Consider the following 57,671-nt stretch of genomic DNA (forward strand, 5'->3'; position numbering starts at 1 on the left):
TTTAAGGGGGCATTGTTGAATGTTTTAAGGGGGCAGAATCGCCTGGTTTTAGGGGGCAGCTTACACTGGATTTTCCACCATTATAGTGAGCAGTGGTTACAATATGCTTCAATGGTATGGAGTATATCCACACCGAGGATTGAGCAAGTCCGACTTCGTTTCTCAGATACAAACAATAATCACGAATGAAATCCTCAGTAAGTTCATTCATAGCAATATCTGTACGCTTATAGTGTACCTTAATAAATTCTGCAAGATATTTCCTTACGGTGAGATACTTTTGATATGTACGCAAAGAACGATCTTTGCCAACTCGTTTGGCAAAGGCTTCGTTCTCCTTGTCAAATGCTCGGAGCAGGGTTTCATACTCCGTACCTATACCTTGATAGGCATTGCGTACCATTTCAGCGGTTACAAATGCCTCACGGTCTGAAATGCGTTGATAGTATTTGATGATTTGAGCCTTGATATTATCCAAAGCAAGATTGAGTTCCCTTGCTTCCTTGCTCTTGCCTTTGGCTCTGTTGCCTTTCACATCCCAAAGGTCTTTGTGGATGCTCTGCTTGCAACTGAATTGGGCTACTGAGCCGTTGATTGTCACTCGTCCCATAATGGGAACAATACCGTTTTTCTCCTTGCTTCCGTTCACGTAGAACAGCACCTTAAATGTACTTCGCATAATCTAATCTTTTTTGGTTACAAAATTAGTTATCAGCGAGTTATACATTGATATACAAAATGATGCAGAACGATGAAACGTGACGACACAAAGAAAAACTTTACCTCATTATCGGGTAATGATTTGCAAACTGTCCGCCTTCATTACCCCTCATTTCCTTGCATTATTGCCATTGTTCCCGTTTCCAGACTTCTCAACTTAATGCGTTATAGCTCAGTTCTTAACGCCAATATTCGCTTTTTTTGCTCCGAGAACCGTAATTTTTAGAGAAAATTGCACTAACAGATGACTCCGTGCCCATACGGATTCAGCGTATTCACCGGAAGCATACTCTACTTTTGCAAAGTTGATATAGCAAAAAGTACCACAAAGCCTTTGCCACCTCCTTTTTATTAAGTATTTTTGCGCGAAATTTTAAAAAACGACATATTAATAGGTACTATGAATTGGTTAGAAAGCTTGCTATGGGACTCTTCATCTGTCGCTCACATCGTTTGTTTGTATGCATTCGTAATATCTGTGGGCGTATTGCTGGGTAAGATTAAGATTTTCGGGGTATCGTTGGGGGTTACATTCGTCCTCTTTGCCGGTATCCTGATGGGCCATTTTGGCTTCACGGGCGAAACACACATTTTGCATTTTATCCGCGAATTCGGTTTGATTTTATTTGTATTCTGCATCGGTCTGCAAGTCGGGCCCTCCTTTTTTTCTTCCTTTAAGAAAGGGGGTATGCGGCTGAACATGCTTGCTGTCGGTATCGTGTTGCTGAATATCGCAGTAGCATTGAGCATCTACTTCATTGACGGAGGGATAGACCTGCCAATGATAGTAGGTATTCTCTATGGTGCCGTAACCAATACTCCGGGTCTGGGTGCCGCACAAGAAGCCTTGAACCAGATAAACTATACGGGAGACCCCATTGCATTGGGATATGCCTGCGCCTATCCGCTTGGTGTGGTAGGTATCATAGGTTCCATCATAGCCATCCGCTATATTTGCCGGGTGAACCTCAAGAAGGAGGAACAGGAACTCAATACGCAGGAAGCAGATGTAAAGCATCAGCCGCACATGCTTCACCTCGAGGTACGCAATGAATCAATTTCCGGAAAGACCCTGCTCCAGATAAAGGATTTTCTGGGACGCCCGTTTGTATGTTCGCGCATACGCCACGAGGGGCACGTCAGTATCCCCAATCATGAAACAATATTCCACGTAGGAGACCAGCTCTTCATCGTATGTTCCGAAGAAGATGCCGAAGCGGTAACCGCCTTTATCGGAAAAGAAATACACGTAGACTGGGAAAAACAGGACACTCCGATGGTTTCCCGCCGTATCCTCGTCACTAAATCTGAAATCAATGGCAAGAAACTGGGAAGCCTCCACTTCCGCAGCATGTACGGTGTAAATGTAACCCGTATCAACCGTTCGGGTATGGACTTGTTTGCCGATCCCAATCTGGTACTTCAGGTAGGTGACCGTGTAATGGTGGTAGGCCAGCAGGATGCCGTAGAACGTGTAGCCGGCGTATTGGGTAATCAGTTGAAACGTTTGGACACTCCGAATATCGTAACTATTTTTGTGGGAATCTTTTTGGGAATCCTGCTGGGAAGCCTCCCTATTGCATTCCCGGGTATGCCGACACCGGTTAAGTTAGGTCTTGCTGGTGGTCCGCTGGTAGTTGCCATCCTCATCGGACGTTTCGGTCACAAAATGCATCTTGTGACGTACACCACCATGAGTGCCAACTTGATGTTGCGTGAAATCGGTATCGTGCTCTTCCTTGCCAGTGTCGGTATAGAAGCTGGTGAGCATTTTGTACAAACAGTAGTAGAAGGTAGCGGATTACTGTATGTAGGCTATGGATTCCTGATAACTGTTATCCCCTTGTTGATAATCGGTATGATAGCCCGTTTCTACTGCAAAGTGAACTACTTCACCCTGATGGGTTTGATAGCAGGTAGCAACACAGACCCTCCCGCATTGGCATACGCCAATCAGACATCAGGCAATGATGCTCCGGCAGTAGGTTACTCCACGGTATATCCATTGACAATGTTCCTGCGTATTCTGGCGGGACAGATGATATTACTGACAATGATGTAGGAGGAATTAAGGAATTAAAATTAAAGGCTGCGTAGTTGGGTTAAACCAACATTGCGCAGCCTTTAATTTTAATTCCTTAAAGTTTCAGCTTCTTCTTGACGAACTCTTCTATAAAGTCCACCGTAGCTTCAATACCCAATACGGAAGAATCGATACACAAGTGGTATGTTTCGGCAGATCCCCATTTTTTGTAGCTGTAGTAGTTATAGTATTCGGCACGCTTCTTGTCCGCTTTGTTCATCATCTCCTCCGCTTCACGCTCAGTAATGGAATACATTCGGCAAATACGCTTGATGCGCTCCTCATTGGAGCAGGAAATGAAGACATTGACACAGCGTGGATGTTCTCGCAGGATGTAATCGGCACAACGCCCCACAAACAAGCAGGACTTCTCCTCCGCCAATCTGCGTATCACGTCACTCTGCACTTTGAACAGAGCATCATTACTCAAGCAATTCGTGGCTGGGATAGCCCCGTCACTGACAAAAGGGAAACGCATGCCGAAGAGCCCTCCAATAATACCTTGTGAAGCTTTCTCATCAGCTTTCTCAAAAAACTCACAACACAGTCCACTCTCTTCAGAAGCCAACCTAATCAGTTCCTTATCATAAAAGTCAATACCCAGACGGGCAGCCAGTTTCTCGCCTATCTCCCGTCCGCCACTGCCCAGTTGACGGCCTATATTGATTATAAAATTATTGCCCATACGCTTGTTCATCTATTGGTTTGCAGATAGCAAATATAAATATTCTTACGGAATATCTGCAGAAAGTAGGAAGAAAAATTCAAAGCCTCTCCCCCGACCCATCCCTACAAGGGAGAGGTTCTGAATTTGCGGAATTGACAAACCAACATCACCAATGCTATCAAACTTGCAAGCAAATCGGATACCGGCATGCTGTACCACACTCCTGCCACTCCGAAAAACTGCGGCAGGACAAGCAGGCAAGGAAGCAGGATCAGCATCTGCCGGGTGAGGGAAAGGAATATCGCTTTGCCTGCCATGCCTATGCTCTGGAAAAAGTTGGAAGTCACCATCTGGAAACCAATAATCGGGAAGAACATTACCGTAATACGCAGTCCCGTGACCGAAAGCTCTGTCAGTTCCGCATCCGATGTAAAGATGCCCACCACCAGGTCCGGCACCAGCATACCGACCAGAAAGCCGAAAGTGGTCACTGCCGTGGCATAGATTATCGTCAGTCTCAGCACCTTGTTCACCCGTCCGTACAGCTTCGCCCCAAAGTTATATCCGGCAATAGGCTGCATTCCCTGATTCAGCCCCATCACAATCATCACTACAATGAAAACCAGACGGTTCACGATGCCGAAAGCCCCGATAGCCAAGTCGCCGCCATACTTCTTCAACCCCTGATTGATAATGATAACGATGAAGCAGGCTGCCAGGTTCATCAGGAAAGGAGACATGCCGATAGCAAGCGAATCGAATACAATCTTACGTTTCAGACGGAATATCCCCCGGTGGAAATGCAACAGCTCGTCCTTATTGCTGAAAAGCTTGAACTGCCACGTCAAAGAGATGACTTGCGCCACAATGGTAGCGACGGCAGCGCCACGTATGCCCCAGCCGAAACCATAGATAAACACCGGGTCGAGTATGGTATTGATAACCACCGTGGCTATGGTGGCATACATCGCCTTCTGCGGATGCCCTGAAGAGCGTAGCACTGCATTCAGCCCCAGATAGAGGTGCGTAACGGCATTTCCCAAAAGGATAATCTGCATATAATCCCTGGCGTAGCCCACCGTCTGGTCACTGCCTCCGAAGAAATAGAGAATCGGGTCGAGAAAGAGCATGACAATGATGGTAAAGGCCACTCCCAGCACCATGTTCAGCACAAAGACATTGCCCAGCACACGCTGTGCCGTGTCATAATCCCTCTGCCCCAGCTTGACGGAAATCAGTGTAGAGGCTCCCACACCCACCAGCGAGCCGAACGCCGCAGCCAGATTCATCAACGGGAAAGTCAACGCCAATCCCGAAATAGCCATCGTCCCAACGCCGTGACCGATGAAGATACTGTCTACCATATTATATAAAGAAGATGCCGTCATTGCGATGATTGCCGGAACGGCATATTGCATCAAGAGTTTACCTATACTTTCCGTCCCCAACGCCGTGGGAGTCTTTTGTCCTGCCATATTATATACCTATTTCTTTTTAGCGGGTGCAAAAGTACTCTTTTTTTTAAACAGAACAGCAGAAAAAACACCTTAAACCTGCACACTATGCGGATGATTTATGCTATCTTTGCGATTCAATGATAAATCATAAGATATGATTACCATAATCATACCGTATGATTGATATAATCATACCGTATGATTGGCACATTCATACCGTATGAACCATGCCTGACCTACCGGTTGAGCCGGACACATAATAACAACAAGCCCCCATGGCATTCTATAAGAAAGTAAAACAGAAAGGCGACGACAAATGGCACCCAAGAGCCGTCACCAAAGGACATCCCTATACAACGGATGAAATAGCCCGATTATTGTCGGAAATGTCTACGGTAACCCCGGGAGATACCTATGCAGTATTAATGAACCTTGGTGAAGTGCTGGGCAAGCTGATGAGCTCGGGACACTCCGTAAAGCTCAAGGGCATCGGGACGTTCTACTACACCTGCCGTTCGGAAGGCACCGGGGTAGACACCCCAGAAGAAGTGAGTCCGGCGCAAATCACTGCGGTGCAGATACGCTTCATCCCCGAATACTACCGCGGGCAATGCGGACAAGTGACGGAACGCACCCTCCTCTCCCCGCATATCGAATGGGTAGATGCCGAAGGAGAGGATTAATGTCACTCCCCGTTCCCTATATTTCAAGGAAAAAGGTTCGCTATCTGAAAAATGTTTCGTACTTTTGTACCCAAATTGAGTGAAATATAGCGAAATGAACGTATTAGAACTAAGTGAACAAGAAATCATTCGTCGCAACAGCATGAATGAACTTCGCGCGATGGGCATTGAGCCTTATCCCGCAGCAGAGTATGTAACAAATGCTTTCTCTACCGATATTAAAGCTGAATTCAACGACGATGCAGAGCCTCGCCAAGTGTCCGTTGCCGGACGTATCATGAGCCGCCGTATCATGGGTAAAGCATCTTTCATCGAATTGCAGGACTCCAAAGGACGCATCCAGGTATATATCACCCGCGATGACATCTGCCCGGACGAGGACAAGGAGATGTACAACACCGTGTTCAAACGTTTGCTCGATTTAGGCGACTTCATCGGTATCGAAGGATTCGTATTCCGTACCCAGATGGGCGAAATCAGCATCCATGCCAAGAAGCTGACCGTACTTGCAAAGAGCATCAAGCCCCTGCCTATCGTGAAATATAAGGATGGTGTGGCTTACGACTCTTTCGAGGACCCCGAACTGCGCTACCGTCAGCGTTATGTAGACCTTATCGTAAACGACGGCGTGAAAGAAAAATTCCTGAAGCGTGCCACCGTCATCAAGACCATGCGTGCCGTGCTGGATGAAGCCGGCTACACGGAAGTGGAGACGCCGATTCTTCAATCCATCCCCGGTGGAGCAAGCGCCCGTCCGTTCATCACCCACCATAACTCTCTGGATATGGACCTCTACCTGCGTATCGCCACCGAGCTTTACTTGAAGCGACTGATTGTGGGCGGATTCGAAGGTGTATATGAAATAGGCAAGAACTTCCGTAACGAGGGTATGGACAAGAACCATAACCCGGAATTCACTTGTATGGAGCTGTACGTGCAGTACAAGGACTACAACTGGATGATGAGCTTTACGGAGAAATTGCTGGAACGCATCTGTATCGCCGTAAACGGCTGTACAGAAACCGAGATAGACGGCAAGACCATCAGCTTCAAAGCTCCCTACCGCCGTCTGCCCATCCTGGAAGCCATCAAGGAAAAGACCGGATACGACCTCGAAGGAAAGAGCGAGGACGAAATCCGCCAGGTGTGCAAGGAACTGAATATGGAGATTGACGACACCATGGGCAAGGGTAAGCTGATTGATGAAATCTTCGGCGAATTCTGCGAAGGAACTTTCATACAGCCCACTTTCATCACCGACTATCCCGTAGAGATGAGCCCGCTGACCAAGATGCACCGCAGCAAGCCGGGACTGACCGAACGCTTCGAACTGATGGTGAACGGCAAGGAACTTGCCAACGCTTACAGCGAGCTGAACGACCCGATAGACCAGGAAGAACGCTTCAAAGACCAGCTTCGCTTGAGCGAAAAGGGAGACGACGAAGCGATGTTCATCGACCAGGACTTCCTGAAAGCATTGCAATACGGTATGCCTCCCACATCGGGCATCGGCATCGGCATCGACCGTCTGACCATGTTGATGACGGGCGAATCCTTTATTCAGGAAGTGCTTTTCTTCCCGCAGATGCGTCCGGAAAAGGTTATCCCCAAAGATGCTCCTGCACGATACACGGAACTGGGCATCCCAGAAGATTGGGTAGCCGTAATCCAGAAGGCCGGCTACAACCTGGTGAGTGACATGAAAGATGTGAATCCGCAAAAGCTCCACATGGACATCTGCGGTATCAACAAAAAATATAAATTGGAACTGGCAAACCCGACCGTAAACGAAGTTGCTGACTGGGTCGGAAGAATTAAGAATTAAAAATTAAAGAATTAAATAGGCAAGATTAAAGATAAGAGGAGGGTGAAGGTACTCCTTTCCCCTCTTTTAATTTTTAATTTTTAATTATTAATTTCGATATGAAACTACCCGGTAAGATAGCCATCATGGGCGGAGGAAGTTGGGCAACTGCCATTGCAAAAATGGTTCTGTCACAAGCGGAGTCTATAAATTGGTACATGCGACGCGATGACCGTATTGCCGACTTCAAACGGCTTGGTCATAACCCTGCCTACCTGACGGGCGTCAAGTTTGATACCAAGCGTATCAACTTCAACTCCAACATCAATGATGTCGTGAAAGAATCTGATACGCTCATCTTCGTTACACCTTCCCCTTATCTGAAGGTTCACTTGAAGAAACTGAAGACTAAGATTAAGGATAAATTCATCATCACTGCCATTAAAGGTATTGTGCCCGATGACAACTTGATTGTCTCGGAATATTTCACTAAGGAATATGGCGTCCCGGCTGAGAATATTGCTGTATTGGCAGGTCCCTGCCATGCGGAAGAAGTGGCTCTGGAACGCCTTTCTTATTTGACCATTGCTTGTCCCGACACCGACAAGGCTTGCACCATTGCCCGCAAACTGGCCAGTTCATTCATCAAGACCTCTGTCAGTAATGACGTTGCCGGCATTGAATACAGTTCGGTGCTGAAAAATGTATATGCCATTGCAGCCGGTATTTGCAGCGGTCTGAAATATGGCGACAACTTTCAGGCTGTGCTCATGTCCAATGCCATACAGGAAATGAACAGATTCCTGCAAACGGTACATCCGCTGAACAGAAACGTAAGTGATTCCGTTTATTTAGGTGACCTGCTGGTGACGGGATATTCTAATTTCAGCCGCAACCGCACATTCGGTACGATGATTGGCAAGGGATACTCCGTAAAAAGCGCGCAGATTGAGATGGAAATGATTGCTGAAGGATATTACGGTACAAAATGTATCAAGGAAATCAACAAGCATTATCATGTCAACATGCCTATTGTAGATGCAGTATACAACATTCTGTATGAGCGTATCTCGCCGACGATTGAAATCAAGCTGCTTACCGATTCATTCCGGTAAGCGCGAAAAAAGATAAAACGAAATACTGAATTTAAAACCTAGAATATTATGATTAGTTTGAACATTGAAAAGACTCTTGGATTCATCTCCAAAGAAAACGTTTTCGCCTATGAAGCCCAAGTAAAGGCTGCACAGGAAGCATTAGAGAATGGTACCGGTAAGGGCAACGACTTCTTAGGCTGGCTGCACCTCCCCTCTTCCATCACTAAAGAGCACCTGGCCGACCTAAAGGCTACCGCACAGACGTTGCGTGACAACTGCGAGGTAGTAGTAGTTGCCGGTATTGGCGGAAGTTACCTCGGTGCACGTGCGGTGATAGAGGCTTTGTCAAACAGCTTCACTTGGTTGCAAGACAAGAAAACGGCTCCGGTCATTCTGTATGCAGGACACAATATCGGTGAAGATTATCTATATGAACTCACCGAATACTTGAAAGACAAGAAATTCGGTGTTATCAACATCTCCAAATCCGGTACTACCACTGAAACGGCCTTGGCGTTCCGTCTGTTGAAAAAGCAATGCGAAGACCAACGCGGCAAGGATATGGCAAAGAAGGTTATCGTTGCCATCACCGATGCCAAAAAGGGCGCTGCCCGCGTAACGGCCGACAACGAAGGCTACAAATCCTTCATCATCCCCGATAACGTGGGCGGACGTTTCTCCGTACTGACTCCGGTAGGCTTGCTGCCCATCGCAATAGCAGGTTTCGACATTGAGAAACTGGTTGCAGGTGCAGTTGCCATGGAAAAGGCTTGTGGAAAAGATGTTCCGTTTGCAGAAAATCCTGCTGCCATCTATGCAGCTACGCGTAACGAGCTCTACAAGAACGGTAAGAAAATTGAAATCCTCGTAAACTACAATCCCAAACTGCACTACGTAAGCGAATGGTGGAAGCAGCTTTATGGTGAATCCGAAGGTAAAGAAAACAAGGGTATCTTCCCTGCTGCCGTAGATTTCTCCACCGACCTGCACTCCATGGGACAATGGATTCAGGAAGGCGAACGTACCATCTACGAAACTGTCATCTCCGTGGAGAAGACACAGCACTCCCTGCAAGTACCTTCGGACGAAGCCAACCTCGACGGACTGAACTTCCTGGCAGGCAAGCACGTAGACGAAGTGAACAAAATGGCTGAATTGGGAACACAGCTTGCCCACGTTGACGGCGGCGTACCCAACATGCGCATCGTTATCCCTGCACTGAATGAAGAAAGCATCGGAGGTCTGCTCTACTTCTTTGAAATAGCTTGCGGTATCAGCGGTTATATTTTGGGAGTCAATCCGTTCAACCAACCGGGTGTGGAAGCATACAAGAAGAATATGTTTGCATTACTGAACAAGCCCGGCTACGAAGAAGAGTCCAAAGCTATCCAGGCAAGACTCTGATAAATTAAGAATTGAGAGTTGAAAATCGGGAAACGGCTTTTCATTGCGCTTGTTGTACAGCCGTTTCTCAATTTTCAACTCTCAATGTATTTACCCCGCATTTCTTAATTTTTAATCCTCAATCTACCAAGTGTTCGAAAACTCTATCGCCCGTTATCTGGAAAAGCACGGGCATCCCAACATCCAATTGAAAGCAGTTCTTTTTGACATGGACGGCGTACTGTTCAACTCCATGCCCTACCATGCCGATGCCTGGCATAAAGTAATGGAACGTCATGGCCTGCACTTGAGCCGTGAAGAGGCATACATGCACGAGGGACGTACCGGAGCCTCCACCATCAACATCGTTTATCAACGCCAGTATGGCAAGGATGCCACTCCCGAAATGATAGAAAGCATCTATGCAGAGAAAAGCGCCGAATTCAGTACCCACCCGGAACCGGAACGTATGCCGGGTGCTTGGGAAGTACTGCAAAAGGTAAAAGCGGCAGGACTTATTCCGGTACTTGTCACCGGTTCGGGCCAACACTCCCTGCTGAACCGCCTTGTCCACAACTTCCCCGGTATGTTTCAGCGCGACCACATGGTGACCGCCTTTGATGTGAAATACGGGAAGCCCCATCCTGAGCCTTATTTGATGGGACTGGAAAAAGCCGGAGTACAAGCCAATGAAGCTATAGTTATAGAAAATGCACCTATCGGAGTACAAGCCGGAACAGCAGCAGGCATATTCACTGTAGCAGTCAATACCGGTCCGCTGGACAGGCAGGTATTACTGGATGCCGGAGCAGATTTATTGTTTCCGTCCATGCAGGCGCTTTGTGACGACTGGGAAAGGTTGCAAACCGCATTAGATGCCAGTAATAGCCTTCGCCACAAAGATTGACGGCGACCCAAACAATATAACAGTTGATTGGAGTTTATATAACCAAGTAATACCATTACTTGATATACAGAAGGCATCTATTGTCTTTCTTCTTAAAGCGCTCCAATCTACCCATTTTCTCCTTCTCGGTTTCTTTAATAGGGAACGTTATTCTACAGGTATCTTTATCATAATCGTACAATTCTCTGGCAGGAACTACATAAACAGATTCCGGACTGTCACCACACCATCCAAAGCCAAAAACATAAAACAAGTTTTTTATCGGACGGTTCAACAGATTAGAGTTCATATACCTTTCGTACTTTTCAATGTCTTTTATATCGAGATAAAAACCTATCTTACTTCGCCATTTACATTCTACAGCTATAATATCTCCAACTTCATGAATGGTACTCGTAGTGGTAACACACTCCATCAACAAATCCGGAGATGATGAAGACAGAGGTCTATAACCCTCAATGTATTTATCACCTCTCCAATCTAAAAGCCGCCAAAATGTTTTCTTGTCACAGAGGTCCGGATAACCCTCTTTACTAATATTAGAGTTCTTCACAACCCATTCCTCAAATCTATCTCCCAAATATTTACTTTTCTTCCTTTCTTTAAAATATTGAAAGGTATCCATAAACCGATATTGGAAAACACCTACAAAATCATCGATAAACTGATTTAATATTTTCATAGCCATAATAGTCTATTGTGTCTTTAAATAATATTCATTGCAAACAAAAATTCATAGGTGAAGAGCCGCAACACCCATTTTCAAAAATAGATTTTTTTTCATTTCCAAAAATAGAGTTTTTTTCCCAATTCTTTCCAGATTTCCTTCCCATCTTTGCAATACAGAAAACAAATAAAGTATTAATTATTAAAAATAGAAAAGTATGAAAAAGTTAGTTATGATGTTGGTTTGTATGTTTGCAGTGCACACAATGGTAATGGCAGATAATGATAAGCCGATAGAGGTGAGCCAGTTGCCGGCGAAGGCGCAGACATTTATCAAGACTTATTTTAAAGACCATAAGGTGGCAATGGCTAAATTGGAGTCGGGAATGTTTTATAAAAGCTATGATGTGGTGTTCACGAATGGGGAGAAGGTAGAATTTGATAAATCGGGAGAATGGAAGGAGGTACGATGCAGACAAAGTGAAGTTCCTGCACAGATTGTACCGGAAGCGATACGTAACTATGTAAAGACCAATTATCCGGATGCAAGAATTCTTCAGATTGAGTACGATGACAATGAGTATGAGATAAAGTTGTCTAATCGTTGGGAAATTACATTTGACTCTAAAATGAGGGTGATTGACATTGACGATTGATGACAAGAAAGATTTAGAATATGTAGATTATAAAGTTAAGTATCAAGAAGCTGAAAACAGTTGCTTGGAGAGGGTTTCTCCAGGCAACTGTTTTTTTATGCACTTCCGTACGGTAGCAGGGCATATGGTGCTGCGCTCATTGTACAACAGTAGTTGTACTACTATTCCAATTGCCCGGAGTCAACGAAGCCCCGGCTGCACTTTTGCAGTTTTTTAATCAGTGTGTCCGGAGAAGGACACTCAACCTTCTCCGGAGCTGAAAATACTGATTTATAAGGAAACGGCGCTTCTCGGCGCTTCCTGCCGGAAGGCGACTCAGGCTATGACGCTTTTAGGATTTTGGCAGACCTCACCATGGTATAGGTAGTCCCCTTAGTACAATGGCGCATATCATTCAGCTTACTGAAAAATAGATTTTTTTTCAGAGAGGTTCGTTCGGCAGAGAAATTCCAACCGCAGAACGGAAGAACAACGTTTTCAGTCCGTCATAAAATCCCGGAAGAGCAACCGTTCCATGCGTCTCTTCCGGGAACTTTTTTGATACCACCCGCAAATGCCGCTTCTCCATACGAGGAACTGCACTCCCTATAAAATCATCTGTCAGGGGAAAGTGGATCAGCTTCCTATCAAGACGCGGCTGAGTGGCAAACGCAACATACAGTTGCTTTCCTGAAAAGTCAACCTTATCTACCTGCCGTTCTACCTGTTTCTGAAAATATCCTTTATCCCACCATAAACTGGGGTCTATGGCGATGTATGTATCAAATGCACCGGGATAATTCAGCAAAACATGCAGCGTGAACAACCCGGCATAAGAATGTCCAGCCAACAAGTGTTGTCCATTCACCGGCAAGTCTTGTTCCACTGCGAGGCGTAGCTCCTCCGTCAGAAAACGGCAAAATTGTCCTGCCCCACCCCCTTCCGGTTTATCGCCCGGACGGACAGTTCCGTCACGCCGGGCAGCGGAACAGGTTGGCGTAAAGTCTCTGGTTCTGTTTGTATTCAGGACAGCCACAACGATACAGGGCGGTAAGGAAGAAACTTTGGAGGTGGAAAACAAGCGAGTAAAACCTACCACCGAATGAAAAAAAGAATCACCGTCCAGCAAATAAAGAACCGGATAACTTTCCTCCTTTTCACCCGGGCGGGTTGCAGGTACATACACCCAATATTCTCTAGCCTCATTCAAGACATGCGAAAACAAAGTGTGGCGAGTCCCGATATAAATAGCTTCTTGCGCTCTCAGCGGAAAACCGAGCCAAGTGACAACTACCAATATGAACAGAATATGCAGGCTTCTCATTTCAATTCTTTTTTCAGTCTGCAAAGTTCGCAGAAAATAAGTTGACTACCTATCCCTATTTTTAGGTATTCTCACGGTTGAAAGCTTTCCGCAGAAATCAAAGGCTGATTAAGAAAGTTTGATGGGCAACTGAATTTCCGTCATCCATTCATCCACCGTTTCTTTGTTCCAAATGCCGTCAATATGGCAAAACCGGGCACGGTCAATGACCTCGTATCCATTTGTCTCGGCATACGCAAAAAGCTCGGCGAAAGTTTCGGGCATATGCTCATAAGCACCGTAATGGTTGACACAGAGCGCAACCGGCACTTCCGGAAGTTCCTTGAATTTAATCAGTTCCGAATCTTCCTTGCGTTCAGCCACCGCTTCAAAAAACTCGATATCAATATCAACCCCATATTCCTCATTATATTCCACCGTGAAACAATATTCCGGGGCAGGACATTCACAACCCAAACGGTACATTTCAGGCCCGATGATATTCGGACAAAGATTGAACAGCTCCTGATAAGAGTCTATTTTACGGCGATGGGTAGCAAAAATTCTTGAAGGGAGGGATTTCTTAAACACTTTTTCCATAACATTCTCTTGTTTATGGAGTAAATTTTCCAATTTGGCAAGTTCGGTCTGCCGCCATATCAAGTGTTCAATCTCGTTTTTGCAACGTTCTATTTTAACCTTCAACAATTCAGCATCCGGAAATTCCTTGCCATCGGCAAACAACTCGGATATCTCTTCGAGGCTGAACCCTAATTGCTTGAGGTAAACAATACGGCTCATACACCGGAGCTGGCTGATGTCGTAATAGCGATACCCCGTCCACTCATCCACTTCAACGGGTATCATCAATCCTATCTCTTCATAATGACGAAGCGTCTTAACGGTCACCTGGCAAAGTTTGGAAAACTCTCCGATTTTAAACTTCATTTTATTCTTCATAAACTCATGCACATTTTGTTTATGATGCAAAGATAGGTCCTGCCCTTAGGGACGAGTCAAGAGATTGCTTCAAAAAAAACACATATTTCACTATTCACAACGGCAATAGGTGTTTGCACCGCACGTACAATGGGGTAACAACTGCCCACTCAGTTCATCGCGGTAAAATTCATACAGCCGCCGGTACATGGTTTCATAGAGTGCGGCAATTTGTTGCTCCTGCTCACTTTCATTTTGAAAACGATTTTTAAAGGGGTCTTCAAAATTAAAATGCACCTGCTGCTTGGCATCCAGAGTGATAAATTTCAGTTCTTCTCCGGCTTCTTTACATAGGGTAATCACGTAGTCCCACGACCGGTGCGTATAGGTCCCGACACCAGACGGTTTCTTGCGAGACACGCTGAAACCATTCTGTTCCATCACATTGCACACGGCATCGGGAACGCAGTTCCCCTCCATAATTCCTGCCGTAGAGATATTCATTCCCCTGCCAAATGCATGCAGGAGTTCCTGCGCGATACGGCTGCGGCACGTATCTTCATTACTTATTAACAGTATATCCATTGTCCGTTACTTTTCCAGGTTTAAATACTCGCCATCTCCTTCTTTCTTCATCTTCGCTTTACGTGCCAGGTCGAACAAGGTGGGGTTAATGTGGCAATATCCACCAGGATTTTTGTCCAGATAGTCTTGATGATAATCTTCGGCGAGATAGAAGTTCTTCAAAGGCTCTATCTCTACAACCAACGGACGGGAGTAGTTGGCAGCCAGCCGGTCAACGGTTTCACGAATAACGGGCAGGTCGGCGGTATCCGTATAATAGATACCCGTGCGATACTGTGTACCTCTATCCCCCCCTTGCTTATTGAGGCTGGTAGGGTCAATCGTTTTGAAATAAAGGTCGATAAGGAAAGGCAAGTCCACCTCATCGGGATCATACTGTACTTTTACGGTTTCGGCAAAGTCCGTGGTACCGGTACATACCTGCTGATAGGTAGGATTGGCTATATTTCCATTGGCATATCCCACCTGGGTAGCCTCCACACCTTCTATTTGTTTCAGGAAATGTTCGGTACCCCAAAAACATCCTCCTGCCAGATAAATCTCTTTCATTGGTTTCATGTCTGTTCTCCTTTCTGACCGTCCTTCCGGCTTACCGGCATAGGACAGACAAGTCATTAACATTGCAAAAATAAATATTATTTGTTTCATACCTCTAACTCTATGGAAATTATAACAAGAAAGAGAACCGTATGGTTGACTTTTCTGGATGTATTGTATAAAAAGAAACTCCCTTTGCAAAGTATTCATGCAAAGGGAGTTCCTTTCTTTGTGACCCCGGTGCGATTCAAACGCACGACCTTCAGAACCGGAATCTGACGCTCTATTCACTAAGCTACGGAGCCAAATGTGGATGCAAAAGTATAAAAAAATTAGCAGATTCCTAACATTCAAACGCTTTTTATATCAAACCGAGGAATATTTTTATTATTACTTTGAGAAGACTAACCGCAATTACACAAACATTTTGTTCTTTTTTCCCACAAAACAGAAGCAAGTATCAATATTATTCCTATCTTTGCCGAGCAATTTAATAGAAGTTATACTGAATAAATTTATGAGCTACCTGATAACACCTGAAGGTTACAAACCTTTATTGGACCTAAAACAGACTGAATTAGGGATTAAACAAATTAAAGAGTTCTTCCAATTGAACCTCTCTTCCGAACTGCGCCTGCGACGTGTGACAGCTCCACTGTTCGTATTGAAAGGAATGGGTATCAATGACGACCTCAATGGAGTGGAACGTGCCGTAACTTTCCCTATCAAAGATTTGGGCGACGCCAAAGCTGAAGTGGTGCACTCCCTCGCCAAATGGAAACGCCTCACGCTTGCCGAATACCATATCGAACCGGGATATGGCATCTACACAGACATGAATGCCATCCGTGCCGATGAAGAACTGGGCAATCTGCATTCCCTTTATGTAGACCAGTGGGACTGGGAACGCGTCATTACTGCCGAAGACCGCAATGTGGAATTCCTCAAGGAGATAGTAACCCGTATCTATGCAGCTATGGTGCGCACAGAATATATGGTATATGAGATGTATCCGCAAATCAAGCCTTGCCTGCCCCAGAAACTTCACTTTATCCATGCCGAAGAATTGCGCCAACTGTATCCGGACTTGGAACCCAAATGCCGCGAACATGCCATTTGCAAGAAATACGGTGCAGTGTTCATCATCGGTATCGGATGCAAGCTGAGCGACGGCAAGAAGCACGACGGACGCGCCCCGGACTACGACGACTATACCAGCAAAGGGCTGAACGACCTCCCCGGACTGAACGGTGACCTCCTGCTATGGGACCACATCCTGCAACGCAGCATCGAACTTTCCTCCATGGGTATCCGCGTAGACAAGGAAGCCCTGCTTCGCCAGCTCAAAGAGGAAGGCGAAGAGGAACGCCTGGAACTTTACTTCCACAAACGCTTGATGAATGATACACTGCCGCTTTCCATCGGTGGCGGTATAGGGCAGTCCCGCCTCTGTATGTTCTATCTGCGCAAGGCGCATATCGGTGAGATACAAGCCAGTATCTGGCCGGAAGATATGCGCAAAGAGTGCAAGGAACACAATATACACCTGATTTGATATACATTTATCCCGTCATATAATATAAAGTTCACCCCCTCAAAAGGTTGGACTTTATTTTTTATTTTGTACTTTAGCATCCGAAACTACTAACAGATCCAATTATGAATGTTCAAATAGAAGAAAGCTGGAAAGCACATCTGCAACCTGAATTTGAGAAAGATTATTTCCGTACATTGACTGATTTTGTACGGGACGAATATGGGAAATATGCAATATATCCTCCGGGAAAGCTGATATTCAATGCATTCAACCTATGCCCTTTTGACAAAGTAAAAGTCGTGATAATCGGTCAAGACCCCTATCATGGTCCGGGACAAGCACACGGACTTTGTTTCTCCGTAAATGACGGTGTTCCTTTCCCTCCTTCCTTACTTAATATTTTCAAGGAAATAAAAAATGACATTGGCACTGATGCCCCCACTACCGGCAATCTGACACGCTGGGCAGAGCAAGGCATATTGCTGCTCAATGCTACCCTCACCGTACGTGCACACCAAGCCGGTTCTCACCAAAACCGAGGTTGGGAAACATTTACAGATGCGGCTATCCGCATTCTCGCCGAAGAAAAAGAGCATCTTGTATTTATTCTTTGGGGAGCCTACGCCCAACGTAAAGGGGCATTCATCGACCGTAGCCGACATCTGGTACTTACCTCGGCACATCCATCTCCCCTATCCGCTTATAACGGCTTCTTCGGGAACAAGCATTTCAGCAAAACAAACGAGTATTTGCGGGAACATGGAGAGACGGAAATAATTTGGTAAACATCAATACCACTGAATATTACTCTGAGTCTGGCTTCTCTGTTCCCATTTCAAGTCTTGCAGGATACTTGCATTGGCACGGATGGTAAAGTTATAGTATTTCCAGCGTCCTAAAGGTGATATGGCAGCCGTCATGCTGAAACAGTGCAGGTCACGTGTGATGTTGAAAGCGGTCTGCGTTATCTCCTTCGCATTGAAGTCATAACCGGAATTGAAGCTGACAGCCCATTTATTGGTAAGCTTGACGTTACCGTTTATATTAAGGGAATTCAGGCTGAATTTGTACGGATAGCGCATGTTCTTACGATTAATGGGCTTACTGGTGTCTTCCGTAATATTGAAACCGGTACTGAAGTTGATAGACCAAGGCATCTTGAATACCTGATAGCCGTCAGCATCGGCAGCAGCCTTTTCCTTCTTCTTCTTCGGAGTGCCGTCCTCGGTAGTTTCCCCCTCCATGTCACCGTCTTCCTCCGTCGAGGCATTCTGGTCTTGGCCCTGCTCCTCGTCATCCTTCTGACCGGTGAAGAAGTTCCTTATTTTCTTCCACGAATCATTGTTCACGGTCCAACTGAACGACGTACCATATCCCGACCAACGACCGAAACGGCCATACGACCATTCCGTACGGTTACCGGGCACCACCCTTCCGTTCTCATCAAACTCGTAAGCATAAGTGGCAAAGGTAGAGCTCATACTCAACGTATAACTCTTGCTCAACTTCAGACGGAGATTAAAGCTCAAGTCACTCCAAGGACGCACCTGGGCAGCCGTGTTGTAACTGATACCCATACTCAAATCGTCAATCAGGCTCACCTTGCGGATAGAGTCATTCTTATCCTTGAACTTCATTTCAAGGTTATTGGAGATATTGAAACTGATAAGCCCCTGCTTTCCTCCACTTGGCGGACTGAACACCTGACCGGCATAATAGGAATACTGCACGGTATCGCGAATGCCGTTCTGGTCTTTTATATAAGAGTCATAATAGCCAAAACGGGACGAAGTGAAATCGGGCGCAGCGCTGAAACTGATGGAGGGAGTGATGACGTGACGTATCTGTATCTCCTTCTTCTTCATGAACAATGGCTTGTACATACCATAAACTTTGGTATTGATACCCAGACTGGCACTGTAGTCGTATACACGGTGAAAGCCGTAGGTCGTATCATTCACCTCCTTGCCTTGCTCATCGTCCCAGTCCTTCTTCACCTTGCGGGTGTACCAACGCTCCGTATAGTTTACGGTAGGCGTCACATTGAAGTACTTGAACAAAGTAAACGTGGCACTTACCGGAATCTCATGCTGCATACCGTTCTCCCAATCGCGTATCAAGTTCTTCTTGAACAACTGATTGTCCTTCGTCTTGATGCTGTTCTTCACACGGCCAGTATAGCGAACGGAAATCTTCTCATACCACTTTTCATCTCCCACTGCATGTTTGCGCTTGAAAGGGAAAATGGTACTCAAGGAAATGGTCATGTCCGGTAAAGTCACCGCGATAGAGGATTCGCTCATGGTCTGGGCAATATTACCTGAAGCGGAGATGCTCAGATGCTGGTCGGGAAAGTTACGCGAATAGCTGACACTGGAAGTCTTGGTATTCTGCGACATTGCCTGGGAGTTGTACATATTGCCGATATTGGTACGCTCATAACTACTGGTAGCAAAGTTCACACTGGCAGAAAAGGTAGAATTCGGACTCGCTTTCGGGTCCTGCCGGTGAGACCACACCACCTTGAAGTCTTTGGCAACCGAGTAGTCGGGCAAGCCTTTGTCACCGGTCTTGGTCACCTGATAGCTTGCCTGCAGCAAACCGGAATATTTGTAACGCTTCACATAGTTCGACTCCATATTCAGCGCCCAAGAACCTTTCGTGAAGATATCCGCCCGCAGCTTCAAGTCCATTTGGTCACTGATGGCGAAGTAATATCCACCGTCCGTCAGACCGAAGCCACGATTGGAGTCATCCATATAGGTAGGCATCAGAAAACCGGACTGGTAACTGCTAGAAAACGGGAAAAAGAAAAATGGAACGGCAAGCGGAAGCGGCACATCCTCTACTACCAGATAGGCAGGTCCCGTCACCACGTTCTTTTTCGGACGTACCTTGGCATAAGTCATCTGCATATAAAAATGGGGGTGGTCATGATGGTCACAAGTCGTGTAACGACCGCTCCTCATATAGAGTTCATCATTATTCCCTTTCTTAGCATTATTACCGGTCACGTATCCCTCGCCCTGCTGGCTGACAACATTGCTGATAAGACCTCTTTTACTCTTGAAGTTATAACGGATAGTATCGGTTTCGTAGGAGGTGTCCCCGTCTTTGAAGACCGGTCTTCCCTTGGCTGTTCCTACAGAATCGACCACGCCACGGGCAAAAACCGTACTGTTGTCCATATCCATAGAGATGACATCAGCCTCCAGGTCAGCACCCGGATAACTCACCTTTCCCTGGCCGTAAAGATGGGCAAAGCCACTCTGCGTAAATACAATGGAGTCATTGGCTTCGTAGGCTACGGGAGCATCCAATGCATCCTTCTTGGGAGGCGCAGCCGCTACCGTATCTTGTTGCAACGAATCGGCAGGAAGCCCCTTTCCCCCTTGCAGGAAGTCTCCCATCTGCAAACTATCCCCTACCTGCAACGTGTCTGTCCGCTGAATATTCGGAGGCGCGACCTTCGCTCTACGGCGCTGAGAAGCAGCCCCACCGGAGAGAAGAAGCAAGACGAATAGTAGTATGAATGATATGAATGTATTTGCTTTCAATGGCGTCATTAACTAATAGTTTACGCTTGGAGGGGCAAAAGTACATAATTTATACGGATAATCTCCCTTTTTAAAGAAATTTAGATTGCTACAAGAACTGTTCGCACCAATTATCAAAGCGCCGTACCCCTTCTTCACCATAACGTTCCAAACTTTTACGGGCTTTTTCTACACTTTTCTCCTTTTCCAAATGAGTTTTTGAATAAAACTTATCGGCAAAACAGATAGCTTGTTCTTCCAAGCTGACCGGAACCATTTCACGATGCGGTACGGGCAAATCCTGCGCAATGATTCCCTCCAATGAAAGTCCGGCACCCGTATGGCGTTCACAAACCAAAGCATGGCGGGGATAGCCTTCGCCGCGTATCAGGTCGGCTCCCAAATAACCGTGACAGATATAAGGCTTGTCGCCAAAACAATGGATACCTGCCGCATCTGTAAGAAAAATGCCTATATCGTGCAGCATGGCAGCCTCGTACAGAAAATCCTTATCCAATGAAAGTTCCGGATGGCGGTCGGCAATCCATAACGACTTGTCGGCTACGGAACGGCTGTGCGTCAACAGTATATGCCGCAACTCATTCTCTTCCGGATAATATTTGTTAATGATATCTATCGGATTCATTTTAAGTTATGAGTTATGAGTTATAAATTATGGGTTATGAATGTCAATCGCCCTAAATTTATACATGCAGATTTCATTACGCATATCACAACTGCGTCTGTCTGTACGGAATATCTTTTCCAGATGATACGTCTGTTCCAGCTCTCCCAACATATTCTCCTCCTCCTTTACGGGAACCAACAAATAGCCCTCCCCGCTGGACGGACGTTCCTTTTCAATGTGCCGCATGCGGTCTTTCAGATAGAAGTTAACACCATAGAAACTCATTTTCGAGTAAGAATAGACCACACCTTCCGGAACATACGTATTGACCCTTTCAGCCAAATGTTTATCTGATTTCACAGCCAGCACCGTGGGCTGATAAACCGAATCCAATGATACGAAAAGGCAGAGCATACATCCTGCTATGCCATATAATAATGACCGGCTATCCGCACGCTTTATCACCATGCGTAATGTGCAGACAGCGGCTACTACGGGAAGCGCTACCAGGAGCCACTTGGGAACAGACAAAGCCACATCCTCCAACGCATGCATAAAGGCTACATTCTCAGCGGCATGGCGTCCGCTTCCAAAAACGCTGTCGGGAACCAGGCCGAGACGAACTACGACAAAAACAAGCGTAAGCAACAAGCCCAAAGAAGCAAAGATGATTGCACAAATCCTGAAAACTCGTGCCCCCTTTTGTACCAAAGCCAACAGATACTCAGCTATCAGCACTGCCATAAACGGATAGATGGGAAGCAGATAAACGCTCCGCTTACTCTTGGGGATGCAGTAGAAGACAAAGATTATCAGAATGACCAGCCACGTGAACAATTGTACCGGAGACTGGTTGCGGAAAGCAGTCCAGCCCTTCTTCAACCGCAACAGCAGGGTCTCCCCTTCCGGCAGACAACGCATGTTTTTCCACTTCAAGCCAAACAAGGAAATTACCAGAACCAACGTCCAGGGAATCCATCCCCAAATCAAAGTCAGGAAATTATACCATATAGGATTTTCATGGGACTCGTAGGACATTTTGCCCATAAACCGCCCGGTATTCTCCTCCAGAACCAAATCGAGGAACGGTTGTCCACCTTGTCTGTAAGCTACGTATACCCAAGCTAAATAAGGAACAAAAGAAAGCAAGCCGATACCTACCAACGAGAAAAACGCTTTCCAGAAAGAACGTCCGCACAACAACTGATACACACCGATACACGCGCAAGGGAATATGGAGCCTACCGGCCCTTTGGTCAACGTGGCACATCCCATCAGCAACACCGCAAGCCAGGGCACTCCGCGGCATCCCTTCTCATCCCAGCGGAACAGCAGACAAAGGGAAATAACGATAAAGGCAACCTGAACCATATCGACCCGACAAGCGACAGCCGCCCGATGCACCTCGAAAGAAGACAAAAGAAGAATAGAGGCCAGAAACGCCGTTTGAACGTTTTTACGTTTTGCCACAAAGGCAAAGAACATCAACTGCATGGCTAAAAAAGCCAATGCAGACGGGAAACGGGCGGAAAACTCCGTCACCTCTCCAAAAAGGGAAGAGACGGCGGCTATTGACCAGTAGAAGAAAGGGGGTTTATAAGCAATATCAGTACCATAGTTCACCGGAAGTATCCAGTTTCCACTTTCCAGCATAGAAAGGGCAACAATCGCCTCCCGCGGTTCCCCCTTGGAATAAAAAATGGTTTCTCCCAGAAAGGGAACAACCACAAGCACACTCAGCAGCGCAATAAACCAGAACGCCTTCTTTCTGTCCGACATACCTTATTTGTTTTTTATGTTTTCTGGACGCAAAGATAGCGCAAACCGAAAGCAGATGCAAATTTATTTGCAATTTGCTGAGATGCAGCTTAATTTCGCAAAGCAAAATTACAAATAATTCTGAAACAATGCCTAACTTTGCCGCCCCAATGATAATGGCAACAGAGAGTAGATATTTAATGTTAAGATGAAGCGGCTGAAACAACTACCGGAATTTGTACGCTTCGTAATGGTGGGCATCTTTGCGACAGCTCTGCACTACGGATTGTATTTTGTATTACAACGGGTTATCAATGTAAACATAGCCTATACACTGGGATATGCTCTCAGCTTCATCGCCAATTTCTATCTGACTGCTTACTTTACCTTCGGCCGAAAGCCCTCATGGAGAAAAGCCTTCGGATTTGGAGGAGCACACTTATGCAGCTATCTGCTACACATGGGGTTGCTGAACCTCTCTCTCTGGATGGGCATCCCCAAACCTCTGGCCCCCATTCCGGTTTTCGCCATCGCCATTCCGGTCAACTTCTTACTCGTACGTTTCGTTTTCAAAAGAAAAGAGTGATAATTTGTTTTTCTCCCGATTTCTTACGAATATTGCAAAAAGATTTGTTCTATGATGGAAAACTCTCCCATACTCGCCGTTGTCGTACCTTGCTACAAAGAAGAGGCAGTGCTGCATGAAACCCATAAACGATTGAGCCAATTATTCGACCGGCTGATACAAGCCCGGCAAATTTCCCCGGAAAGCTATATATTATATGTAAACGACGGAAGCACCGACCAGACATGGGCTATCATCAAAGAACTGCACCAAAATACGGCCTATGCCTGCGGACTGAACCTGGCAGGAAACGTAGGACACCAGAATGCCCTGCTGGCAGGACTCAATGCAGTAAAAGAGCGTTGCGAGATAGCCATCTCCATTGATGCAGACTTGCAAGATGACATCCAGGTGATTCCGGACATGATAAACAGCTATAAAGCGGGCAATGACATCGTTTATGGCGTACGTAAAGAACGGAAGACCGACACTTTCTTCAAACGCAACACCGCTTTGGTCTTTTATCGGCTGATGAAGGCAATGGGGGTAAAATCCGTCTACAACCATGCCGACTACCGCCTGATGAGCCAGCGGGCTATACAACACCTATGCCGCTTCCGCGAGCGCAACCTTTTTCTTCGGGGGCTGGTTCCCCTCATCGGCTACCAGACGGACAGCGTGTACTACAATCGTGACAAGCGTTTTGCCGGAGAATCAAAGTACCCTTTCCGGAAGATGCTCAACTTTGCCATTGACGGCATCACTTCTTTTTCCGTCAAACCAGTCCGTATGATTTTTTGGATAGGCTGCATATTTATTCTTGTGGCACTATGTGTCACCGGATGGACACTTCACTCCTACACACAGCATAACACCGTTCCCGGATGGTCATCACTGATGATTTCCGTCTGGTTGGTAGGAGGCGTGATACTTGTGTCCTTGGGAATTGTGGGCGAATACATCGGCAAAATATACATTGAAGTGAAAGACCGACCGCGCTACAATGAAGAAGAGCTTCTGATGCCATCCGACAAAACAGAATAAAAGAAGCCCATCATCATTCTACACAAAAGTTTAAAAAAGGAAAAACACTTATCACGCTATCACACTATAATAAAGGTATAGGGAACAGTATGTGTCTTTCTTGCCGACAAGTTGGCAAGATTTTGCCACCCTATTGGCAAGACTTTGCCACCGCGTTGGCAAAACTTTGCCATAGGCATGGCAAAAGTTTGCCAAAAGCATGGCAATGGGTTGGCAAAATTACTCTCTGGCAGACAATGAGTTAACATAACTATCAAAATCGTATCGTCACATCAGTTTATATCAAAAAACACAAAATCGCTTGCGAAAGCGACATAAATGCCGTATCTTAGTACACGTGCAAGCAAACCATTTTGCTTACACATGATAAAAATCTGCTTATGGGAACATTAGGCTGCATCAATGACATGCTACAAAGGGATAAAGAGAACCGTGCTCTCCGCAAGTTGAGCAGAGGACGGATGCGGGAGCACTACAAATACCTTGTAGAAAGGAAAGGTCCTGAGAGAGCCGATGTAACCATTGAGGAAATAGAAAAAATCCGAAGAAATACTACTGAAAAGGAATTGTCAGATAAAGAACATCTATTCAGGGCAAAGACGATTCTTGCAGCATGTGCTTTAGTCTTGCTTTTATTGGGAGTACTTTGTTATAAATTGTTCTTATAAGCAGGTCTGAAACCAATTGGCAAGAAATCTACCCGGTTAAATTCATCAGCCATTGGCTGGCGATTGAAAGCAGATTCCCATGCTTCATAAAAATTCGCATACTTTTTATATTCGAAGCAGAGAATCAACAACTTGATTTTCCTAAACCAATAAATTAGAAATGAAAAGATTATCTTTGCAAACACAATAAATACATTGAAAGACTTTCTGTTAGAACATGGAACATCTAAAAGCATACATTTTAGCACTTAAAAACATGAATACAGATTTTACAATTAGAATTGCCCAACAGCCTGATGCCCTTGAACTTATGAGTTTGTTTCAAGAGACAGTCCTCCATATAAACAAACGTGACTATTCAGAAGCAGAAGTGGCAGATTGGGCATCGTGCGGAAACGACCTCTCCCACATAAAAGACATGATTAAGACACATTATTTTATTGTGGCAACCAATCAACAGTCACAGATTGTCGGCTTTTCATCCATTACCCACCAAGGATATTTGCATTCTATGTTTGTTCATAAAGATTTTCAAGGTAAAGGCATTGCTACCATACTTCTAAATGAGATAGAACGGTATGCAACCGCAAGAGGAATCATGCGAATTACATCAGAAGTAAGCCTGACAGCCCGTCCATTCTTTGAGAAAAGAGGCTATATAGTAGAAGTGGAACAGAAACGCAAAGCCAACCAACTTTATCTCACCAATTTTTGGATGGCGAAAAGGCTGGCTGAATGAAATCGTATAACGGACGTATTCCTGCTTGTGGTGTCTTTTGTGGTGGTTGTCCCATATACACAAGAGAAAAAAGTCCCTGCAAAGGAGCAGAACAGAATGGTTCTCGCTGTGAAAAATGTAAAACATTCCATTTATGTTGCTTGGAAAAAAGAATAACACATTGTTTCCAATGTTCTGATTTCCCATGTACTAAATTCAAAAGATTTACCAAACGTTGGCTAAAATACGGACAAAACTTCATTGAAAACCAAAAGCTTTTAAAAAACGTAGGTGAAGTTAAATTTTTAAAGTATTATAATGAGAGAGTCCACGACCAGCTTACCAACAATGACAGAAAATCAGGAATAAAACAATAATTTTGTACCTTTCGAAAAACATGTGTTGTAAATGACAGATTTTAATTCATACATGGGCAATATAGACACTGACTTTTTTAGGGAACTGTGTTTAAGAAACGGAGAACTACGGTATTATAAAAGAAATGAGTTTATCCTCCGAGAGGGAGAAGTCGGTTCTTTCTTCGGGTTTATTGTATCCGGTGTAATCAAATATACCTGCATCAACCAAACTGAAAACAAAACATATAATGTAGGTTTTTCTTTTGCCAATGAATTTATCTCTGATTATCCCAATTGTTTATACGACATAAAATCTGAATTGAATATACAAGCAATAACCCCATGTAGAATCTACATCTGTTCTTCCGAATTACTTCTACAAGAATTTGAAGAGAACAAAGAAAATCAACGAATAGCCCGTATTGCAGCCGAACAATTATTTTTTCAGTCGTATTCACGTTACTTGGATTTGTTCAGATTTACATCGGAAGAACGCTATCTCCAACTTCTTAAAAAATGTCCAGAAATCCTACAAATGGTACCCCTAAAAGAAATTGCGTCTTACTTGAAAATAACCCCTATTCATATGAGCCGCATCAGACACAAACAGAGTTTTGACAGCAAAAAATAAACATAGGTTTAGAAATTCAACCATTTAACAATATTCCAAGATAATATTGATTCTGTCAGGAAGTTCTCTTTTATTTTTGCCCTATCCTTTGGCTGATTCAGCGAAAGGCAGGAATGAAAGGAGTTAAACATAGAGTCCTATATATGAGAACAAGAAAAGTATTTAGAATGCCACTTGATAAAATTCTTTGTTTATCAGCCAATGCTATATTAACCATTATTGCACTATGGAGTATTGCATCAGTCTTTTTCGAAAACGCCACAATTGATTCTATAATAGCCCGTTTCAGCGTGGCTTCTGCCTGCATGGCCAACCTATTTTCAAAACATCGTCTTATCCGGATAATATTCCTCATTATGGCATTTGTACTGATAATTGTTGCAACCGCCCTCTATGTCCATAAAGCAAATAAGATGTAAAATACTCAGCAGTTATTCCGTCTCATTTTTCCTTTTCTTCCACAGCTGATAACTATTGATTATATTCTGCCACAGCACATACGATCCCGGACCGACGGAAGATAACGGATTAAGATAAGTATATGCCATCCAGATGGCAAGCACCGTATTCTTTTGCCCCAGCGCCTGCCCTCCGCTAATGCGCTCACCATAATGACCGCCGATTCTCTTTCCCAAATAGAATTGTATACAGCAGGTTATCAGTCCCGCCAGGGCTATCAGCAGTTCAACAAATACCGGTGCATCACTATTGACCAATGAACGTACCGTCTGCCCTGAGACAATGGCAAGAGCTACCGCCCACAAATAGAAGGCTGCATCATGGAAACCCAACAGAAAATGATGCACCTTCGGCACAAACGCACGCAGAAACCATGCCAGCAAGAAAGGACAAAGCAGCAATGGAAAGACTTTACTCAGAATTTTCAGGAATGCAACAAAAAAAGTAATGTCAGCATGAGGCTCCACCAACGGGAAAACCAAAGGAACAGCCACAGCCGCCAGAAGATTGGACAACAACGTATAGGTCGTCAGGCTGGATGCGCTTCCACCCAGTTTACCGGTAATGACAGCCGCAGCAGTCGCAGTGGGACAAATGAGGCAGACCATCGCACCTTCAAACACTTCCCGGTAGACCTCCTCCATAGGACAACACACCAACAATACCGCAACAATCAAGCAAGAAACCGTCTGGAACAGCAGTAACCATCCATGCCACGATTTGGGTTTCAGTTCATGCACCTCCACCTTGCAGAAAGTGAGCAGAAGTTGGGAAAAAATCAAAAGCGGAGTCAGGAAAGCCACTAACCCATTCACATAAGGTTTGGCAGGCGCCACAAAAGGAATGTCTGCAAAAAAGAAATATCCCAAAGTACCGGCAAGCATTGCCAAAGGCAACGTCCAGTTCTTTATAAAACGAACCAGCATACTTGATTTGCTATTTTAATTATCTGCCGCAAAGTTACGCATATTATCAATACATTGAGCCACTAATTACTCAAACACAGACATTAATTACACTAAAAATGAGAAGAAGAACAATAAAACTGAACATAATCCATTAGTTTTCTATAAATTTCCACTACATTTGCCAAGCGAAAAGGAAGCATTGTCTTTGCTACAATTATATGAAACTATACAGACGATACATATTATATATAAGTATATGCTTAGGGCTGCTTATCTCCCCCTTTTGCAGTGGCAGCGCTGAAGCGAAAGACTTTGTTGTCGTTATAGACCCCGGACACGGTGGACACGACCCGGGTGCAGTGGGAAAAATTTCCAAAGAGAAGAATATCAACCTGAATGTAGCACTCAAACTTGGCAAACAAATCAAGAAGAACTGCCCTGATGTAAAAGTTATCTATACGCGGGACCGGGACATATTCATCCCCTTGGACCGGCGCGCTGAAATTGCCAATAACGCCAAAGCTGATTTGTTCATCTCCATACATACCAATGCCCTGGCCAAAAACCGGACGGCCAAAGGAGCCTCCACCTGGACACTGGGTCTGGCAAAATCGGATGCCAATCTGGAAGTAGCCAAGCGCGAAAATGCCGTTATCCTCTACGAAAGCGACTACAAGACGCGGTATGCCGGCTTCAATCCCAACTCGGCAGAGTCCTACATCATCTTCGAATTCATGCAAGACAAATACATGTCACAGAGTGTGCACCTCGCCTCCCTCGTACAAAAGCATTTCCGCCAAACCTGCAAACGTACAGATCGGGGCGTGCACCAGGCAGGTTTTCTGGTATTGAAGGCCAGTGCCATGCCAAGCATACTGGTGGAACTCGGATTCATCTCCACACCGGAAGAGGAACGGTACCTGAACACTGAAGCAGGAACCACCTCACTTGCCAACGGTATCTTCCGCGCTTTCCTCACCTATAAGCGCGAGCAGGAAATCCGGTTGAACGGAAGCAGCAATACCATTCTTCCGGAGGATGTACCCGAGCCCGTTCAAGAAGAAGGCAACGCAGCTACAGCGACACCGGAAAAGAAAAATGCACCTCAAGCGGAGAGTAACCAAGCTGCCCAACGCCCGCAAAGGTCAGAAAATGCAGCCGTTTCCCAAACAGAACAGAGCGGCATCGTGTTTAAGATACAGATACTCACTTCTTCACGTCCTCTGGCCAAGAATGACAAAAGACTGAAAGGACTGAAAGACGTGGATTATTATAAAGAAGGCGGAATCTACAAATATACGTACGGCGCATCACCCGATTACAACAAGGTGCTGCGCAGCAAACGTAGCATTACGGACAAATTCAAGGACGCATTCATCATTGCGTTCAAGAATGGAGAAAAGATAAACGTCAACACAGCCATCAGCGAATTTAAAAAGAACAGAAATAAATAACAAAAGATACATCATGAAGTATATTACAAAAGAAGTTAGAATAGGAATAGCAGGCATAGCTGCACTTTGCATATTGGTATACGGCATCAACTACCTGAAAGGGATAAATATGTTCAAGCCCTCCAGCTATTTCTACGTGAAATTCCAGAATGTCAATGGGCTGACAAAATCCAGCCCGGTCTTTGCCGACGGCTTCCGCGTGGGTATTGTCCGCGACTTGTACTACGACTATACCCAACCGGGCAAAGTCGTTGCCGAAATAGATGTTGACCCAGAGCTGCGCATTCCCAAAGGAAGTACGGCAGAACTGGCAGCCGAAATGCTTGGCGGCGTAAAGATGAACCTGCTGCTTGCCAATAACCCACGGGAGAAATACCAGATTGGAGACACAATCCCCGGCGTGCTGAACAACGGAATGATGGAAAAAGTTGCCACCATGATGCCGCAAGTAGAGAAGATGCTGCCCAAGCTGGATTCCATCCTCGCATCCTTAAATGTCATACTAGCCGACCCCGCCATCCCTGCAACCTTGCATAACGTACAAGATTTAACAGCAAGTATGGCCGTCACAAGCCGCCAGTTGCAAACTCTAATGAAGGATGATATTCCACAACTGACCGGCAAGCTCAATACCATTGGAGACAACTTTGCACTCATTTCCAACAACTTAAAGGAGATAGATTATGCTGCCGCCATGCAAAAGGTAGACGCAACTTTGAACAATGTAAAAATGATTACAGACAAATTGAACCAGAAAGACAATACCGTCGGACTTTTGCTAAACGACCCTTCTCTATATAATAATCTGAACGCCACCACTGCCAACGCAGCAAGTTTATTGGAAGACTTGAAATCGCATCCGAAACGATACGTCCATTTCTCCCTATTCGGCAAGAAAGATAAGTAAAAGATGGACGTTATATAGATTTTGTCTAAATAATAAGTCTATAAAGGAATTAAAAGGAAAGCCCTCATTTGCTCTATACAAGGAGCGAAAAAGGGCTTTTTCCTGCTCTGGGCACAGAAAGAAAACAAGAGACGCAAAGCTACATAAACCACTATATGACAAAGTATTAGATAAATGCAACACACCTTATATAAGGAGTATACTCATAGTAACCGATAAGTAGCTGAAAGTAAAGAGCTTATTACTTTCCCTAAAAACGCAAGAAAAAAAAGGATTTGTTTTTCTCGAATAAGATTGCCAATTTTGCAATCGTAGAAGTTATGCTTAATTAATAAATGTATTTATAGCCGTTATGAGTGAAATAGATCATGTCGGGCTGTGGAACCGCTGTCTTGAAATCATCAGAGACAATGTTCCGGAGCAGACATACAAAACATGGTTTCTTCCCATCATACCTTTAAAATATGAAGACAAAACGCTGGTCGTACAAGTGCCCAGCCAGTTCTTCTATGAGTTTTTGGAGGACAAATTTGTTGATTTGTTGCGCAAGACTCTCTATAAGGTCATTGGTGAGGGAACTAAATTGATGTATAACGTAATGGTGGACAAGAGCTCGCGGAAAACCGTCGACCTGGAGTCTACACAGCGTACCATCATACCGCAAAAACAAGTGATGGACAAAAGGATTCCGCAGATTCCCGTCCCCGAACTTGACCCGCACCTTAATCCAGAATACAACTTTGAAACCTTCATCGAAGGTTACAGCAACAAGCTATCGCGCAGCGTTGCAGAAGCTGTCGCTCTCAATCCGGCTAAAACAATCTTCAATCCGCTGTTCCTATACGGAGCATCAGGTGTAGGCAAAACCCATCTTGCCAATGCTATCGGAACCAAAATCAAGGAACTATACCCGGAGAAAAGGGTATTGTATGTATCCGCACACCTATTCCAAGTGCAATACACCGATTCCGTACGTAACAATACGACTAACGACTTCATCAACTTCTACCAGACCATTGATATTCTAATCATTGATGATATTCAGGAATTTGCCGGCGTGACCAAAACGCAGAATACATTCTTCCATATCTTCAACCATCTGCATCAGAACGGCAAGCAGCTCATCCTCACTTCCGACCGTGCACCGGTATTGCTGCAGGGCATGGAAGAGCGTCTGATTACACGTTTTAAATGGGGAATGGTGGCTGAGCTGGAGAAACCTACCGTAGAACTCCGCAAGAACATTCTGCGCAACAAGATACACCGTGACGGCCTGCAGTTCCCCCAGGAAGTGATTGACTATATTGCAGAGAACGTGGGCGACAGTGTACGTGACCTGGAGGGCATCGTCATTTCCATTATGGCGCATTCCACCATATACAATAAAGAAATAGACCTGGAACTGACGCAACGTATCGTCCGCAAGGTAGTGAACAGCGAAAGCAAGGCAGTGACTGTCGATGAAATCATCAACACCGTATGCAAGCACTTCGGATTGGAAACTGCCACCATCCACACAAAATCCAGAAAGCGGGAAGTGGTGCAAGCACGACAAATAGCCATGTATTTAGCCAAAAACTATACAGACTTCTCTACAGCAAAAATCGGTGCGCTAATTGGACATAAAGACCATGCCACTGTATTGCATGCATGTAAAACCATCAAAGAGCTGAAAGAGGTAGACAAATCATTCCGTGCGGAAATTGACGAGATTCAAGCCGCACTGAAAAAAGGATAAGAATAAGGATAAGGGATTAAATGCAGCTAAGTATGCATTAGCTTAACCCCTTATCCCTAATCCTTAATTTTCAAAATCCCTGCTTTTTCATTATCTTCCAAAGATTCTCCGACATTGCCTCACTGTCTTTCTTCGTATAACGCACATCTGTAAAGACCTGCGCCAGCGTTTCCTTATTGTTCTCCAAGATGAACTGCTTGTTCTCAGGAAGCGATTCTTTATAGGCATACAACCGGTCAATGTCCTGAGGAGTATAATCATGATAAACCTCTTCGTGTACAATGGCCTCCAGCGGCAAACGGTCCACTTGTTCCGGCTGTTCGGCAGGCCATCCCACTGTGACTGTCGTGATGGGAAACACCAATTCCGGTAACTCCAACGCTTCGACAATCATCTGAGGGTTGTAAGTGGTAGTTCCCAGATAGCAAATGCCCAACCCCTTCTCCTCGGCAGCCACACAAAAAGTCTGTGCCACCAGCAAGGTATCGACAGCCCCCGTCACAAACCACTCAAAGTTGTTGTATCCCGGCTCAGCCTTACGTTGCTCACACCACTTGCTGAAGCGGCGCAAATCTATGCAGAAAGTAAGCACTACCGGCGCCGTCCGAACCATCGGCTGATTGAAATGTGCAGGCGCCAGTTTGGCTTTACGCTCTGCATCACGCGTCACAATCACACTATAAACCTGCATGTTCCCGACTGTAGAAGCCCGGAAAGAGGTTTCAAGCAAATCATTTAACAAATCAGCAGAAATATCCTTCTGCTGGTATTTTCGGATTGTTCTCCTTTGTTTCAAGCTTTCCATTCTTTCTTTTTTTGCAAAGATAATGTAATCCACGAACAATTCATTCAAGAGTTCACACTTTTTTTATCATCATATATCCGGAATAAAATACATCTTTTCAACAAGAAATGAACAATTATTATCTCTACGAGCAGATAAAAGTAACCTTATGTTCGACTAAACCGAGAACCTTTCAGCCCAACAAGTTGTTAATAAATTCCATTTTGGAAAACTTATTCGTTTACTCAAATCATTAAAACATTATAAACCAATAAATTAATAGCAATCAATAGAAAACTATACATCGGTTGATAAAAACATTCATTTTAATTTTGCCAAGTTGAAAAACATTCATAGCTTTGCAAATGCATTTGTTAACGATAAGTACAACTTCTACAACTTTACTTATTTGTAACTAATCCTAAGAGATACAACATTGTGGAAAAGAAAAATTATTCTTATGACGAAGCCTACGGAGAATCTTTAAAATACTTCCAAGGCGACGAGTTGGCTGCCAGAGTTTGGGTAAACAAATATGCAGTCAAAGATTCTTTCGGAAATATTTACGAAAAGTCTCCGGAAGACATGCATTGGCGAATAGCCAATGAGGTAGCCCGCATTGAGGCCAAGTACCCCAATCCATTAAGTTCAGAGGAATTTTTCGGCTTACTCGACCACTTCAAGTACATTGTTCCGCAAGGAAGCCCGATGACCGGAATCGGAAACAACTATCAGGTAGCCTCTCTGTCCAACTGCTTTGTTATCGGTGTGGACGGCGAAGCGGATTCTTATGGTGCCATCTTCAAGATAGACGAAGAACAAGTACAGCTGATGAAACGCCGTGGCGGCGTGGGACACGACTTATCCCATATCCGTCCGAAAGGTTCACCGGTAAAGAACTCGGCACTGACCTCCACCGGCTTGGTTCCCTTCATGGAACGCTATTCAAACTCTACACGCGAAGTAGCTCAAGATGGACGCCGCGGCGCACTGATGCTCAGCGTATCCATCAAACACCCCGACTCGGAAGCCTTCATCGATGCCAAGATGACTGAGGGCAAAGTGACCGGAGCCAACGTTTCCGTAAAACTGACCGACGACTTCATGCAGGCCGCCATCGAAGGCAAACCATATACACAGCAATATCCGATTGACGCCACAGAGCCGGCATTTCAAAAAGACATTGACGCATCCGCATTATGGAAAAAGATTGTGCACAATGCATGGAAATCGGCAGAACCCGGTGTATTGTTCTGGGATACCATATTAAAGGAATCCGTGCCCGACTGCTATGCAGACCTGGGCTACCGTACCGTATCCACCAATCCATGCGGCGAAATTCCACTGTGCCCGTACGACTCCTGCCGTCTGCTCGCCATCAACCTTTACTCATACGTGGTCAATCCGTTCAAGCCGGACGCCTACTTTGACTTTGAGCTATTCAAGAAGCATGTAGCTTTGGCCCAACGCATCATGGACGATATCATCGACCTTGAACTGGAGAAGATAGAGCGCATCATGAGCAAGATAGATGCCGACCCCGAAAGTGAAGACGTGAAACATACAGAACGCGTTTTGTGGCAGAAGATTTACAAGAAAAGCGCCCAAGGCCGCCGTACCGGTGTAGGTATCACGGCAGAAGGCGACATGCTTGCCGCCCTGGGATTGCGTTATGGCACTGAAGAGGCAACCGAATTCTCGGAGCAAGTACACAAGACGGTGGCACTCAACGCCTATCGCTCCTCCATAGAAATGGCCAAAGAACGCGGCGCATTCGAGGTATACGATACAGAACGCGAAAAGAACAACCCGTTCATCAACCGCCTGCGTGAAGCTGACCCGGAAATGTACGAGGAGATGAAGAAGTACGGACGCCGCAACATTGCCTGTCTGACCATCGCCCCGACCGGCACCACCAGCCTGATGACTCAAACCACCTCCGGTATCGAGCCCGTATTCCTGCCCGTGTACAAGCGCCGCCGCAAAGTGAATCCCAACGATACGAACGTCCATGTGGACTTCATCGACGAAACCGGAGATGCCTTTGAAGAATATATCGTGTTCCACCCCAAGTTCGTGACTTGGATGGAAGCACAAGGATACAACCCCGCCAAACGCTACACGCAGGAAGAAGTGGATGCCCTGGTAGAGAAATCACCTTATTATAAAGCAACCTCCAACGACGTGGACTGGCTGATGAAAGTCAAGATGCAGGGACGTATCCAAAAATGGGTGGACCACTCTATCAGCGTAACCATCAACCTGCCGAACGACGTAGACGAAGACCTCGTGAACCGTCTGTATGTAGAAGCATGGAAATCCGGCTGCAAGGGCTGTACGGTTTACCGCGACGGTTCGCGTTCCGGCGTGCTCATCTCTACCAAGAGCGACAAGAAGTCCGAGCTTCCCCCGTGCAAACCGCCTACAGTCGTTGAAACACGTCCCAGAATATTGGATGCAGACGTTGTCCGCTTCCAGAACAACAAGGAGAAATGGGTGGCATTCGTCGGCTTGCTGGACAATCATCCCTACGAAATATTCACCGGTGTGCTGGATGATGATGAAGGCATCATCCTGCCGAAGAATGTGGTGTCGGGCCACATCATCAAGAATGTGGATGAGCACGGAAACAAGCGTTACGACTTCCAGTTCGAGAACAAGCGCGGATACAAAGTCACCATCGAGGGGCTGTCCGAGAAGTTCAACAAAGAGTATTGGAACTATGCCAAGCTGATTTCCGGTGTATTGCGCTACCGCATGCCTATCGAGCAGGTCATCAAGCTGGTAGGTTCACTGCAACTGGACAGCGAAAACATCAACACCTGGAAGAACGGTGTGGAACGCGCCCTGAAGAAATACATCCAGGACGGCACGGAAGCCAAAGGCAAGAAATGCCCCAACTGCGGTAACGAAACACTGGTTTACCAAGAAGGTTGCCTCATCTGCAAGACGTGCGGAGCTTCCCGCTGTGGATAATCCCACGGCAAGCACAAACGTTTGCATAGGAATTTAAATGACTTAGATAACGGTAGCTGCATGATTATGAGGAATAATTTCTATACTTGCATAATCATTGCAGCTATTGCTACTTCTAAATCTAATATAATATGACACTAATATTCAATATCGAGTATCGCACCAGCTGGGGTGAAGAAGTCAGAGTCCTGGGTTCCATCCCGGAACTTGGCAACAACCAGCCCGACAAAGCCACCCCCCTGCACACTGTAGACGGCATTCACTGGACCGCGGAAGTGGATATCCAGATTCCCGGTAATGGAAGCGTCGAATACAGTTACCACATCTATCGAGATGGCAGAACCATACGGACAGAGTGGAACAGCCTGCCACGCATCCTGCACGTTGCAGACAATCCGAAGAAAGTTTACCGCATAGAAGATTGTTGGAAGAATCTGCCCGAGCAGCAGTATTTTTATACATCCGCTTTCACAGAATCCCTGCTGGCGCATCGCGAACGCAGTGCCGCCCCGAAAAGCTACAAAAAGGGGTTGCTGATAAAGGCGTACGCCCCCTGCATAGACAGTGACCATTGCCTGGCACTCTGCGGAAACCAGAAGGCGCTGGGTGACTGGAACCCGGACAAAGCTGCCCTTATGAGCGACATCGACTTCCCCGAATGGCAGGTAGAAGTGGATGCCGGCAAAATCAGCTTCCCGCTAGAGTATAAATTCGTCCTTTACAACAAGAAAGAGCGCCGTGCCGTGGCCTGGGAGAACAATCCCAACCGCTATATGGCCGACCCGCAGATAGCCGCCAACGAAACGCTGGCTGTCGGCGACCGTTATGTATACTTCAATCTTCCTGCATGGAAAGGTTCCGGAGTAGCCGTACCCGTATTCTCCCTGCGCTCCGAGAAAAGCTTCGGTGTAGGCGATTTCGGCGACTTGAAGCGCATGATTGACTGGGCAGTTGCCACCAATCAGAAGGCGGTGCAGATTCTGCCCATCAACGACACTACCATGACGCATACCTGGACAGACTCCTACCCTTACAGTAGCATCTCCATCTATGCCTTCCATCCCATGTACGCCGACCTGAAGCAGTTGGGCAGCTTGAAGGACAAGAAGGTGATGGCCGAATTCAACAAACGCCAGAAGGAACTGAATGCCCTGCCCGCCGTGGACTACGAAGCTGTGAACAAGACAAAGTGGGAATACTTCCACCTCATCTTCAAGCAGGAAGGGGAAAAGGTGCTGGCATCGGATGCTTTCCGTAATTTCTACGAAGCCAACAAGGAATGGTTGCAGCCATATGCCGTCTTCAGCTACCTGCGTGATGCCTACAAGACCCCGAATTTCCGCGAGTGGCCCAAGTATGCCACCTACGATGCCAAGGAGATAGAGACATTGTGCCGGCCGGACTCTGCCGACTATCCGCATATTGCCATCTACTACTACATCCAGTTCAATCTGCACCTGCAACTGCTTGCCGCCACCGAACATGCGCGCACCAACGGCGTAGTGCTGAAAGGCGACATCCCCATCGGCATCAGCCGCAACAGTGTGGAAGCCTGGAAGGAACCCCACTACTTCAACCTGAACGGCCAAGCCGGTGCACCGCCCGACGACTTCTCCGTGAACGGACAGAACTGGGGCCTCCCCACCTACAACTGGGATGTCATGGAAAAAGACGGTTATGCCTGGTGGATGAAACGTTTCCACAAAATGGCAGAATACTTCGATGCCTACCGCATAGACCACATCCTCGGCTTCTTCCGCATTTGGGAGATACCGATGCACGCCGTACACGGGCTGTTGGGACAATTCGTCCCCGCCCTGCCCATGACGCGCGAGGAGATAGAAAGCTACGGGCTGGCATTCCGCGAAGACTTCTTCCTGAAGCCCTATATCCATGAGTACTTCCTCGGACAAATCTTCGGCCCGCATACAGACTATGTGAAACAGACCTTCATAGAGCCGACAGACACGTGGGAGGTTTACCGCATGCGTCCCGAGTTCGACACCCAGCGCAAGGTGGAAGCCTACTTTGCCGGAAAAACGGACGATGACAGCATCTGGATTCGTGACGGGCTTTACGCCCTTATCAGCGATGTGCTGTTCGTACCCGACCGCAACAATCCGCACGAATACCATCCGCGCATCGGCGTGCAGCACGACTACATCTACCGCGCACTGAACGATTGGGAAAAGGCTGCCTTCAACCGGCTGTATGACCAGTACTACTATCACCGCCACAACGACTTCTGGGGACAGCAAGCCATGAAGAAACTGCCGCAACTGACACAGTCCACGCGCATGCTGGTATGCGGTGAGGACTTAGGCATGATTCCCGATTGCGTGGCATGGGTGATGAACGACCTGCGTATCCTTTCCCTGGAGATACAACGTATGCCGAAAGACCCGAAACAAGAATTCGGCCACACAGACTGGTATCCATACCGTTCGGTCTGCACCATCTCCACGCACGACATGTCTACCCTGCGCGGCTGGTGGGAAGAAGACTTCCAACAGACGCAGCGTTACTACAACACCATGCTCGGGCACTACGGTGCCGCACCGGCAACGGCCACGCCGGAGCTCTGCGAAGAAGTGGTTCGCAATCACCTCCATAGCAACTCCATCCTCTGCATCCTCTCCCTGCAAGACTGGATGTCCATGGACGGCAAATGGCGCAACCCGAACGTGCAGGAAGAACGCATCAATATTCCTGCCAACCCGCGGCACTACTGGCGCTGGCGCATGCACCTGACACTGGAACAACTGATGAAGGCAGAAAGCCTGAACGAGAAAATAAGGAGCATGATAGAAAGCACCGGAAGATAAGAAAGGATTCTTAACAAAGGGTTATTTTAGGCACGGATTACATGGACAATCACGGATAATATTGAAAGCAACCGTGATAACCCGTATAATTCCGTGCCTAAAATAGTTCGATAAGTTTATTCCGACCCTCACATAATTGTATTCTATAAAAAACAATTTCGCGCTATTTTTATATTTTACAGAATACAATCCGCAACCTGAATCGTAATAACCGGATACTGATTTGCCCGTACCACAAAATATCAGTAAGTTTGCAGAAAACAATCTACAAGTAATGACCAGTTATATTTTCCTTGACACGCTTCGCTTCTTCGCCCATCACGGCGTGGGTGAACAAGAAACCGTGGTAGGCAATGAGTTTACCGTCAGCCTGCGCCTGCAAGTTGATATCCGGCGTGCGGCAGAAACGGACGACGTAGCCGACACCGTGAGCTATGCCGATGTACATACAGCTGTGAAGGCAGAGATGGACATTCCTTCCAAACTATTGGAACATGTATGCGGGCGAATTATAAACCGATTGTTCCACGACTTCCCACAGATAGAAGAAATAACCCTCAAGCTGGCAAAGCGCAATCCACCGATGGGCGCGGATATAGAGGCTGCAGGAGTGGAAATATGCCAACGCCGCGGAGAATGACAGATTGCCGAATCACCCCATTCACTATTGATACACAGACACTTCCCACTGCAAAGACACTGCATGCTTTTTGCAGTGGCGCTGCAAACGGTTTGCAGTAACACTGCACATATATTTGCAGTAGTACTGCAACAGCTTTGCAGTAACGCTGCAACAGATATGCAGTAGCACTGCAAAATGTATACAGAAGTTCTGCAGTGAGCATGCAGCAACTTTTCTGCCGTAGAATACAACCATTGATACCAATATTCCGTACCTTTGCCCCATCATCAACAAAAAGTCAATGAGAAACGCTATACAACGACTGGCATTACTCCCCATCGTCGCTCTCTTCCTGCTACCGGCCGCTTGCTATCAAATACAGCTCCGAGTTTCATTGGAGAAATGCCCTCTACCTGCCCACCCCTTACGACTTTACAAACCCATACAACTATGCAGACTTCAGAAGGAATGAACTATTGAAAATAAACCTCACAGAGTTCCGCTTCCCCTACCAATACCTCAACGACATAGAATGGGCAGATTCACCAACACCATTATTGTGCAACTCTATGACTTCAAACGGCAAGGGTGGGCTATCGCACCAGTGTGGGCTGTCCATGAACGAAGGGTAGCGATAGATTAAGAATGCCCAGTAGAACCGAGTTTCATCCTTATTTTTGCCGTTTCCGCTTCTTTGCCGATTCCACCGCTTCGGCCACCACCGGCTTATTTGCAAACCGCTTGGTGTAGTTGCTGTAATCGGGAACAGTGCGTTCATACGTCGGGTCGACAAACAACGGGCTGGAAATGATATGGTCTGCCGTACTGCGGTTGCAGCAGAACACGATGTTCTCCACACCGGCAAGGCGGGTCAACGCCTTCACATCCGTATCGTGCGGCTGAAGGGTCATCGGGTCGGTGAAAAAGAAAAGATAGTCAATCTCTCCGTCCACAATGCGCGAGCCCATCTGCTGGTCACCGCCCAAAGGACCGGATTTAAGGATAGTGAAATCCCACTCCACATCAGGATGTTTCTCCCGGAGGGCTTCGAGGATAAGGGTACCCGTGGTACCCGTACAATAGAATTTATGCCCCATCAGCAATTCCGAGTTCCACAGTACCCACTCGATGAGGTCTTTCTTCATGGCGTCGTGTGCCACTAATCCGATTTTTCTAACTAGTTTTTCCATAATTCAAAACCTTTAATAGATTGAACAATTATAAAAGGCAACAGTTCCTACAATTGGGAAAAGAATTTCTTTCCATGCAGATAAAACTGCGCCAATATACTGTTTTTTGTCCGTTCCGGTATTACGGCAAGCGTAGTTTTTTTCAGATTCTCTTTGCGGGACGCTGCTAATGAAGTGCGGAGGGAGTGGTAGGCACGGCGCGCACGGAATACGGCCAAAGCATTGGGTAACTGGCCTTTCAGCATGAAACTGAACGCAGCCACATAATCGAGCACCGCACGTACACGCATCACGGACGCCAAGTCCTCCTGCGGCAGATTCTTATAAAGCATGACAAGGTTATTACGAAAATTGAGGAAGGTCTTGCGCGGATTCTCCTTCTTCAAAGTGGCCCCTCCCACATGAAATACCACACTCTGCGGTATACATGCCAACTGTCTGCCACGGGCACGAAGCCGCCAACATAAATCTATCTCCTCCATGTGGGCAAAAAAACGTCCGTCCAGCCCACCCACTTCCCGGTAGTCTGCCAGACGGATGAACAGAGCCGCCCCCGTAGCCCAGAAAATGGGTATCACCGTGTCGTATTGCCCCTTGTCCTCTTCTACCACGCCCATAATACGGCCGCGGCAGAAGGGATAGCCATAGCGGTCGATGAAACCTCCCGCAGCTCCGGCATATTCAAACTGCCCCTTGTTACGCCAACTGCGTATCTTCGGCTGGCAAGCGGCCGTCTCCGGATAGGCATCCATATACTCTGCCAACGGGACAAGCCAGTGCTCGGTGACCTCTACATCGGAGTTGAGCAGCACTACATATTCTGCCTCCACCTGCTTCAATGCCAGATTGTATCCGTCGGCAAAACCGTGGTTCTCTTCCAGCAGAATCAAGTGCACAGAAGGAAACTCGCGACGGAGCATTGCCACGGAAGCATCCGTAGAGCCATTGTCCGCCACATACACCACAGCACCATCCACCTCCGAAAAACGCACAACAGAGGGAAGGAAGGAACGGAGCATATCACATCCGTTCCAATTCAATATGACAACAGCAATCTTATCCATGTTGCACAGATTCTTTTCGTTTATTTTTCCAGCGTTTATGAGACCAGAACCAATAAGCCGGTTCGCGCCGGATGGTCTGCTCCAGACGACGGGCGAAGCACTCGGTTATCTCGCCATCCGCCGTCTGCTTGGGAGTTTCGGTAACCAAATCGAAGAGCACTTTGCAATATCCCCTGGATGTCCGTTCCAATTCACAATAAAAGACGGGGAAGTCCATCAGCTTGGCAATGCGCTCGGCGCCATCCATGAACACGGTGTCCTGATTCAAGAAAGTGGTCCAATAATGGGCCTCGCTGCGGTTGGGCGACTGGTCTGTAATCAGGCCGATGGCTATCCGCCTGCCTTCACGGCGAAGCTTTATCACTTCGCGTGCCGTGGAATGTTTCGCCACATTGTATCCTCCGAACCGGGCGCGGATATGCTTAAACATCTCGTCCAGATACTTATTGCTTAGCGGTTTGTACACCTGCACCGGGATGTCGCCCGGATGCATGATGGCCCCCATGCCTATAATCCACTCAAAATTGGCATAATGGGGAATCAACAGTACAATGCCTCCATGCTTCTCTATCATGGCAAGGTATTCTTCCTTATTATCATACTTCATCCGGCGGCAGAGCTCCTCGAAAGACATGCGCAGCATCTTCACCTCTTCCAGCATATAGTCGCAGATATAATGGTAGAACTTGCGCTCTATCTCCATCAATTCGGTTTCCGACTTCTCCGGAAAGGAATTGCGAAGGTTGCGGCGAACGACTTTCTTCCGATAATGCACGACGTGGCGCATCAGGAAGTACAGCCCGTCAGACAATGCATAAAGCGCCCGGAAAGGCAGAAGTGCCACAAGCCACATGCCCGCATAAGTCAACCAATAGACAATTTTTGATTTCACTTCGTCAGTTATGAGTTATAAGTTATGAGTTATTTGTTGCAAAGGCGGCATTCCTCATTCCATTGCTCCCAAGAGTGCGGTGCCGTCGGCATTGAAATCGCCCAGGCGCACAGACACGAGCTGGTTGTCCAAGGCAGTATCATGAGGGACTTCCACACGGATATAATTGGGAGTGAAGCCGTGCATCGGCAGTCCGGGTTTGGGACGTTCCAGCAACACCGGCATCGTCTGCCCGATATGGCGCGCATAAAAAGCACGGGTCTTTTCGTCCGAAAGCTCCAGCAATTGCTGGCTCCTGCGGTGCTTTTCTTCGGGTGCCACCACGTGGTCTATCTTCAAGGCTTGCGTGCCGGGACGCTCAGAATAGCTGAAGACATGGAGCTGCGTCACGTCCAGGCTCTTGATAAACTCATAAGCCTGCCCGAAATACTCCTCCGTCTCTCCACGGGTACCCACAATCACGTCTACCCCTATAAAGGAATCGGGCATCACTTCCTTTATCTTCTTTATCTTCGAGGCAAACAAGGCGGTATCGTAACGGCGTCGCATCAGCTTCAGCACCTCGTCACTGCCCGACTGCAGCGGTATATGGAAATGAGGCATGAAACGCCGGGAACGGGACACGTATTCTATGATTTCATCTGTCAGCAGATTCGGCTCGATGGAGGATATGCGGTAACGCTCAATGCCTTCCACCTCGTCCAGCGCCTTCACCAAGTCGAAGAAAGTCTCACCGGTAGACTTGCCGAAGTCTCCGATATTGACGCCGGTCAATACAATTTCCTTTCCACCTTCGGCAGCCGCCTGGCTGGCCTGCTCCACCATAGAAGCAATGCTGCCGTTACGGCTACGTCCGCGGGCAAAGGGAATGGTGCAATAGGAACAATAATAATCGCAGCCGTCCTGCACTTTCAGGAAGAAGCGTGTCCGGTCGCCACGCGAACAAGACGGGGCAAACGAACGTATATCCTTCAAAGCGGAAGTGTAGGCCTCGCCGGTCTCGTGCTTCTGTAGATTGCCCAGGTAGTGGAGCAGGTCCTTCTTCTGCTCGGCTCCCAGCACGACGTCCACACCTTCTATCTTTGCCACCGTCTCCGGTTTCAGCTGGGCATAGCAACCGGTCACCACGACAAATGCACCCGGATGTTGCTTCACCAGTTTGTGGATGGCCTGGCGGCACTTCTTGTCTGCCACTTCCGTCACCGAGCAGGTATTCACTACACAAATATCCGCTTTCTCACCCTTGCGCGCCGTACGTACGCCCGCTTCCCGCAAAATTTTACCGATAGTAGAGGTCTCCGAGAAGTTCAGTTTGCACCCCAACGTATAGTAAACCGCCGTCTTATCTTGAAATATATTGGTATCTATCATGAGCTTATAAACACATTTATGCTGCAAATATATACATTATTAATCTATTTTTCCTACTTTTGCACACTCAACTAAAATTTGTGCAATGATACAAGAGAACTTTATCAAACTATACGAGCATAGTTTCCGCGAGAATTGGGACCTCCCCTGCTATACCAACTATGGAGAAAACGAGAGCTATACTTATGGCGAAGTGGCACAAGAAATAGCCAGACTGCATCTTATTTTCAAGTACTGCCAACTGCGCCGCGGCGACAAGATAGCCGTCATCGGCAAGAACAATGCCCGCTGGTGCATCGCCTATATGGCCACCATCACCTACGGTGGTATCGTAGTCCCCATTCTGCAAGACTTCAACCCCAATGATGTCCATCATATCGTAAACCACTCCGAATCAACGTTCCTCTTCACCAGCGATGCCATTTGGGAACATCTGGAAGAAGAACGGCTTACTGGACTTCGCGGTGTGTTCTCGCTGAGCGACTTCCGCTGTCTGTATCAGCGGGACGGCGAAACCATCCAGCGTTTCCTCAAGCATCTGGGCGATGAGATGGAAGCGACCTACCCGAACGGGTTCCGTAAGGAAGACATCGTTTACACGGACCTTTCCAACGACAAGGTCATGCTGCTGAATTATACCTCGGGCACCACCGGATTCAGTAAGGGCGTCATGCTGACGGGAAACAACCTGGCCGGCAACGTCACCTTCGGCATACGTACCGAGCTGCTGAAGAAAGGGGACAAAGTGCTCTCTTTCCTGCCTTTGGCACATGCATACGGCTGCGCATTCGATTTCCTTACCGCCACGGCCGTCGGCACACACGTCACACTGTTGGGAAAAGTGCCTTCCCCAAAGATTCTGATGAAAGCTTTCGAGGAAGTGAAACCCAACCTGATTATCACCGTCCCCCTTGTCATTGAAAAGATATACAAGAATGTCATACAGCCCATCATCAACAAAAAGACCATGAAATGGGCGCTCAGCATTCCCTTGCTCGACGGACAGATATACGGGCAAATCCGCAAGAAACTGATTGACGCACTGGGCGGACGTTTCAAGGAAGTCATCATAGGAGGCGCAGCCATGAACCCGGAAGTGGAAGAATTCTTCCACCGCATCAAGTTCCCCTTCACCATCGGCTACGGCATGACTGAATGTGCCCCTCTCATCAGCTATGCTCCCTGGAATGAATTCGTCCCGACTTCCTCCGGACGGGTACTCGACATCATGGAAGCCCGTATCTGCAAGGAAAACCCGGACGACAAACTCGGCGAAATACAAGTACGTGGCGAGAACGTGATGACGGGTTATTACAAAAACCCCGAAGCCACCAAAGAAGTCTTCACCGAAGACGGATGGCTTCGCACCGGCGACTTGGGTACACTGGACGACGACAACAACCTATACATACGCGGACGCAGCAAGACCATGATTCTCAGTTCCAGTGGACAGAATATCTTCCCCGAAGAGATAGAAGCACGGCTCAACAACATGCCTTTCGTCCTGGAAAGTCTTGTCATCGAACGGAATAAAAGACTGGTAGCGCTGGTTTATGCCGACTATGAAGCCCTGGATTCCTTGGGACTAAACCAGCCGGATAACCTTAAAACCATCATGGATGAGAATCTCAAAAATCTGAATAACAGCGTGGCAGCCTACGAAAAAGTAAGCCAAATCCAACTTTATCCGACAGAATTTGAGAAAACGCCCAAAAGAAGTATCAAGAGATACTTATACAACAGCATTGCCGAAGATTAATATGTTGTAAAACATATAGATAGGGATAAAAACAGCCGAAGCTCCAAAAAAAATATAAAAAAAGTTGGGGTTTCGAGAACAACATATTCAAAAAGTACATACCTTTGCAACGTTTTAATAAAGCAATTGATTGTATTACGTTTTAAAAGTAAAGAAAATGAAAAAATTAGTTTTGATGGCTGCAGCTATCGTAGCAGTATCTTTCGCATCTTGTGGCAACAAAGCAGCTAACGCTGAACAAGCAACTGCAGATTCTATCCGTATCGCTGACTCAATCGCAGCTGTAGAAGCAGCAGCAGCTGAAGCCGCAGCAGCAGCCGCAGCAGCTGACACTGTAGCAGTAGATAGCGCAGCTGTTGTAGCTGAATAATTTCAGTACAACACTCGAGAGAATTGAAAGTCTGACGTGCATACAAGCACACCAGACTTTTTTTATGTCTTATCCTCTCCTTCTGTTCCCTTCCAATTGTTAAGTCTTGGTCTTATTTCACAAAAAAGGGTATTATATGGCAGATAAATGATAAAGTATAGTGCATATACCAAATAAAAGCCGTTACTTTGCATCAACAAAACAATAAGAGGTTTATTACGATCTACGTTTCACTATGTTTCTCCTCGATTAGCCACATTGAGAATTTTCATTTCTGACTACAACTTCCTAAGACTCCTTTATTGAATTATTAATTTTTTATTTTTGTATTTTATGAATATGTACATTGGAAACCTTAGCTACAACGTTAGGGAATCAGATTTGAGACAAGTAATGGAAGAGTATGGAACAGTAGAATCAGTAAAACTGATTATGGACCGTAATACAAACAGATCAAAAGGTTTTGCCTTCGTAGAGATGCCCGAAGCTGCTGAAGCCCAACAAGCAATCAACAAACTGAATGGAGCAGAATATGTAGGCCGCCAAATGGTAGTGAAAGAAGCATTGCCAAGAAACTAAAAGAATTATTGGCTGACAATAAGGCAAAGAGCATACCCCTGAGTGGATATGCTCTTTTTTTTGCATTAGTAACCTCGTAAAGAGACACAAGAGTATTCTTGCCAAACCTCTATACCACGCGCGTAAACCTCTACTTCAGATTCGTAAACCTCTATAACCGCAGCTTTACGTATCCCTCAATAAGCTCACACACATACGCTCCGAACATAGAAAAGCCCGGTCCTTTATCAGAACCGGGCTTCCTTATCATTATGAAGTCTTTTCTTATGCTTCTTCAGCAACTACTTCGAAAGGAATTTCTACAGAAACTTCCTTGTGCAGCTTAACGATAGCCTTGTAGTTACCAACTTCTTTCACTGCGTCCTTAACAACGATAATCTTACGATCGATGTTGTGACCCAATTTAGCCAACTCTTCAGCAATCTGGATGTTACCAACAGAACCGAAGATAGTACCAGTAGAGCTAACCTTAGTAGCAATCTTCAATGATACGCCTTCCAGCTTAGCAGCCAGTTCTTCAGCATCCTTTTTGATTTTCTCCAGCTTGTGAGCACGTTGTTTCAGCTCTTCAGCCAACATTTTCTTTGCAGCCGGTGAAGCGATGACAGCTTTACCAGTCGGGATGAGGTAGTTACGACCGTAACCAGACTTTACTGTTACGATGTCGTTCTTATAACCCAAGTTTACAATGTCTTCTTTCAATATAATTTCCATACTTTCCTCCTCCTATTATTTCATCATGTCAGTTACATAGGGCAGCAACGCCAAGTGACGTGCTCTCTTCACAGCTTGAGCTACACGACGTTGGAACTTCAAAGAAGTACCGGTAATACGACGCGGAAGGATTTTACCTTGCTCATTCAAGAATTTCTTCAAGAATTCGGGATCTTTGTAGTCGATGTACTTAATACCGCTCTTTTTGAAACGGCAGTATTTTTTCTTCTTAACGTCTACTGAGGGCGGAGTTAAATATCTGATTTCTGATTGAACTTGTTGTGCCATGATTAATCCTCCTTTTTAGTTGATTTAACACTTCTTCTCTTCGCAGCATATTCAGCAGCGTACTTGTCTTGCTTGAAAGTCAAGAAACGGATAACGCGCTCGTCACGACGGAAGTTTATTTCCAGTTTCTCAATGACAGTAGGTTCTGCATTGAACTCAATCAGCTGATAGAAACCGGTTGACTTCTTCTGGATAGGATATGCCAGCTTCTTCAGTCCCCAGTTTTCTTCATTTACAATCTCAGCACCTTCAGCAGTAAGGATGCCTTTGAATTTTTCTACCGCTTCCTTCATCTGAACATCAGACAAAACGGGAGTCAAAATGAAAACGGTTTCGTATTGATTCATACTCGTTTAATTAAATAAATAAATTATTCGTTTTAAAAATGCGGTGCAAAGGTAGACATTTTATTTTGAACTACAAACATTTAATGTTTTTTTGTGTAGGGATATAGGAATTGTCTTCGGCTTGCACTATCTTTGCAAAGTTGTTTAAACAATAATTTCATGATAGAGCAATTCAACTTTGATATCCGCCTTATCTTTGCCATACTGAACGGTAAAGTGTCGGCTGCCATTAACCGAAAGCTGTCCCGCAACTTCCGCCAGAACGGTTTGGAGATTACTCCGGAACAGTGGACCGTCCTCATCTTCTTATGGGAAAAGGACGGGGTGACGCAACAAGAGTTGTGTAATGCAACTTTCAAAGACAAGCCCAGCATGACGCGCTTGATAGACAATATGGAGCGTCAGCATCTCGTCGTGCGCATATCGGACAAGAAAGACCGCCGAACCAATCTGATACATCTGACCAAGGACGGCAAGGAGCTGGAAGAACGCGCGCGCGTCATTGCCAACCAGACCCTCAAAGAAGCCTTGAAAGTCATCACCATCGAAGAGCTCAGTGTGAGCCAGGAGGTGCTGAGGAAGATTTTCTTCAATACGAAGGACTAAGATATAGGGATTAGGGGTTAAGGATTAGAGATTAAGGGAGGAGAAAACAAGGGGATGAAGCGTCATTTTTCATTCCTCATCTTCCATTCTTTATTAAAATATGGATTTTTTGCAAAAATAATTTCGCTTGTTAAAGAATTATGCTTTTCTTTGTGACAAGAATACGAAAGAATATAATAATCTAATTAAAATACACACACATGAAAGGCTTATTAAAAAATCTGGGATTGATATTAGTCGTAATAGGAGCTGTAATCCTGGTTGCATGTTCTTTTACCGGCAATGTTAACAACAATGCCATCTTGGGCAGTTCTGCCGTTTTGGTTGTAGTGGGATTGATTTCCTACATTGTCATCAACAAGAGAATTGTCGACTAATATCAAAAGAAAAGAAATAAAGAAGGCGGTTAGCATATACATGCAAACCGCCTTTTTTATTTTCTCTCCCCCAGAGGAGCCGAGTCTCATCAAGACTCAGCTTCCGGAGTAATCAGTTTATATCCTTTTCCGTGAATGTTGATGATTTCAATCGAATCATCTTCTTTCAGGTGCTTACGCAGCTTTGTGATATATACATCCATACTACGTGCATTGAAATAGTTGTCATCAATCCAAATAGTCTTCAACGCAAAGTCACGCTGCAGAATTTCGTTGGCATGTGCACAAAGCAAGCCCAGCAGTTCGGATTCTTTGGTGGTCAGTTTAGTCTGCTTCTCGGCAGTCGCCAGAATCTGTTTCTGCGTGTCGAATGTAAACTTACCAATCTTATAGATGTTGCTCTCCTTGTTCTTCTTTCCGCGAACACGTCTCAGGATAGCTTCAATTCTGAAAGTCAGCTCTTCCATACTGAAGGGCTTGGTGATGTAGTCATCGGCACCAATCTTGAAACCTTCCAGAATATCTTCCTTCAATGTTTTTGCCGTCAAGAAGATAATAGGTATTTCGGCATTGGCCGCACGCACTTCTTGTGCCAGTGTGAATCCGTCTTTCTTCGGCATCATCACATCAAACACACACAAGTCATATTTATTCTTCAGGAAAGCCTTGTATCCTGCTTCTCCATCGGGATATAACTCGGCAGCGTAACCTTTTGCCTGTAAATATTCTCTTAAAAGCATGCCAAGATTTTCATCATCTTCGCACAATAAAATACGCAGTTTCTCGTCCATATCAATCAATTTTTTAATAAAGGTAATGCAATAATAAATTTAGTTCCTACGTTCAGTTCACTTTCTGCCCGGATAGTTCCCTTATGATCCATGATAATCTTCTTCACATAAGCCAGTCCCAAGCCGAAGCCTTTCACATCGTGCAGATTACCTGTATGCACGCGATAGAACTTCTCGAATATCTTTTTCAAATTCTCCTTCTTGATGCCGATGCCGTTATCTTGGATGGAAATCATCAGTTTGCCAGGCTCATTCCAAGTCTTCACCGTCAGTTGCAGATCCGCATCCGGACGTTTATACTTCACTGCATTATCCATGAGATTGAAAATCACATTGGTGATATGCATCTCATCGGCAAAAATGGCAGAGTTGGTAGCTTTAAGCTCCGATTCAATCTTTCCATTATAACGCTCCACTTTCAGTGTAAACGTGTTGATAACACCCGCTATCAGCTCGTTGGCATCCAGTTCCTTATTCTTCAAAGTAGCCTTCTGACGGTCAAACATCGACATCTGAAGCACTTTTTCTACCTGGAACCTCAAGCGCTTCGTTTCATCGTTGATGACACCCGATATATGCTGGAACATAGTCGGAGACTTGCCCACAGCCGGGTCTTTCAACATCTGTGCCGCCAGAGAAATCGTCGATATCGGCGTCTTGAACTCGTGCGTCATATTGTTGATGAAATCATTCTTCATCTCCGTCAGCTTCTTCTGGCGGAATACGATGTAAATCGTAAAGATGAACGTCACCAGCAGTACAAAAGTAAATATCATCGACGGTATCATAAACCTGACCGAATCGAAGATATAATCCTTCTTTCCCGGAAAATGTATCTTGACGATACTCATACGGGCTGGTGGGTCATTCAAAAACAATGGCTGCGAATAAGAGCTTTCACTCCCTGCATCGCTATAATCCGCACAACGGTATACCTCCCGACCTTCCCGGTCTATCACCTTGAAGTGATAATCCATATCACCGAGACCATTCTCTATCAGACCTGCTTTTAGATACTGGTCCAGACTTTTGAGATTAACACGCTCCTCAATCGGCTTGTCGCTGGCATTGTATACCATCTGCAACACCACCTCGTCTACCAATGCACGCTGGTAAAGATAGCGGTTTTTAAGCATCTCTATCTGCGAGCGTGAAGTCTGAGGAATGGTTTTTGCTCCATGTTTGCGTGAAATCATTGCTCTTGGCAATTCAGAAGGCTCGTTACTGAAAGTTTTCAATTCCACCGAAGAACGGACACTGCCATCCGGAGCTGTCATCACAAACCGCTGGGTACGCATCACTCCGCTACTGCTCTGCGATTGTTCCCACGCCTTCTTTTCTGCCTCGGAGATATCCTCATTCAGCCAACGCACAACCTCTGCGGACTCTGCCTCTTTCGAAGCAGCCATCAACGCACGCTTCACCGATTCATCAAATTGTCCGTTACGCATCTTCACCATTTCCTCAATATAGCTTATCTGCAGATACAGCAAACTAAGGAAGGAAAGCCCCATAACAACACCTAATATCCATATAGTTGACTTTTTCATAGTCACAAAATTAACACTCCCTAATTAACACTCCTAACCAATTAACCTGATTTAACCGGACGTTCTCGTAAATTAACCGAAGACCATTTTTTAGGTTGTATTATGAGCATTATAACAAAAACACAAGCCTTTGGTTTGCAAATTTAATAAAAAATTAATCATTCAATTCACAATTCTGCATGTTCTTAATCTACGTTAATGAAAAAAGCCGTTATTACTTGCCATGAAGTAACAACGGCTTTAACAATTGTTATATTAGCAACCGGTAGTTACAACAGCCAAACTACCAACCCCTGAAAATCATTCTTCAGCTTGCTTTGCCTCAAATTCCTTAATCAGTTTATCCTGCACATCACTCGGAACGAGTTCATAGCTGGCAAACTTCATGATGAACGAAGCACGTCCACCGGTCAGTGAGCTAAGTGCCGTAGAGTAGGATGACATTTCCTTCAAAGGCACCTTAGCACTCAGTTTTTCGTAACCGGCCTCGCTGCTCATACCCATAATCATGGCACGGCGTCCCTGCAAGTCCCCCATCACATCACCCATCTTGTCCGACGGAACAAATACTTCCACGTCATAAATGGGTTCTAGAATCTTCGGACCTGCATTCTTGAACGCTTCGCTGAACGCATTCCGTCCCGCCAGCATAAAGGAGATTTCATTGGAGTCAACCGGATGCATTTTTCCGTCATATACGATGACACGTACATCGCGAGCATACGAACCAGTCAACGGTCCCTGCTCCATACGTGACATGATACCCTTCAAGATGGCCGGCATGAAACGTGCATCAATGGAACCACCCACAATACTATTGACGAATACCAGCTTGCCACCCCATTCCAATGGAACTTCTTCGGTACCCTTGACGTTCATCTTGAACTCCTGACCATTGAATTTATAGGTTTCGGGCAACGGCATGCCTTCGTAGTAAGGCTCAACAATCAGATGAACTTCACCGAACTGGCCTGCACCACCCGACTGCTTCTTATGGCGATAATCCGCACGGGCAGCTTTGGTAATCGTTTCGCGATACGGTATTCTCGGTTCTTCAAACTTGATTTGCAGTTTTTCATTGTTTTCCAGACGCCACTTCAAGGTACGCAAATGGAATTCACCTTGTCCGTGTACAATAGTCTGACGCAATTCTTTAGACTGGTCTATCACCCACGTCGGGTCTTCCTCTCGCATACGGTTCAAAGCAACCATCATCTTTTCTGTATCCGACTCGTTCAACGGCTTGATAGCACGTGAGTATTTGGAGTTCGGATATTTAATGAAGTTGAAACGGTTTTCAGAGCCCTTACCGTTCAATGTATTGCCGGTATGTACATCCTTCAGTTTCACTGTACAGCCGATGTCACCGGCTACCATTTCCTCTACCTTGATACGGTTGGCACCGGCACAAGCATAAATCTGCGCGATGCGTTCCTTGGAACCGCGGTCTGCATTGGTAAAATCATCACCTTCGTGCACTTTACCACTCATAACCTTGAAGTATTGAACATCACCGATATGCGGCTCAACGGCAGTCTTGAAGAAATACAAGGAAGTCGGTCCGTTAGAATCCGGCTTCACCACCTCACCGCGTGTATTGTGCACCGGTGGCATTTCGTCCACAAACGGCACCACATTACCCAGGAACTCCATCAGACGGCGTACACCCATATCCTTGCCGGCACAGACGCAGAATACCGGGAACATACCTCGTGAAGCCAGTCCCTTGCGGATACCTTCGCGCATTTCGTCTTCTGTCAAAGAGTCCTGCTCAAAGAATTTTTCCATCAGGCCTTCGTCATGTTCGGCTGCAGCTTCTACCAAAGCCTTGTGCAGTTCTGTAGCCTTTTCCATTTCTTCGGCCGGAATTTCTTCAATAATGGGAGCGCCACCTTCGGGTCCCCACGAATATTTTTTCATCAAAAGTACATCGATCAACGAATTGAAGTTCGGTCCGGTAGCCAGCGGATATTGCACGGGCACCACCTTCGGACCGTATATGGTTTGCAACTGCTCAAGCACCATATCATAATCGCACTTTTCATTATCGAGCTGGTTTACCAGGAAAATAACCGGTTTGCCCAGTTTCTCGGTGTAGCGGAAATGGTTCTGCGTACCTACCTCGGGACCGTATTGCCCGTTCAGCAGCAGAATGGCAGTATCTGTAACGTTGAGCGCCGTCATGGCAGCCCCTACAAAGTCATCACTACCCGGGCAGTCAATGATATTCAGTTTCTTGCCGTTCCACTCCACATGGAAAACGGTGGAAAACACAGAATAGCCGTATTCCTGCTCCACCGGGAAGTAATCGCTGACTGTATTCTTGGCAGTAATCCTGCCGCGACGTTTTATAATACCACTCTCAAAGAGCAGCGCTTCCGTGAGAGTGGTTTTACCCGAGCCGTCATTGCCAAGGAGGGCAATGTTCTTAATTTCATTCGTCTGATATACTTTCATGATATATTAAGATTTTAAGTGAATAACCTGACATACGATGATGCCGTTAACTTTTTGTGAGGCGCAAATTAGGCATTAATTCAAAGAAAAGCAACATCGGGAAGCATGTTATATAACACACTTCCTCCACCAACAAAGAATATAATGTTCTTCTGCCAATAAACTGCCCGAATTCACAAGTCATCCAACTTCTTGGACGGCTTAAATATTTCTTATAACTTTGCAGGAAAAAGAATCCCCCCCGAAAACCATGAACAAACTACTGTTAACAGCACTGCTCGTTCTATGTCCATATTGGGCAATGGGACAGTCCAACCAAAAAACAACCAGGAAAGCCCCTCTCATCGGCATTTCCTGCTCACATCCGGGCCGAAGCTCATCTACACAGATGACGTATACCGAGTCTGTAATCCAGGCAGGTGGAACACCTATACTGATTTCCATCACTACCGATAGCCTTGTCTTGACAGACATTGCCAACCGGCTGGACGGTATCATTCTGATAGGAGGAGGAGACATCCACCCTTCCTATTTCAATGAATCGCCCATCGAACAGCTGGGAGAGGTGGACTCCCTGCGTGATGTATACGACATGGCACTCATCCGCCTGGCTACCCGGCGTAACATTCCGATGTTTGGCATCTGCCGGGGAGAACAGTTAATCAATGTAGCTTTCGGTGGAACCCTTTATCAGGATATCCCTACCCAGCATCCCGACACCACTGTCTGCCACCAGCAGCAGGAACCGAGCAGTATACCAACTCATACCGTCCACCTCACTCCCGGTTCTGCCATGGCATCCATAACCGGACAGACACAACTTTTCACCAATACTCACCATCACCAGGCGGTCAAGCAAGTTGCCCCGGGATTCAGCGTAACGGGTTGGTCGTCAGACAGTATTCCCGAAGCTATAGAGTCTTCCCACGAATATCCGATATGGGGTGTGCAATTCCATCCCGAAGCTCTGGCTACGGCAGGCGACAGCATCTCTGCCAGATTCTTCTATTTTCTGGTTCAAAAGGCAGCTACCTACCGGCATGCCAAAGAGATTCACCGCCGCATCCTCTCCCTCGACACGCATACAGACACCCCACTTGATTTTGACGTTTCCTATAATATAGGTACGCGCGAAAAAACGCAGGTTTGCCTGCCCAAGATGCGAGAAGGAAAATTGGATGGACAATACCTGGCATGCTGGGTGCGCCAAGGCCCGTGCGATGAAGAGAACAGTCTGAAAGCCATTGACCGAGTGGATGAGTTGATACGCCACATCTACCGACAAGTGGAGATGAACGGGGAGCAATGTGCCATAGCCCGCACGCCCGATGATTTGTCCAGGCTCAAGACCGAAGGAAAGAAAGCTTTTTATATTGGCATCGAAAACGGATACGGCATCGGCAAGGATTTGAAGAATATCACCCGTTTCCATGATGCAGGCGTTACCTACATCACCCTTTGCCACACCCGCAACAATGACATCTGCGACAGTTCTTCGGACACGACTGCCCGTTGGAACGGCTTAAGTCCTTACGGTAGAAAAGTGGTGAAAGAAATGAACCGGCTGGGAATAATGATAGACCTTTCCCATGCAGCCGAAAGCACCTTCTGGGATGTACTGAAATATTCAAAAGCACCGGTCATAGTCTCCCACTCCTCTGCAAGCGCCATCTACAGACACGACCGCAATCTGACCGACGAACAGCTACGCGCCCTTGCCGCACATGGCGGTGTGGCTCAAGCCTGCCTGGTAGACGAGTTCCTGAACCCGGATGCCAAGAAAACCAACCTTACGGACTTCATGAAACACCTGCTGCACATGGTTGAAGTGGCAGGCATAGACCACGTGGGCATTGGCTCGGACTTCGACGGTGGAGGCGGGGTCAAAGGATGCAATGGGGACAATGATTTCATCAATATCACCGTCCGTCTGCTGGAACATGGATTTACAGAAACAGACATCGCCAAGATATGGGGTGGAAATTTCCTCCGGGTGATGAAACAAGTACAAACCAAATAGAAAAGACCGAAAAACATCACAAAAAGGAGAGATTAGAGCTATAATCTCTCCTTTTTGACACATTTACATACCCTCCATTTCTCAACTTTCGCATATCTTTGCCCAAAACATAAACGATTTATTAATTATCTAATACCGAATTCTTAAATGAAAAGGAAAATTATTTGGAGTTTTGCATTGCTGGCCTGCCTTTGCTGCCTGCCATCTGCAAAAACAAAAGCACAAACGAAAAATGCCGCAATCATACCCGGGGAAGTATGGAAAGACACCGACGGCAATCCCATCAACGCCCATGGCGGCGGCCTTCTTTACCACGAAGGGACCTACTATTGGTATGGCGAATACAAAAAAGGGGGAACCATCCTGCCCGAATGGGCTACGTGGGAATGCTACCGCACCGACGTAACCGGTGTCAGCTGCTACTCTTCAAAAGACCTGCTGAACTGGAAGTTCGAGGGTATTGTACTTCCTGCCGTGAAAGATGACGAGAAACACGACCTGCACCCCAGCAAGGTGTTGGAACGTCCCAAAGTGATTTACAACGAAAAGACAAAGAAATTCGTCATGTGGGCGCATGTGGAAAGCGCCGACTACAGTAAGGCATGTGCCGGCGTAGCGGTCAGCGATTCTCCTACCGGGACATTCACCTATGTAGGCAGCTTCCGTCCCAACGGTGCGATGAGCCGCGACCAAACAGTGTTCGTTGATGATAACGGCAAGGCATATCAGTTCTACTCGTCGGAAAACAACGCTACCTTATATATAAGCGAACTAACGGATGACTACCTGAAGCCCACTGGTCGCTATACACGCAATTTCGTGAAGCAAAGCCGCGAAGCACCCGCCGTATTCAAGTATAACGGCAAGTACTATATGCTCTCTTCCGGTTGTACCGGCTGGGATCCCAATGTTGCCGAACTGGCTGTGGCCGACTCCATCATGGGGCAATGGACTACCATCGGCAATCCGTGTACCGGTCCTGATGCAGATAAGACCTTCTATGCACAAAGCACTTACGTGCAGCAAGTATACGGAAAAGGAAATGCCTACATTGCCATGTTCGACCGCTGGAAAAAGAAAAACCTTGAGGACTCACGCTACGTATGGCTCCCGCTTGAATTCGGCAAGGACGGCACAATCACGATACCCTGGCGCGACAGCTGGGACCCGCGTACCCAATGGGAAGAACAAGGCGACTTCTCTGCCGGCAAAGGAACATTCCTATTGAATGGCAAGCCGTTTGTCATCAAAGCCGCAGAGCTGCACTATCCACGTATCCCCAAAGCCTATTGGGACCAACGCATCAAGCTGTGCAAGGCACTGGGCATGAACACCATCTGCCTTTATGTATTCTGGAACTCCCACGAGTCTCAGCCGGGAGTGTTCGACTTCACCGGACAGAATGACCTGGCGGAATTCTGCCGCCTATGCCAGCAGAATGACATGTATGTCATCCTGCGCCCGGGACCGTATGTCTGTGCCGAATGGGAAATGGGCGGACTGCCCTGGTGGTTACTCAAGAAAAAAGATATCCGCCTGCGCGAATCCGACCCCTACTTTATGGAGCGTGTAGGTATCTTCGAAAAAGCCGTTGCCGAGCAGGTAGCTGGTATGACCATACAGAACGGAGGTCCCATCATCATGGTACAAGTAGAGAACGAATACGGCTCCTACGGGGAAGACAAAGGCTACGTATCGCAAATCCGCGACATC

The 57,671-nt window shown here is 46.3% G+C and carries 51 protein-coding genes, 1 tRNA gene and 1 pseudogene (1 of these 53 running past the window's edge); 29 read left to right on the forward strand and 24 right to left on the reverse strand.

Features of this window, described 5'->3' with window-relative positions; translation table 11 throughout:
* Window positions 1–76 precede the first annotated feature (76 nt).
* Window positions 77–679: pseudogene (locus ACESTD_RS07595) on the reverse strand (phage integrase SAM-like domain-containing protein); the annotation flags it as partial.
* Between the two features lie 441 nt (window positions 680–1,120).
* Here ACESTD_RS07595 and ACESTD_RS07600 point away from each other — a divergent pair.
* Window positions 1,121–2,782 (forward strand): putative transporter, encoded by a 1,662-nt coding sequence (locus tag ACESTD_RS07600; protein ID WP_005827199.1) that lies wholly within the window; start codon window positions 1,121–1,123, stop codon window positions 2,780–2,782.
* Window positions 2,783–2,858: 76 nt separating this feature from the next.
* Here ACESTD_RS07600 and ACESTD_RS07605 read toward each other — a convergent pair whose 3' ends face one another.
* Entirely contained in the window at window positions 2,859–3,488 is a 630-nt protein-coding gene (locus ACESTD_RS07605; protein WP_373158745.1) for an AAA family ATPase, read from the reverse strand.
* A 104-nt stretch (window positions 3,489–3,592) separates the two neighbouring features.
* Window positions 3,593–4,945, reverse strand: coding sequence for an MATE family efflux transporter (locus ACESTD_RS07610; RefSeq protein WP_022401429.1), 1,353 nt, complete (start codon window positions 4,943–4,945; stop codon window positions 3,593–3,595).
* 257 nt (window positions 4,946–5,202) lie between these two features.
* Here ACESTD_RS07610 and ACESTD_RS07615 point away from each other — a divergent pair, with 257 nt between their 5' ends.
* The 5 genes from ACESTD_RS07615 (at window position 5,203) to ACESTD_RS07635 (ending at window position 10,801) form a co-directional block, all read left to right on the forward strand.
* Window positions 5,203–5,610: an HU family DNA-binding protein gene (locus tag ACESTD_RS07615; RefSeq protein ID WP_022401428.1), complete on the forward strand. Its 408-nt coding sequence runs from the start codon at window positions 5,203–5,205 to the stop codon at window positions 5,608–5,610.
* Between the two features lie 94 nt (window positions 5,611–5,704).
* Window positions 5,705–7,435 carry a lysine--tRNA ligase gene (lysS, locus tag ACESTD_RS07620; RefSeq protein WP_005827209.1) on the forward strand — a complete coding sequence of 577 codons (1,731 nt, stop codon included), beginning with the start codon at window positions 5,705–5,707 and terminating at the stop codon, window positions 7,433–7,435.
* Between the two features lie 98 nt (window positions 7,436–7,533).
* Entirely contained in the window at window positions 7,534–8,529 is a 996-nt protein-coding gene (locus tag ACESTD_RS07625; protein WP_009037944.1) for an NAD(P)H-dependent glycerol-3-phosphate dehydrogenase, read from the forward strand.
* A 48-nt stretch (window positions 8,530–8,577) separates the two neighbouring features.
* On the forward strand, window positions 8,578–9,915 hold the full coding sequence (locus ACESTD_RS07630) for a glucose-6-phosphate isomerase (protein ID WP_005827213.1): 1,338 nt from the start codon (window positions 8,578–8,580) through the stop codon (window positions 9,913–9,915).
* Window positions 9,916–10,045: 130 nt separating this feature from the next.
* A complete protein-coding gene (locus tag ACESTD_RS07635) occupies window positions 10,046–10,801 on the forward strand; it encodes an HAD family hydrolase (RefSeq protein WP_272195648.1) in 756 nt (251 codons plus the stop codon).
* A gap of 55 nt (window positions 10,802–10,856) precedes the next feature.
* Here ACESTD_RS07635 and ACESTD_RS07640 read toward each other — a convergent pair whose 3' ends face one another.
* Entirely contained in the window at window positions 10,857–11,483 is a 627-nt protein-coding gene (locus tag ACESTD_RS07640; protein WP_329779473.1) for a hypothetical protein, read from the reverse strand.
* 202 nt (window positions 11,484–11,685) lie between these two features.
* Between ACESTD_RS07640 and ACESTD_RS07645 the strand changes: the two genes are divergently transcribed.
* Window positions 11,686–12,123: a PepSY-like domain-containing protein gene (locus ACESTD_RS07645; RefSeq protein WP_005833165.1), complete on the forward strand. Its 438-nt coding sequence runs from the start codon at window positions 11,686–11,688 to the stop codon at window positions 12,121–12,123.
* A gap of 421 nt (window positions 12,124–12,544) precedes the next feature.
* On the opposite strand, the gene ACESTD_RS07650 is transcribed toward ACESTD_RS07645, so the two are convergent.
* From ACESTD_RS07650 to ACESTD_RS07670, 5 genes are all read right to left on the reverse strand, one after another.
* On the reverse strand, window positions 12,545–13,426 hold the full coding sequence (locus tag ACESTD_RS07650) for an alpha/beta hydrolase (protein WP_373158744.1): 882 nt from the start codon (window positions 13,424–13,426) through the stop codon (window positions 12,545–12,547).
* Window positions 13,427–13,534: 108 nt separating this feature from the next.
* The gene (locus ACESTD_RS07655; RefSeq protein ID WP_005833169.1) at window positions 13,535–14,365 is read right to left on the reverse strand and encodes a MerR family transcriptional regulator; all 831 of its coding nucleotides are present in this window, start codon (window positions 14,363–14,365) and stop codon (window positions 13,535–13,537) included.
* Window positions 14,366–14,455: 90 nt separating this feature from the next.
* The gene (locus ACESTD_RS07660) at window positions 14,456–14,929 is read right to left on the reverse strand and encodes a hypothetical protein (RefSeq protein WP_005833171.1); all 474 of its coding nucleotides are present in this window, start codon (window positions 14,927–14,929) and stop codon (window positions 14,456–14,458) included.
* A 6-nt stretch (window positions 14,930–14,935) separates the two neighbouring features.
* Window positions 14,936–15,487, reverse strand: a complete 552-nt coding sequence (gene msrA / locus ACESTD_RS07665; protein ID WP_225982599.1) for a peptide-methionine (S)-S-oxide reductase MsrA — start codon at window positions 15,485–15,487, stop codon at window positions 14,936–14,938.
* A 211-nt stretch (window positions 15,488–15,698) separates the two neighbouring features.
* A tRNA-Arg gene (locus ACESTD_RS07670) sits at window positions 15,699–15,771 on the reverse strand.
* A gap of 212 nt (window positions 15,772–15,983) precedes the next feature.
* On the opposite strand from ACESTD_RS07670, the gene asnA reads away from it, so the two are divergent.
* Window positions 15,984–17,021 (forward strand): aspartate--ammonia ligase, encoded by a 1,038-nt coding sequence (gene asnA / locus ACESTD_RS07675; RefSeq protein WP_008664075.1) that lies wholly within the window; start codon window positions 15,984–15,986, stop codon window positions 17,019–17,021.
* A 104-nt stretch (window positions 17,022–17,125) separates the two neighbouring features.
* On the forward strand, window positions 17,126–17,788 hold the full coding sequence (gene ung, locus ACESTD_RS07680) for a uracil-DNA glycosylase (protein ID WP_005827240.1): 663 nt from the start codon (window positions 17,126–17,128) through the stop codon (window positions 17,786–17,788).
* 3 nt (window positions 17,789–17,791) lie between these two features.
* On the opposite strand, the gene ACESTD_RS07685 is transcribed toward ung, so the two are convergent.
* From ACESTD_RS07685 to ACESTD_RS07695, 3 genes are all read right to left on the reverse strand, one after another.
* Complete coding sequence (locus ACESTD_RS07685) at window positions 17,792–20,569, reverse strand: putative LPS assembly protein LptD (RefSeq protein WP_373158743.1); 2,778 nt, start codon at window positions 20,567–20,569, stop codon at window positions 17,792–17,794.
* Window positions 20,570–20,648: 79 nt separating this feature from the next.
* Window positions 20,649–21,185, reverse strand: a complete 537-nt coding sequence (locus tag ACESTD_RS07690) for an HD domain-containing protein (RefSeq protein ID WP_005827246.1) — start codon at window positions 21,183–21,185, stop codon at window positions 20,649–20,651.
* A gap of 27 nt (window positions 21,186–21,212) precedes the next feature.
* Window positions 21,213–22,946, reverse strand: a complete 1,734-nt coding sequence (locus ACESTD_RS07695; RefSeq protein ID WP_195288865.1) for a glycosyltransferase family 39 protein — start codon at window positions 22,944–22,946, stop codon at window positions 21,213–21,215.
* 187 nt (window positions 22,947–23,133) lie between these two features.
* On the opposite strand from ACESTD_RS07695, the gene ACESTD_RS07700 reads away from it, so the two are divergent.
* From ACESTD_RS07700 to ACESTD_RS07730, 7 genes are all read left to right on the forward strand, one after another.
* Window positions 23,134–23,511, forward strand: coding sequence for a GtrA family protein (locus tag ACESTD_RS07700; protein WP_005833184.1), 378 nt, complete (start codon window positions 23,134–23,136; stop codon window positions 23,509–23,511).
* 51 nt (window positions 23,512–23,562) lie between these two features.
* Window positions 23,563–24,534 carry a glycosyltransferase family 2 protein gene (locus ACESTD_RS07705; protein ID WP_044467808.1) on the forward strand — a complete coding sequence of 324 codons (972 nt, stop codon included), beginning with the start codon at window positions 23,563–23,565 and terminating at the stop codon, window positions 24,532–24,534.
* Window positions 24,535–24,914: 380 nt separating this feature from the next.
* Window positions 24,915–25,202 carry a hypothetical protein gene (locus tag ACESTD_RS07710; RefSeq protein WP_022401420.1) on the forward strand — a complete coding sequence of 96 codons (288 nt, stop codon included), beginning with the start codon at window positions 24,915–24,917 and terminating at the stop codon, window positions 25,200–25,202.
* Window positions 25,203–25,458: 256 nt separating this feature from the next.
* Window positions 25,459–25,941: a GNAT family N-acetyltransferase gene (locus ACESTD_RS07715; protein ID WP_061411343.1), complete on the forward strand. Its 483-nt coding sequence runs from the start codon at window positions 25,459–25,461 to the stop codon at window positions 25,939–25,941.
* On the forward strand, window positions 25,938–26,297 hold the full coding sequence (locus tag ACESTD_RS07720) for a DUF3795 domain-containing protein (RefSeq protein WP_057097562.1): 360 nt from the start codon (window positions 25,938–25,940) through the stop codon (window positions 26,295–26,297). Before ACESTD_RS07715 ends, ACESTD_RS07720 begins: the two co-directional genes overlap by 4 nt.
* Before the next feature lie 31 nt (window positions 26,298–26,328).
* Window positions 26,329–26,910: a Crp/Fnr family transcriptional regulator gene (locus ACESTD_RS07725; RefSeq protein WP_195288866.1), complete on the forward strand. Its 582-nt coding sequence runs from the start codon at window positions 26,329–26,331 to the stop codon at window positions 26,908–26,910.
* A 143-nt stretch (window positions 26,911–27,053) separates the two neighbouring features.
* The gene (locus ACESTD_RS07730; protein ID WP_005833197.1) at window positions 27,054–27,329 is read left to right on the forward strand and encodes a hypothetical protein; all 276 of its coding nucleotides are present in this window, start codon (window positions 27,054–27,056) and stop codon (window positions 27,327–27,329) included.
* Window positions 27,330–27,341: 12 nt separating this feature from the next.
* Here the strand turns inward: ACESTD_RS07730 and ACESTD_RS07735 are convergent, their stop codons facing one another.
* Entirely contained in the window at window positions 27,342–28,295 is a 954-nt protein-coding gene (locus ACESTD_RS07735) for a transporter (RefSeq protein ID WP_035449132.1), read from the reverse strand.
* 200 nt (window positions 28,296–28,495) lie between these two features.
* Between ACESTD_RS07735 and ACESTD_RS07740 the strand changes: the two genes are divergently transcribed.
* The 3 genes from ACESTD_RS07740 (at window position 28,496) to dnaA (ending at window position 32,376) form a co-directional block, all read left to right on the forward strand.
* Window positions 28,496–29,731 (forward strand): N-acetylmuramoyl-L-alanine amidase, encoded by a 1,236-nt coding sequence (locus ACESTD_RS07740; protein ID WP_005827280.1) that lies wholly within the window; start codon window positions 28,496–28,498, stop codon window positions 29,729–29,731.
* Between the two features lie 13 nt (window positions 29,732–29,744).
* On the forward strand, window positions 29,745–30,638 hold the full coding sequence (locus tag ACESTD_RS07745) for an MlaD family protein (protein ID WP_005827282.1): 894 nt from the start codon (window positions 29,745–29,747) through the stop codon (window positions 30,636–30,638).
* A gap of 352 nt (window positions 30,639–30,990) precedes the next feature.
* Window positions 30,991–32,376 (forward strand): chromosomal replication initiator protein DnaA, encoded by a 1,386-nt coding sequence (gene dnaA, locus ACESTD_RS07750; protein ID WP_061411268.1) that lies wholly within the window; start codon window positions 30,991–30,993, stop codon window positions 32,374–32,376.
* 70 nt (window positions 32,377–32,446) lie between these two features.
* Here dnaA and ACESTD_RS07755 read toward each other — a convergent pair whose 3' ends face one another.
* Window positions 32,447–33,181, reverse strand: coding sequence for an NADPH-dependent oxidoreductase (locus tag ACESTD_RS07755; RefSeq protein WP_044468986.1), 735 nt, complete (start codon window positions 33,179–33,181; stop codon window positions 32,447–32,449).
* 417 nt (window positions 33,182–33,598) lie between these two features.
* Here ACESTD_RS07755 and ACESTD_RS07760 point away from each other — a divergent pair, with 417 nt between their 5' ends.
* From ACESTD_RS07760 to folB, 3 genes are all read left to right on the forward strand, one after another.
* On the forward strand, window positions 33,599–36,136 hold the full coding sequence (locus ACESTD_RS07760) for an adenosylcobalamin-dependent ribonucleoside-diphosphate reductase (RefSeq protein WP_373158742.1): 2,538 nt from the start codon (window positions 33,599–33,601) through the stop codon (window positions 36,134–36,136).
* A gap of 131 nt (window positions 36,137–36,267) precedes the next feature.
* Window positions 36,268–38,961, forward strand: a complete 2,694-nt coding sequence (locus tag ACESTD_RS07765) for a 4-alpha-glucanotransferase (protein ID WP_195288868.1) — start codon at window positions 36,268–36,270, stop codon at window positions 38,959–38,961.
* 274 nt (window positions 38,962–39,235) lie between these two features.
* The gene (folB, locus tag ACESTD_RS07770) at window positions 39,236–39,601 is read left to right on the forward strand and encodes a dihydroneopterin aldolase (protein WP_005830212.1); all 366 of its coding nucleotides are present in this window, start codon (window positions 39,236–39,238) and stop codon (window positions 39,599–39,601) included.
* 653 nt (window positions 39,602–40,254) lie between these two features.
* Here folB and ACESTD_RS07775 read toward each other — a convergent pair.
* The 4 genes from ACESTD_RS07775 to mtaB are packed head-to-tail and all read right to left on the reverse strand — an operon-like array spanning window position 40,255 to window position 44,100.
* Window positions 40,255–40,773, reverse strand: coding sequence for a methylglyoxal synthase (locus tag ACESTD_RS07775; RefSeq protein ID WP_005830204.1), 519 nt, complete (start codon window positions 40,771–40,773; stop codon window positions 40,255–40,257).
* Window positions 40,774–40,820: 47 nt separating this feature from the next.
* A complete protein-coding gene (locus ACESTD_RS07780; protein ID WP_117958850.1) occupies window positions 40,821–41,837 on the reverse strand; it encodes a glycosyltransferase family 2 protein in 1,017 nt (338 codons plus the stop codon).
* Complete coding sequence (locus tag ACESTD_RS07785; protein WP_005833230.1) at window positions 41,830–42,729, reverse strand: lysophospholipid acyltransferase family protein; 900 nt, start codon at window positions 42,727–42,729, stop codon at window positions 41,830–41,832. Before ACESTD_RS07785 ends, ACESTD_RS07780 begins: the two co-directional genes overlap by 8 nt.
* A gap of 54 nt (window positions 42,730–42,783) precedes the next feature.
* Complete coding sequence (gene mtaB / locus ACESTD_RS07790; RefSeq protein WP_373158741.1) at window positions 42,784–44,100, reverse strand: tRNA (N(6)-L-threonylcarbamoyladenosine(37)-C(2))-methylthiotransferase MtaB; 1,317 nt, start codon at window positions 44,098–44,100, stop codon at window positions 42,784–42,786.
* Between the two features lie 85 nt (window positions 44,101–44,185).
* On the opposite strand from mtaB, the gene ACESTD_RS07795 reads away from it, so the two are divergent.
* The 3 genes from ACESTD_RS07795 to ACESTD_RS07805 all read left to right on the forward strand — a co-directional run bounded on the left by ACESTD_RS07795 (window position 44,186) and on the right by ACESTD_RS07805 (window position 46,808).
* Window positions 44,186–45,859: a long-chain fatty acid--CoA ligase gene (locus tag ACESTD_RS07795; RefSeq protein WP_008664099.1), complete on the forward strand. Its 1,674-nt coding sequence runs from the start codon at window positions 44,186–44,188 to the stop codon at window positions 45,857–45,859.
* A 157-nt stretch (window positions 45,860–46,016) separates the two neighbouring features.
* Window positions 46,017–46,229 carry a hypothetical protein gene (locus ACESTD_RS07800; RefSeq protein WP_005833237.1) on the forward strand — a complete coding sequence of 71 codons (213 nt, stop codon included), beginning with the start codon at window positions 46,017–46,019 and terminating at the stop codon, window positions 46,227–46,229.
* A gap of 333 nt (window positions 46,230–46,562) precedes the next feature.
* Window positions 46,563–46,808 (forward strand): RNA-binding protein, encoded by a 246-nt coding sequence (locus ACESTD_RS07805; protein WP_005830186.1) that lies wholly within the window; start codon window positions 46,563–46,565, stop codon window positions 46,806–46,808.
* 264 nt (window positions 46,809–47,072) lie between these two features.
* Here the strand turns inward: ACESTD_RS07805 and rplI are convergent, their stop codons facing one another.
* The 3 genes from rplI to rpsF are packed head-to-tail and all read right to left on the reverse strand — an operon-like array spanning window position 47,073 to window position 48,157.
* Window positions 47,073–47,522: a 50S ribosomal protein L9 gene (gene rplI / locus ACESTD_RS07810; protein WP_005830185.1), complete on the reverse strand. Its 450-nt coding sequence runs from the start codon at window positions 47,520–47,522 to the stop codon at window positions 47,073–47,075.
* 15 nt (window positions 47,523–47,537) lie between these two features.
* On the reverse strand, window positions 47,538–47,810 hold the full coding sequence (gene rpsR / locus ACESTD_RS07815) for a 30S ribosomal protein S18 (RefSeq protein ID WP_004288442.1): 273 nt from the start codon (window positions 47,808–47,810) through the stop codon (window positions 47,538–47,540).
* A gap of 2 nt (window positions 47,811–47,812) precedes the next feature.
* Window positions 47,813–48,157: a 30S ribosomal protein S6 gene (gene rpsF, locus ACESTD_RS07820; RefSeq protein WP_005657357.1), complete on the reverse strand. Its 345-nt coding sequence runs from the start codon at window positions 48,155–48,157 to the stop codon at window positions 47,813–47,815.
* A 159-nt stretch (window positions 48,158–48,316) separates the two neighbouring features.
* On the opposite strand from rpsF, the gene ACESTD_RS07825 reads away from it, so the two are divergent.
* Complete coding sequence (locus ACESTD_RS07825) at window positions 48,317–48,763, forward strand: MarR family winged helix-turn-helix transcriptional regulator (protein WP_373158740.1); 447 nt, start codon at window positions 48,317–48,319, stop codon at window positions 48,761–48,763.
* Window positions 48,764–48,963: 200 nt separating this feature from the next.
* A complete protein-coding gene (locus tag ACESTD_RS07830; protein ID WP_005830181.1) occupies window positions 48,964–49,140 on the forward strand; it encodes a hypothetical protein in 177 nt (58 codons plus the stop codon).
* Window positions 49,141–49,229: 89 nt separating this feature from the next.
* Here ACESTD_RS07830 and ACESTD_RS07835 read toward each other — a convergent pair whose 3' ends face one another.
* The 3 genes from ACESTD_RS07835 to ACESTD_RS07845 all read right to left on the reverse strand — a co-directional run bounded on the left by ACESTD_RS07835 (window position 49,230) and on the right by ACESTD_RS07845 (window position 53,938).
* Complete coding sequence (locus ACESTD_RS07835; protein WP_005830176.1) at window positions 49,230–49,931, reverse strand: response regulator transcription factor; 702 nt, start codon at window positions 49,929–49,931, stop codon at window positions 49,230–49,232.
* Between the two features lie 5 nt (window positions 49,932–49,936).
* Complete coding sequence (locus tag ACESTD_RS07840) at window positions 49,937–51,481, reverse strand: sensor histidine kinase KdpD (RefSeq protein WP_195288870.1); 1,545 nt, start codon at window positions 51,479–51,481, stop codon at window positions 49,937–49,939.
* Window positions 51,482–51,781: 300 nt separating this feature from the next.
* Window positions 51,782–53,938, reverse strand: coding sequence for a translation factor GTPase family protein (locus ACESTD_RS07845; protein ID WP_005830172.1), 2,157 nt, complete (start codon window positions 53,936–53,938; stop codon window positions 51,782–51,784).
* Between the two features lie 250 nt (window positions 53,939–54,188).
* Between ACESTD_RS07845 and ACESTD_RS07850 the strand changes: the two genes are divergently transcribed.
* Both ACESTD_RS07850 and ACESTD_RS07855 read left to right on the forward strand, forming a co-directional pair.
* On the forward strand, window positions 54,189–55,958 hold the full coding sequence (locus ACESTD_RS07850) for a gamma-glutamyl-gamma-aminobutyrate hydrolase family protein (protein WP_098032138.1): 1,770 nt from the start codon (window positions 54,189–54,191) through the stop codon (window positions 55,956–55,958).
* 147 nt (window positions 55,959–56,105) lie between these two features.
* Window positions 56,106–57,671: the 5' end (the start) of a beta-galactosidase gene (locus ACESTD_RS07855; RefSeq protein WP_373158739.1), read on the forward strand. 1,755 nt of this gene lie beyond the right edge of the window; only the first 1,566 of its 3,321 coding nucleotides appear in the window; it begins with the start codon at window positions 56,106–56,108; the stop codon falls past the right edge of the window.

Origin of the sequence: Bacteroides sp. AR20 (assembly GCF_964250605.1) — a bacterium.
GTDB classification, from domain to species: domain Bacteria; phylum Bacteroidota; class Bacteroidia; order Bacteroidales; family Bacteroidaceae; genus Bacteroides; species Bacteroides uniformis.

Bases quoted from the DNA above. Each gene is read 5' to 3' on its own strand.
- ACESTD_RS07600 (WP_005827199.1), top strand. From the start codon at position 1,121: ATGAATTGGTTAGAAAGCTTGCTATGGGACTCTTCATCTGTCGCTCAC.
- ACESTD_RS07605 (WP_373158745.1), bottom strand. From the start codon at position 3,488: ATGGGCAATAATTTTATAATCAATATAGGCCGTCAACTGGGCAGTGGC.
- ACESTD_RS07610 (WP_022401429.1), bottom strand. From the start codon at position 4,945: ATGGCAGGACAAAAGACTCCCACGGCGTTGGGGACGGAAAGTATAGGT.
- ACESTD_RS07615 (WP_022401428.1), top strand. From the start codon at position 5,203: ATGGCATTCTATAAGAAAGTAAAACAGAAAGGCGACGACAAATGGCAC.
- lysS (WP_005827209.1), top strand. From the start codon at position 5,705: ATGAACGTATTAGAACTAAGTGAACAAGAAATCATTCGTCGCAACAGC.
- ACESTD_RS07625 (WP_009037944.1), top strand. From the start codon at position 7,534: ATGAAACTACCCGGTAAGATAGCCATCATGGGCGGAGGAAGTTGGGCA.
- ACESTD_RS07630 (WP_005827213.1), top strand. From the start codon at position 8,578: ATGATTAGTTTGAACATTGAAAAGACTCTTGGATTCATCTCCAAAGAA.
- ACESTD_RS07640 (WP_329779473.1), bottom strand. From the start codon at position 11,483: ATGAAAATATTAAATCAGTTTATCGATGATTTTGTAGGTGTTTTCCAA.
- ACESTD_RS07645 (WP_005833165.1), top strand. From the start codon at position 11,686: ATGAAAAAGTTAGTTATGATGTTGGTTTGTATGTTTGCAGTGCACACA.
- ACESTD_RS07650 (WP_373158744.1), bottom strand. From the start codon at position 13,426: ATGAGAAGCCTGCATATTCTGTTCATATTGGTAGTTGTCACTTGGCTC.
- ACESTD_RS07655 (WP_005833169.1), bottom strand. From the start codon at position 14,365: ATGAAGAATAAAATGAAGTTTAAAATCGGAGAGTTTTCCAAACTTTGC.
- ACESTD_RS07660 (WP_005833171.1), bottom strand. From the start codon at position 14,929: ATGGATATACTGTTAATAAGTAATGAAGATACGTGCCGCAGCCGTATC.
- msrA (WP_225982599.1), bottom strand. From the start codon at position 15,487: ATGAAACCAATGAAAGAGATTTATCTGGCAGGAGGATGTTTTTGGGGT.
- asnA (WP_008664075.1), top strand. From the start codon at position 15,984: ATGAGCTACCTGATAACACCTGAAGGTTACAAACCTTTATTGGACCTA.
- ung (WP_005827240.1), top strand. From the start codon at position 17,126: ATGAATGTTCAAATAGAAGAAAGCTGGAAAGCACATCTGCAACCTGAA.
- ACESTD_RS07685 (WP_373158743.1), bottom strand. From the start codon at position 20,569: ATGACGCCATTGAAAGCAAATACATTCATATCATTCATACTACTATTC.
- ACESTD_RS07690 (WP_005827246.1), bottom strand. From the start codon at position 21,185: ATGAATCCGATAGATATCATTAACAAATATTATCCGGAAGAGAATGAG.
- ACESTD_RS07695 (WP_195288865.1), bottom strand. From the start codon at position 22,946: ATGTCGGACAGAAAGAAGGCGTTCTGGTTTATTGCGCTGCTGAGTGTG.
- ACESTD_RS07700 (WP_005833184.1), top strand. From the start codon at position 23,134: ATGAAGCGGCTGAAACAACTACCGGAATTTGTACGCTTCGTAATGGTG.
- ACESTD_RS07705 (WP_044467808.1), top strand. From the start codon at position 23,563: ATGATGGAAAACTCTCCCATACTCGCCGTTGTCGTACCTTGCTACAAA.
- ACESTD_RS07710 (WP_022401420.1), top strand. From the start codon at position 24,915: ATGGGAACATTAGGCTGCATCAATGACATGCTACAAAGGGATAAAGAG.
- ACESTD_RS07715 (WP_061411343.1), top strand. From the start codon at position 25,459: ATGAATACAGATTTTACAATTAGAATTGCCCAACAGCCTGATGCCCTT.
- ACESTD_RS07720 (WP_057097562.1), top strand. From the start codon at position 25,938: ATGAAATCGTATAACGGACGTATTCCTGCTTGTGGTGTCTTTTGTGGT.
- ACESTD_RS07725 (WP_195288866.1), top strand. From the start codon at position 26,329: ATGACAGATTTTAATTCATACATGGGCAATATAGACACTGACTTTTTT.
- ACESTD_RS07730 (WP_005833197.1), top strand. From the start codon at position 27,054: ATGAGAACAAGAAAAGTATTTAGAATGCCACTTGATAAAATTCTTTGT.
- ACESTD_RS07735 (WP_035449132.1), bottom strand. From the start codon at position 28,295: ATGCTGGTTCGTTTTATAAAGAACTGGACGTTGCCTTTGGCAATGCTT.
- ACESTD_RS07740 (WP_005827280.1), top strand. From the start codon at position 28,496: ATGAAACTATACAGACGATACATATTATATATAAGTATATGCTTAGGG.
- ACESTD_RS07745 (WP_005827282.1), top strand. From the start codon at position 29,745: ATGAAGTATATTACAAAAGAAGTTAGAATAGGAATAGCAGGCATAGCT.
- dnaA (WP_061411268.1), top strand. From the start codon at position 30,991: ATGAGTGAAATAGATCATGTCGGGCTGTGGAACCGCTGTCTTGAAATC.
- ACESTD_RS07755 (WP_044468986.1), bottom strand. From the start codon at position 33,181: ATGGAAAGCTTGAAACAAAGGAGAACAATCCGAAAATACCAGCAGAAG.
- ACESTD_RS07765 (WP_195288868.1), top strand. From the start codon at position 36,268: ATGACACTAATATTCAATATCGAGTATCGCACCAGCTGGGGTGAAGAA.
- folB (WP_005830212.1), top strand. From the start codon at position 39,236: ATGACCAGTTATATTTTCCTTGACACGCTTCGCTTCTTCGCCCATCAC.
- ACESTD_RS07775 (WP_005830204.1), bottom strand. From the start codon at position 40,773: ATGGAAAAACTAGTTAGAAAAATCGGATTAGTGGCACACGACGCCATG.
- ACESTD_RS07780 (WP_117958850.1), bottom strand. From the start codon at position 41,837: ATGGATAAGATTGCTGTTGTCATATTGAATTGGAACGGATGTGATATG.
- mtaB (WP_373158741.1), bottom strand. From the start codon at position 44,100: ATGATAGATACCAATATATTTCAAGATAAGACGGCGGTTTACTATACG.
- ACESTD_RS07795 (WP_008664099.1), top strand. From the start codon at position 44,186: ATGATACAAGAGAACTTTATCAAACTATACGAGCATAGTTTCCGCGAG.
- ACESTD_RS07800 (WP_005833237.1), top strand. From the start codon at position 46,017: ATGAAAAAATTAGTTTTGATGGCTGCAGCTATCGTAGCAGTATCTTTC.
- ACESTD_RS07805 (WP_005830186.1), top strand. From the start codon at position 46,563: ATGAATATGTACATTGGAAACCTTAGCTACAACGTTAGGGAATCAGAT.
- rplI (WP_005830185.1), bottom strand. From the start codon at position 47,522: ATGGAAATTATATTGAAAGAAGACATTGTAAACTTGGGTTATAAGAAC.
- rpsR (WP_004288442.1), bottom strand. From the start codon at position 47,810: ATGGCACAACAAGTTCAATCAGAAATCAGATATTTAACTCCGCCCTCA.
- rpsF (WP_005657357.1), bottom strand. From the start codon at position 48,157: ATGAATCAATACGAAACCGTTTTCATTTTGACTCCCGTTTTGTCTGAT.
- ACESTD_RS07825 (WP_373158740.1), top strand. From the start codon at position 48,317: ATGATAGAGCAATTCAACTTTGATATCCGCCTTATCTTTGCCATACTG.
- ACESTD_RS07830 (WP_005830181.1), top strand. From the start codon at position 48,964: ATGAAAGGCTTATTAAAAAATCTGGGATTGATATTAGTCGTAATAGGA.
- ACESTD_RS07835 (WP_005830176.1), bottom strand. From the start codon at position 49,931: ATGGACGAGAAACTGCGTATTTTATTGTGCGAAGATGATGAAAATCTT.
- ACESTD_RS07840 (WP_195288870.1), bottom strand. From the start codon at position 51,481: ATGAAAAAGTCAACTATATGGATATTAGGTGTTGTTATGGGGCTTTCC.
- ACESTD_RS07845 (WP_005830172.1), bottom strand. From the start codon at position 53,938: ATGAAAGTATATCAGACGAATGAAATTAAGAACATTGCCCTCCTTGGC.
- ACESTD_RS07850 (WP_098032138.1), top strand. From the start codon at position 54,189: ATGAACAAACTACTGTTAACAGCACTGCTCGTTCTATGTCCATATTGG.